36 protein-coding genes and 2 pseudogenes (1 of these 38 running past the window's edge) are annotated in these 57,671 nt (G+C 70.2%); 31 read left to right on the top strand and 7 right to left on the bottom strand.

Annotated elements, in window-relative coordinates:
- The 9 genes from ACIBJE_RS21115 to ACIBJE_RS21075 all read left to right on the top strand — a co-directional run.
- A protein-coding gene (locus tag ACIBJE_RS21115; RefSeq protein ID WP_396750806.1) for a cupin domain-containing protein crosses the window boundary here: on the top strand, positions 1-3 show its final stretch. 750 nt of this gene lie to the left of the window's left edge; only the last 3 of its 753 coding nucleotides appear in the window; its start codon lies off the left edge, out of view; its stop codon occupies positions 1-3.
- Between the two features lie 17 nt (positions 4-20).
- Positions 21-548 carry a YbhB/YbcL family Raf kinase inhibitor-like protein gene (locus ACIBJE_RS21110; protein ID WP_396750804.1) on the top strand — a complete coding sequence of 176 codons (528 nt, stop codon included), beginning with the start codon at positions 21-23 and terminating at the stop codon, positions 546-548.
- Between the two features lie 43 nt (positions 549-591).
- On the top strand, positions 592-1,758 hold the full coding sequence (locus ACIBJE_RS21105) for an FAD-dependent monooxygenase (protein WP_396750802.1): 1,167 nt from the start codon (positions 592-594) through the stop codon (positions 1,756-1,758).
- Entirely contained in the window at positions 1,758-2,666 is a 909-nt protein-coding gene (locus tag ACIBJE_RS21100; protein WP_396750800.1) for an MBL fold metallo-hydrolase, read from the top strand. Before ACIBJE_RS21105 ends, ACIBJE_RS21100 begins: the two co-directional genes overlap by 1 nt.
- Positions 2,667-2,693: 27 nt before the next feature.
- A complete protein-coding gene (locus tag ACIBJE_RS21095) occupies positions 2,694-3,074 on the top strand; it encodes a carboxymuconolactone decarboxylase family protein (protein ID WP_231931458.1) in 381 nt (126 codons plus the stop codon).
- Positions 3,071-3,958: an NAD(P)-dependent oxidoreductase gene (locus tag ACIBJE_RS21090; protein WP_396750797.1), complete on the top strand. Its 888-nt coding sequence runs from the start codon at positions 3,071-3,073 to the stop codon at positions 3,956-3,958. The genes ACIBJE_RS21095 and ACIBJE_RS21090 overlap by 4 nt, the downstream gene beginning before the upstream one ends.
- The gene (locus tag ACIBJE_RS21085; RefSeq protein ID WP_396750795.1) at positions 3,955-5,385 is read left to right on the top strand and encodes an aldehyde dehydrogenase family protein; all 1,431 of its coding nucleotides are present in this window, start codon (positions 3,955-3,957) and stop codon (positions 5,383-5,385) included. Before ACIBJE_RS21090 ends, ACIBJE_RS21085 begins: the two co-directional genes overlap by 4 nt.
- A gap of 420 nt (positions 5,386-5,805) precedes the next feature.
- Positions 5,806-6,975 carry a helix-turn-helix domain-containing protein gene (locus ACIBJE_RS21080; RefSeq protein ID WP_396751012.1) on the top strand — a complete coding sequence of 390 codons (1,170 nt, stop codon included), beginning with the start codon at positions 5,806-5,808 and terminating at the stop codon, positions 6,973-6,975.
- Between the two features lie 313 nt (positions 6,976-7,288).
- Positions 7,289-8,491, top strand: coding sequence for a helix-turn-helix domain-containing protein (locus tag ACIBJE_RS21075; RefSeq protein WP_396750793.1), 1,203 nt, complete (start codon positions 7,289-7,291; stop codon positions 8,489-8,491).
- Between the two features lie 368 nt (positions 8,492-8,859).
- Here ACIBJE_RS21075 and ACIBJE_RS21070 read toward each other — a convergent pair whose 3' ends face one another.
- Both ACIBJE_RS21070 and ACIBJE_RS21065 read right to left on the bottom strand, forming a co-directional pair.
- Positions 8,860-9,711: an alpha/beta hydrolase family esterase gene (locus ACIBJE_RS21070; protein ID WP_396750791.1), complete on the bottom strand. Its 852-nt coding sequence runs from the start codon at positions 9,709-9,711 to the stop codon at positions 8,860-8,862.
- Between the two features lie 268 nt (positions 9,712-9,979).
- Positions 9,980-11,830 carry a hypothetical protein gene (locus tag ACIBJE_RS21065; protein ID WP_396750788.1) on the bottom strand — a complete coding sequence of 617 codons (1,851 nt, stop codon included), beginning with the start codon at positions 11,828-11,830 and terminating at the stop codon, positions 9,980-9,982.
- Between the two features lie 805 nt (positions 11,831-12,635).
- Here ACIBJE_RS21065 and ACIBJE_RS21060 point away from each other — a divergent pair.
- From ACIBJE_RS21060 to ACIBJE_RS21040, 5 genes are read left to right on the top strand one after another with little or no spacing between them, the layout of a single operon-like run.
- On the top strand, positions 12,636-19,742 hold the full coding sequence (locus tag ACIBJE_RS21060) for an SDR family NAD(P)-dependent oxidoreductase (protein ID WP_396750786.1): 7,107 nt from the start codon (positions 12,636-12,638) through the stop codon (positions 19,740-19,742).
- Positions 19,743-19,747: 5 nt separating this feature from the next.
- On the top strand, positions 19,748-24,478 hold the full coding sequence (locus ACIBJE_RS21055) for a beta-ketoacyl synthase N-terminal-like domain-containing protein (protein ID WP_396750784.1): 4,731 nt from the start codon (positions 19,748-19,750) through the stop codon (positions 24,476-24,478).
- Between the two features lie 24 nt (positions 24,479-24,502).
- Entirely contained in the window at positions 24,503-24,841 is a 339-nt protein-coding gene (locus ACIBJE_RS21050) for an acyl carrier protein (RefSeq protein ID WP_396750782.1), read from the top strand.
- On the top strand, positions 24,838-25,704 hold the full coding sequence (locus ACIBJE_RS21045) for an alpha/beta fold hydrolase (protein WP_396750780.1): 867 nt from the start codon (positions 24,838-24,840) through the stop codon (positions 25,702-25,704). The genes ACIBJE_RS21050 and ACIBJE_RS21045 overlap by 4 nt, the downstream gene beginning before the upstream one ends.
- Before the next feature lie 24 nt (positions 25,705-25,728).
- Entirely contained in the window at positions 25,729-26,748 is a 1,020-nt protein-coding gene (locus ACIBJE_RS21040; RefSeq protein ID WP_396750778.1) for a sulfotransferase domain-containing protein, read from the top strand.
- Between the two features lie 124 nt (positions 26,749-26,872).
- Here ACIBJE_RS21040 and ACIBJE_RS21035 read toward each other — a convergent pair whose 3' ends face one another.
- A complete protein-coding gene (locus ACIBJE_RS21035) occupies positions 26,873-28,912 on the bottom strand; it encodes a glycogen debranching N-terminal domain-containing protein (RefSeq protein WP_396750775.1) in 2,040 nt (679 codons plus the stop codon).
- Entirely contained in the window at positions 28,909-29,286 is a 378-nt protein-coding gene (locus ACIBJE_RS21030) for an SCP2 sterol-binding domain-containing protein (protein WP_396750773.1), read from the bottom strand. Before ACIBJE_RS21030 ends, ACIBJE_RS21035 begins: the two co-directional genes overlap by 4 nt.
- 202 nt (positions 29,287-29,488) lie before the next feature.
- Between ACIBJE_RS21030 and ACIBJE_RS21025 the strand changes: the two genes are divergently transcribed.
- Positions 29,489-29,866: an SCP2 sterol-binding domain-containing protein gene (locus tag ACIBJE_RS21025; protein ID WP_396750771.1), complete on the top strand. Its 378-nt coding sequence runs from the start codon at positions 29,489-29,491 to the stop codon at positions 29,864-29,866.
- The gene (locus tag ACIBJE_RS21020; RefSeq protein ID WP_396750769.1) at positions 29,863-31,950 is read left to right on the top strand and encodes a glycogen debranching N-terminal domain-containing protein; all 2,088 of its coding nucleotides are present in this window, start codon (positions 29,863-29,865) and stop codon (positions 31,948-31,950) included. Before ACIBJE_RS21025 ends, ACIBJE_RS21020 begins: the two co-directional genes overlap by 4 nt.
- A 72-nt stretch (positions 31,951-32,022) precedes the next feature.
- On the opposite strand, the gene ACIBJE_RS21015 is transcribed toward ACIBJE_RS21020, so the two are convergent.
- Complete coding sequence (locus ACIBJE_RS21015; RefSeq protein ID WP_396750767.1) at positions 32,023-33,114, bottom strand: LacI family DNA-binding transcriptional regulator; 1,092 nt, start codon at positions 33,112-33,114, stop codon at positions 32,023-32,025.
- A 116-nt stretch (positions 33,115-33,230) separates the two neighbouring features.
- Between ACIBJE_RS21015 and ACIBJE_RS21010 the strand changes: the two genes are divergently transcribed.
- The 14 genes and pseudogenes from ACIBJE_RS21010 to ACIBJE_RS20945 all read left to right on the top strand — a co-directional run.
- The gene (locus ACIBJE_RS21010) at positions 33,231-34,454 is read left to right on the top strand and encodes an amino acid ABC transporter substrate-binding protein (protein ID WP_396750765.1); all 1,224 of its coding nucleotides are present in this window, start codon (positions 33,231-33,233) and stop codon (positions 34,452-34,454) included.
- 8 nt (positions 34,455-34,462) lie between these two features.
- Entirely contained in the window at positions 34,463-35,350 is an 888-nt protein-coding gene (locus tag ACIBJE_RS21005; protein ID WP_396750763.1) for a branched-chain amino acid ABC transporter permease, read from the top strand.
- Positions 35,334-36,497, top strand: a complete 1,164-nt coding sequence (locus ACIBJE_RS21000) for a branched-chain amino acid ABC transporter permease (RefSeq protein WP_396750761.1) — start codon at positions 35,334-35,336, stop codon at positions 36,495-36,497. The genes ACIBJE_RS21005 and ACIBJE_RS21000 overlap by 17 nt, the downstream gene beginning before the upstream one ends.
- Positions 36,498-36,573: 76 nt before the next feature.
- On the top strand, positions 36,574-37,314 hold the full coding sequence (locus tag ACIBJE_RS20995) for an ABC transporter ATP-binding protein (protein WP_396750759.1): 741 nt from the start codon (positions 36,574-36,576) through the stop codon (positions 37,312-37,314).
- On the top strand, positions 37,304-38,053 hold the full coding sequence (locus ACIBJE_RS20990) for an ABC transporter ATP-binding protein (RefSeq protein WP_396750757.1): 750 nt from the start codon (positions 37,304-37,306) through the stop codon (positions 38,051-38,053). Before ACIBJE_RS20995 ends, ACIBJE_RS20990 begins: the two co-directional genes overlap by 11 nt.
- A gap of 103 nt (positions 38,054-38,156) precedes the next feature.
- Entirely contained in the window at positions 38,157-39,113 is a 957-nt protein-coding gene (locus tag ACIBJE_RS20985; protein WP_396750755.1) for a LamG-like jellyroll fold domain-containing protein, read from the top strand.
- 37 nt (positions 39,114-39,150) lie between these two features.
- Positions 39,151-41,238, top strand: a complete 2,088-nt coding sequence (locus tag ACIBJE_RS20980; RefSeq protein ID WP_396750753.1) for a PQQ-dependent sugar dehydrogenase — start codon at positions 39,151-39,153, stop codon at positions 41,236-41,238.
- A 102-nt stretch (positions 41,239-41,340) separates the two neighbouring features.
- Entirely contained in the window at positions 41,341-42,495 is a 1,155-nt protein-coding gene (locus tag ACIBJE_RS20975) for a Gfo/Idh/MocA family protein (RefSeq protein WP_396750751.1), read from the top strand.
- Positions 42,492-43,643, top strand: coding sequence for a dihydrodipicolinate synthase family protein (locus ACIBJE_RS20970; protein ID WP_396750749.1), 1,152 nt, complete (start codon positions 42,492-42,494; stop codon positions 43,641-43,643). Before ACIBJE_RS20975 ends, ACIBJE_RS20970 begins: the two co-directional genes overlap by 4 nt.
- On the top strand, positions 43,640-44,443 hold the full coding sequence (locus ACIBJE_RS20965; protein ID WP_396750747.1) for a sugar phosphate isomerase/epimerase family protein: 804 nt from the start codon (positions 43,640-43,642) through the stop codon (positions 44,441-44,443). Before ACIBJE_RS20970 ends, ACIBJE_RS20965 begins: the two co-directional genes overlap by 4 nt.
- 1,140 nt (positions 44,444-45,583) lie before the next feature.
- Positions 45,584-46,267 (top strand): annotated as a pseudogene (locus ACIBJE_RS20960) (hypothetical protein); the annotation flags it as partial.
- Between the two features lie 11 nt (positions 46,268-46,278).
- Complete coding sequence (locus tag ACIBJE_RS20955) at positions 46,279-48,609, top strand: beta-L-arabinofuranosidase domain-containing protein (protein ID WP_396750746.1); 2,331 nt, start codon at positions 46,279-46,281, stop codon at positions 48,607-48,609.
- A gap of 101 nt (positions 48,610-48,710) precedes the next feature.
- Positions 48,711-50,102 (top strand): glycoside hydrolase family 43 protein, encoded by a 1,392-nt coding sequence (locus ACIBJE_RS20950; RefSeq protein ID WP_396750744.1) that lies wholly within the window; start codon positions 48,711-48,713, stop codon positions 50,100-50,102.
- A 126-nt stretch (positions 50,103-50,228) separates the two neighbouring features.
- A pseudogene (locus ACIBJE_RS20945) lies at positions 50,229-50,867 on the top strand (carbohydrate-binding protein); the annotation flags it as partial.
- A 119-nt stretch (positions 50,868-50,986) separates the two neighbouring features.
- On the opposite strand, the gene ACIBJE_RS20940 reads toward ACIBJE_RS20945, so the two are convergent.
- Both ACIBJE_RS20940 and ACIBJE_RS20935 read right to left on the bottom strand, forming a co-directional pair.
- Positions 50,987-52,606, bottom strand: coding sequence for a glycoside hydrolase family 27 protein (locus ACIBJE_RS20940; RefSeq protein ID WP_396751010.1), 1,620 nt, complete (start codon positions 52,604-52,606; stop codon positions 50,987-50,989).
- A gap of 281 nt (positions 52,607-52,887) precedes the next feature.
- A complete protein-coding gene (locus ACIBJE_RS20935; protein ID WP_396750742.1) occupies positions 52,888-54,987 on the bottom strand; it encodes a family 43 glycosylhydrolase in 2,100 nt (699 codons plus the stop codon).
- A 923-nt stretch (positions 54,988-55,910) separates the two neighbouring features.
- On the opposite strand from ACIBJE_RS20935, the gene ACIBJE_RS20930 reads away from it, so the two are divergent.
- Complete coding sequence (locus ACIBJE_RS20930) at positions 55,911-57,431, top strand: non-reducing end alpha-L-arabinofuranosidase family hydrolase (protein WP_396750740.1); 1,521 nt, start codon at positions 55,911-55,913, stop codon at positions 57,429-57,431.
- Positions 57,432-57,671: the final 240 nt, after the last annotated feature.

Raw genomic sequence — 57,671 nt, 5'->3', positions numbered from 1 at the left:
TGATCAGGACAGGAGAAACTGTGATCAACGACGACCCCTACGCAGCCGTGACCCCGGCACCGCCGCTGCGGGTGTTCAGCAACGACCTCGTCGACGGCACGGAAATGCCGCTGACCTACCGCGACCCGGACCTCGGCGGCACCAACACCTCACCCCACCTGGCCTGGTCGGACTTCCCGGCCGGGACCAGGAGCTTCGCGATCACCTGCTACGACCCGGATGCTCCCACCGGGGTCGGTTTCATGCACTGGGCCGTCGCGAACATTCCCGCCTCCGTGACCTCGCTGGCCGCCGGCGCCGGTGCACCGGAGGGGCCGATGCCGGCGGGGTCCCTCACCCTCCCCAACGACCTGCGGATGCGTCAGTACATCGGCCCCAACCCGCCGCCGGGCTCGGGCCGCCACCGCTACGTGTTCATCGTCCACGCGGTCGACGTCCCCGTGCTCGAGATCGATCCCGAGCTGACCCCGGTTGTCCTGGGCTTCAACCTGCACTTTCACACCCTGGCGCGAGGGAGCATGACCGTATGGGTGGACGCGGAGGAGTGACGGCCAGTGATTGCTCAGCATTCCGACCCCTGGGGGCACTGAGATGACAGGAACTCAATCGACAGGCTCCACCGGCCGTTCCCGCCACGCGGAGGTCGCGGGCGCCGGGTTCGCCGGTCTCACCGTGAGCATCGCGCTCGCCCGCCGTGGCTGGACCGTACGCCTGCACGAGCAGAACGACCAGGTGCGTGACTTCGGCGCCGGCATCCTGCTGTGGCGCAACGCGATGCTGGCCCTCGAGGTCATCGGGGTAGCCGGGGCGATCCGGGCGAACGGCGTACAGCCCGGCACCTACGACACCAGCCTGAACGGCGACCCGGTCTCGTCGGAGCTGGCCGGCTACCCCTACTGGGCGATCAACCGGCCAAAGCTGCATGCGCTGCTCGTCTCGGCGGCTCGGGCGGCCGGAGTGGAGATCGTCACCGGTTCACGGGTGGTCGGGGCCGACCCGGCCGGTGCCCTGCTCCTGGCCGACGGGACCAGGCTGGAAGGCGACCTGGTGATCGGTGCCGACGGCGCCGGCTCGGCGGTACGTAACTCGCTGGGTGACCTCACCCAGGAACGCAAGAAGTACCAGGACGGAGTCTGCCGGGTCCTGATCCCGCGGCCCGAGGAGTTCCAGGGGCCCGAGTGGGACCGGGTCATCGACTTCTGGACCCTGGAACCGGACGCGATGCGCATCCTGTTCATCCCCACCGGGCCCGACACGATCTACATGGGCATGATGGCGACGACCACCAACGAGCGCGCCTCGCGGATCCCGATCGACGTCGAGGTCTGGTCGAAGCGCTTCCCGCATCTGGCCACGGCGGTGGAGCTGGCCGGCAGGGCCGAAGGCGGCCGACACGACAACTACCAGACCAACCGGGTGGCGCCCTGGTCGAGCGGTCGGGCGGTGCTCGTCGGGGACGCGGCCCACGCCATGTGTCCCGCGCTCGGGCAGGGCGCCAGCATCGGCATCGTCAACGCGGTCGAACTCGCCCACACCCTCGATCAGTACGACGACATCGGTGCGGCGCTCGCCGTGTGGGAGGAGCGCGAGCGGAGCATGACCGACACCGCCCAGGCCCGGAGCGCCTACATGGCCGAGACCCGAACGCTGGCCAAGGGGAACGGCTTCACCCCCGAGGTCATGGAGACGGCGAACTTCGAGCTTCCCGCGGTCACGCCCGAGATCGCCGCGGCGTACCCGGTTCCGGAGACACCGTGATGAGCGGGCCGCAGACGGTCGTCATCGGCGACGTCGAGATCACCCGGATCCAGGAGTACGTGGGCCTCAGTCCGGCGACCCCCGGCTTCCTGTTCCCGGACAGCGATCCGGCGTACTGGCGGGACAACGCCGGATGGCTCGACCCGGACTTCTTCGACGCCGGTCGGGGGCAGTTGCGCTCGGTGTTGCACACCTGGCTGATCCGCAGCCAGGGGGCGGTGATCCTGGTCGACACCGGTGCCGGCAACGGCAAGGAGCGCCCCTATGCCCCGGTCTACGCCCACCACGACACCGCGTACCTCGCGAACCTGGCCGCGGTGGGGGTCGCACCGGAGGACGTCGACATCGTCGTCAACACCCACCTTCACGTCGACCACGTCGGGTGGAACACCCGCCTGGAGGGCCGTGGCTGGGTTCCCACGTTCCCGAACGCGCGCTACCTCATCACCCGGGAGGACTTCGAGTTCTGGGACCCGGTGAAGAATCCGCGCCCGCCGGCCGACGGCAACCAGAACGTCTTCGAGGACAGCGTCGTCCCGGTACACCGCGCGGGACTCGTCCAGCTCTGGAGCGGCCAGTACCGGATCGATTCCGACCTGGTGTTGCAGGCCGCCCCCGGGCACACCCCCGGCTCCGCGGTGCTGCGGCTGGAGTCCGGAAACGCCGGGGCGCTCTTCGTCGGCGACATCATCCACTCGCCCGTGCAGATCGCAGCCCCGGACGTCAACAGCTGCTTCTGCGAGGATCCGGCGCTGGCCCGGGCGTCCCGGCGCCGCCTCCTCGCCGAGGCCGCCGAGCGTTCGCTGCTGGTCTTCCCGGCCCACTTCGGCGGGCACTCCGCCTGTCACGTCGCCGCCGTCGACGACGTGTTCGTCATCCGCGACTGGGCCGACCTGGCCCGGATCTGAACCACCGCTCGGAAGGAATCCACCACCATGACTGAGGACCTGTACGAGGCCGGCATGGCGATGCGCCGCCGGGTGCTCGGCGACGCCCACGTCGACGCGTCGCTGGCTGCCGCCACCGACTTCTCGCTGGACCTGCAGGAGTACGTGACGAAGTACTGCTGGGGCGACATCTGGAACCGCCCCGGGCTCAGCCTGGAGGAGCGCAGCCTGATCAACCTCGCCATGATCACCGCCCTCAACCGTGGCCACGAGTTCAAGGCGCACGTCCGCGGCGCGCTGAACAACGGGGTCTCCCGGGAGAAGATCAAGGAGGTCCTCATGCAGACCGCCTTCTACTGCGGCGGGCCCGCCGCGTTGGAGAGCTTCCGCCTCGCAGCCGAGGTGTTCGCCGCGGTGGACGCCGAATGACCGGGACGGGGATCGAGCACATCGGGTTCATCGGCCTCGGCAGGATGGGCCGACCGATGGCCTCGCGGCTGTACGACGCGGGTTATCGGCTCACGGTGGCCGACGCCGCACCGGACGTCGCCGAGGGATTCGTGACCGACCATCCGAAGGCGGTCACCGCGCACACGGTCGACGCGTACCGCGCCGTGGACGCCCTGATCGTGATGCTGCCGAACTCGGCGGTTGTCGAGTCGGTGCTGGAGGGCGACGCGGTCGCGGAAGCGCTGCGACCCGGCACTCTGGTCGTCGACATGAGCTCCTCCGAGCCGCTGCGCACCCGCGCGTTGGCCGAGCGGCTGACCGCCCGGGGTCTGCGGATGCTCGACGCTCCCGTCTCCGGCGGAGTACGCGGCGCGGTCACCGGAACGCTGGCGGTACTGGTCGGCGGAGAGGAGACCGATCTGGCCGAGGTGCGCCCGGCCCTGCGACGACTGGCCCGGACCGTCATCCCGGTCGGCCCGATCGGGTCCGGGCACGCGGCCAAGGCCCTGAACAACCTGGTCTCGGCCACCACCATCTCGGTGACCGTGGAGGCGCTGCGGCTGGGGGAACGGTTCGGCATCCCGCCGGAAACGATGACCGAGGTGCTCAACAGCTCCTCCGGGCGTTCGAACACCAGCGAGAACAAGGTCGCCCAGTTCATGATCAGCGGAAGGTACGACTCGGGGTTCGCCCTGCACCTGATGGCGAAGGACGTCGGGATCGCCGTCGACCTGGCACGCGAACTCGGCCAGGCCACCGAGGTCGCGGACGGCGTGGCCCGACAATGGCGGCGGATCGCCGGGGAAGTCACGCCGCAGACCGACCACACCGCCATGTACGAGCTGATCGGCGGTGACCGGTGAACGCCCCGCTGCGGCACTGGATCGGCGGCGAGGCCGTCCCGCCGGCCGCCGGAGGTTTCCGCGCCGGCACCAATCCGGCGACCGGCGGCGTCGGGGCGCAGGTCGCGCAGGGCACGGCCGCCGACGTCGACCTCGCCGTGCGAGCGGCCCATGCCGCGGCGCCCGGGTGGCGTCGGATCGCGTCGCTGGAACGCGGCCGGACCCTGGCGGCCATCGGCCGGCGGCTGCTCGCGGACCTTGACGCCCTGGCCGAACTGGAGAGCCTCGACACCGGCAAGCCGCTCGCCCTCGCCACGGCCGAGATCCGCGGTGCCGCAGAGTACTTCGAGTTCTATGCGGCACTGGTGAACCTGCCGGCGGGCGACGTGCTCGACGTTCGGCCCGACCTGCACGTCTACACGCGGCGCGAACCGTTCGGGGTGGTCGGGGTGATCACGCCGTGGAACCTGCCGCTCAACCAGGCGGCTCGGGCCTGCGCCCCGGCGCTCGCCGCCGGCAACACGATCGTCGCGAAGCCCGCGGAGAGCACCTCACAGACGACCGTGGCGCTGGCGCGGATCGCCAGTGAGGAAGGGCTGCCGCCGGGGGTGCTCAACGTGGTGCTCGGCCGTGGCGACGAGGTCGGGACCGCGATCGTGCAGCACCCGCTGGTGCGCAAGGTGGCGTTCACCGGTTCGGTACGGGTCGGGCAGGACATCGGTCGGATCGCGGCGGACCGGGTCCTCCCGCTGACTCTCGAACTCGGCGGCAAGTCGGCCAACGTCGTGTTCGCCGACGCCGATCTCGAATTCGCCGCCGCCGAGGCCGTCCGGGCCTTCACGACCAACGCGGGTCAGGTCTGCTCCTCCGGAACCCGGCTGCTGGTTGAGCGGTCGGTCCAGGAGCGGTTTGTCGCCGCGTTGGTGGCGGCCACCCGGCGGCTGCGCCCCGGACGGGACGTGGGTCCGATGATTACCCGAGGCCAGTACGACACCGTGCAGCGGTATTTTGCGATCGCCGCCGAGGAGGGGGCCCGAGCCGAGTTCGGCGGTGGCGTGGTCACCGATCCCGAGCTGGACGGCGGTTTCTTTGTCGAGCCCACGATCTACTCGGGCGTCACCAACGAGATGCGGATCGCCCGGGAGGAGATCTTCGGGCCCGTCCTGGTGGTCATTCCGTTCGACACCGAGCAGGAGGCCATCGAACTCGCCAACGACTCGGAATTCGGCCTGGTCGGGGGAGTCTTCACCGAGGACATCTCCCGGGCCTTCCGGGTAGCCGAATCGATCGAAGCAGGTCAGGTCTACGTCAACTCGTGGTCGACCCAATCGGTCCAGATGCCGTTCGGCGGGCACAAGCTGAGCGGCTACGGGCGGGAGAAGGGGATCGAGGCGCTGCACCACTACTCGCACGTCAAGAGCATCAGCGTGCGGCTGGCTCCCCGCTGAGGACCGACAAGGCCGGGCAACAGGGGCGTCACCCGACGGAATCCCGATATACCAGCTGGCCATGCCGGCGACAACGGCACACGACCACTACGAGTCCTATTGGTTTGGCAGCGCTCTCTCAGGAGGTTGCAGGAGGACCAGGGCGGCCAGTGACGGAGGGCTACGAATCAGCGCCCGATGTCAGAGACGTGCGCGGACGCGACTGGGCGAAGCGCGCAGAGCTTACAAACGAGGGGTCGAAGACAGTCGCGCTCATGGTGGAGATGCCGCATGCATGCGCGGCAGTAGATGCTGTGGGTGAGGATCGGGTGTACCTTCCGTTGTGGCGGCTTGCTGGATAGAGGCCGGCGAGGACGCCACGTCGGTCTTCTACCTGGGAACGCGCTGATGTCTCGTCGCCCCATACCTGCCGATCCGTCGATCGGTGATCGCATTCGGGCCCGTCGCGAGCTGCGTGGCTGGAGCATTCGCCATGCCGCCAGTCGTGCTGGCATCTCCCATACGTCCTGGTCGCGTATCGAGCGCGGCCAGCAGCGCACCGACCGGTACATGGTGGTGGATCTGGCCGCTGCTCTTGAGTGCTCGGTGGTTGACTTGACTGGGCAGCCGTATACGCCTGCCGATCGGCAGCTTGACGCTGCTCGGATCGACGCGGAGCGGGTGTGGCGAATCATGATGGACACGCCCATGGCCGTCCGGCGTGACGTGCCGGCCACCGTCGAGCAGGTGCGTCGGGAGGCCGGGCTCGTGCGTGTCCTGTACGGCCGGTGTGACTACGCGGGTGCCCTGCGTCGGCTCGTCGACCTGGTGCCGGCGATGCACGCTCTGACCGACCGGCGTGCGGCGTTGGCGGAGATGGTGCCGGTGTACGGCGTGGCGATGGGTTCCCTGCTCAACGTCAGCTATCCGGCTCACGCGTGGCTTGCCGCAGAGCGCTGTGCCGAGGCGGCGGGCCTGCTCGATGATCCGGTGGCGGCGGGGGTGGCGGCGGCCAACCGGGCTCGGGTGTCCGCCTACTCCGGCGCGTACGGGCCGGCACGGGCGCTGTGTGACGCGGCGGGTGCCGACCTCGCGGGTAGCGGGGCGGTCGGTGTTCTGGACGTGCTCGGCTTCCTGCACCTGGCACGGGCGCATCACCTTGCCGGCCTGCGTGACCAGGCGAGCGCTGAGGATCATCTTGCCGAAGCGGCGCGGATTGCCGCGCATACCGGGGAGACCGAAAGCTGGGATCTCGCCTGGGGCCCACGGAACGTGGCGTTGTGGCGTATGGCCTTTCAGCTCGACACAGGCCATCCGGAGCGGGCGATGCAGACGGCCGCCGGCGTGGACCTGACCGGCCTGCCGCCGGTACGGCAGGTGTACTTCTGGCTCGACATGGGGCGGGCCGCTGAGGCTGTCGGCCGGGACCGGGAGGCGGTGCGGATGCTGCTCGCGGCGGAACGAGTCGGCCCACAGCACGCCCGTTCGTCGACGTCGGCCCGGGAGACGGTGCGGTCGTTGCTGCGGCGGGGCGCGACCTCACCGGAACTGCGGGGCCTCTGCGAGCGCATGAGCATGACCGCACAGTTATCGGCCGATAGTGGTGCGTAAGCGTTCCAGGGGTCATGTTTGCTGTCCGTAGCGTCCCGATCACGGGCGTGGCTGTGTGGATCCGTACTGGTAGGACTGCCGCCGCGCCTCTGAGCCGGCGCGGCGGTGGCGGTCCTTCCAAGAGCTCACCGCCGCGCCCCTTGCGGAGGGGTGCAGGTGGGCGATACGCAGTGCGATCCAGGATCAAGCCGGGGTGAACAGGCGGAGGCCGCCGAGCGGGAGGCGGCGAAGCGGCGGATTCTTGCGCAGGCCGAGGCGGATCGGGTGCCGGTCGAGGAGACGACCCGCGCGGTGCCGGATCGGCGGTGGCGTCGTGGACCGCGCTGACCTGTTGCCGGTCGGTCGGCGGGTGGCGTACTGGCGAGGGCGGCGGAAGCTCTCTCAGCAGGTACTGGCCGATCGGCTCGGCAAGTCGAAGAGTTGGGTCGACAAGGTTGAGCGGGGTGTCCGTTCGCTGGACAGGGTGTCGACCCTCCAGGACATCGCCGCCGTGCTGCGGATCGACACGGCGGTGCTGCTCGGTCGGGACGCCCAGCCGGCCGGCGTGGCCGACCGTGCCGAGGGTGTGGAGCGGATCCGGGCGGCGCTGTCGGCGTACGAGATCGCGTTGGAACGGCCGGCTCCCCGCCGCTCTGTGTTGTCGGCCGAGAGGCTGGCGCGGGAGGTCGCCCACGTCTGGGCGACCTTCCAGTACGCCCGCTATCCGCAGGTGGTCGATCTGCTGCCGCAGGTGGTGGCTGACGCGCAGCGCACCTACGCCCTCGTTCCCGGCAGGGGTCGGATGCCGCTGGTGGAGACGTACCGGGTGACGGCGGCGTTGCTGGTGAAGCTCGGTGCCCCCGACGTGGCATGGCTGGCCGTCGACCGGGCGATGACCGCTGCTACCGGTGACCGGGAGCTGGTGGCTGCCGCTTCCGTGCAACTCGGTCAGGTGTTACGCGAGTCAGGGCAGGTACGGGTGGCGAAGTCGGTGATGTTGGCTGCCGCGTACCGGATCGCCCCGCCGGTGGTCGAGTTCGGCGACCCGGTCGAGTTGTCGCTGTGCGGGACGTTGCTGGTGCAGGCCGCCCTGGCCGCCGCGCGCGACGGGGATGACCGCACCGCTGTCGAGCTGCTCGGCGAGGCCGCCGAGATGGCGGCCGGGGTGGGGGACGGGCACGACCACCACCGGACCGGGTTCGGACCGACAGCGGTGGAGCTGGCCCGCATCACCGTGGCGGCGGAACGCGGTGACGCGGAGGAAGCCGTGGCCCGCCACGAGAGGGTGACTGGGCGCGACGGTTGGCGGTGGCTGTCGGCCGAGCATCGCGCCGCGTACCTGATCGATATCGCCCGCGCGTACCTGCACGCCGACGACCCGGTCAACGCCGGCCGGATCCTATTGGAGGCCGACCGGATCGCACCGGCCGAGATCCGCCACCGACCAGCCGGCCGGGACCTCTTCACTCAGGTCGCCCGCGACCCCGACGCCCCGACGACGCTCACCCACCTCGCTACCACCCTCGGGGTGGGCTGAGCGGTGACCGCACCGTTCCTGTCCCTGGCGCAGATCCGCAACCGGCTGATCCTCACCGCCCGCGCGATCCTCCGCGACACCGACCCGCACCCGACGGCCGCTGCCCGATCTGCCGGACCGTAGGCTGCCCGGTGGCGACCGCCGCCCGCGACGTCCTCCGCACCGCCGAGGAAGTACAGCAGCGGAGTACCGCAACCGAGCCGACCACACCTGACCCGGACGACCCGCAGCAGGCCGGATGATCTCGAACGACACCCGCACCAACCGCCCCGCCGCCAGTTCGCACCGAAGAGGTCACTGGTTCGATCCGAAGCGCGGCGACCGCAGGTTCACCCTGGGACTGCCGGGGATCTCGTCGAGCCGGGAGTTCAGCTGTTGCGTGGGTGGTTCGCGAAGAAGCGCCAGATCGACTCGGTAGCGGCCAGTGCCGTCGACGGCGGGTCCATTCCGAGCAGGCGTTCCACCATCGCCGGCGACGCGCCCGGCCATTGGTGCCCCGCGTCGGCGATGGTGATCAGCTCGACGTCGCGCCCATCCGGACAGCGGGCGGCCGACGTGGTGACGGCTCCAGCGGTACGCGCATCCGGAGCGGCGCATCGCGCGATCTTCCGCCACCGGTCGATCTGGTCGGCGACGGGTCCGCCGTCGATCTTTACTGGGCGCAGCCCGGTCCCGCCGTTGTCCAGCTTCCCAGGCCGACCGTCGTACGGGACCACGTCGTCGGCTGTCCCGTGGATATGGATCAGGGAGATCGGTGCCGGCGACGGGCATGGCCCGAGCAGCTTTCCCGCCACCACCCCGATCGCGGCGAAGGTGGTGGTGTCGCAGGCCAGTCGGTAGGTGAGCATCCCGCCGTTGGATATGCCGGCGGCATAGGTCCGGTTCGGATCGATCGACAGCTTGGCGGAGATGTCGGCCACCGTGGCGACGATGAACGCCACGTCGTCGACGTCGTCATGGGCCGGTCGCCCGCAGCAGTGGTCGCTCACCGCCCAGGATCGGTGGAGTCCGTCCGGGTACGCGACCACGAACCCCTCACGTTCCGCCGCGGCGTTCCACCCGTATGCCGTCTCCGCCTGGCGACCGTTCCCAAGGGCGCCGTGCAGCATCACCACCAACGGTACCGGCGCAGACAGCGACAGCTTGGCCGGCCGGTACAGCCGGAAGGTGCGTTCCCTGCCGGCCACCGTGATGGTGTGGGCGGACGATCCCCTGGCCACCGGGCTTCGAAGGTCGGACCCGGTCGGCGAGGTCCCGGGCGGCGTGGTCGGTACGGCGGCATCCCGCCGCGGCGGACGTATCACGTCGCAGCCGATCAGCACGGTGAGGACAACCCCGACCGCCACCACCACCGCTGACGTGGTGCGCCTGACGGTCGCCGGTCTCGTGGTTGGCCGGTTCATGAGGTATCCCCCTCACGGTGCTCGTCGTCAGCGGCGAGGGCCGGTCGGCGCTCTGCGCCGACCGGCCCGCGCCCGAACGGGCTTGTCACTTCCCGCAGGCCGGCGCTGCCCCGCTGGCGTCACTCCCGGGCGGGAGCGGTCGCCCCTTCCCGCCGTAGGAAGGGTTCGAGGTGGCCAGGGGGAGCCGGATCAGCTCCCAACCGCCCTCCGGGACATCATCCTGCTTGTCGGTCCGCAGGTTCATCGGGTTCGCCATACCAAGGTAGATGTTCGAATCGTCGGCCACCATGGTGCGGATGCCGTAGTTGAGATAGTTGCCGAGTCCGGTGGTGTCGACTGGCCTGGCAGGCTCGTTCGGGTTGTCGAACGCCCACAGGTCGGCGCCGTACGACGTGGCGTCGGCGGCGCCGAGCGCGGCTCGGATCCCGCTGCCGGACGCCCGGCCCAGGTAGCTCCAGTCCATGGTGCCGACGTACAGCGAGCCGCCAGCCACCACCATCTTCCAGATGTAGTTGTTGTAGCCGTTACCGAATCCCGCCGCGCCGAACCTCGGCGTGTACCCGGTCGGGGTCAGCCGCCACCCGCCCGCCCCGTTGTTCGCCTCCGGATCGAATGCCGGCAGCTTCGACTCGCCGTACAGAAGCTCGACCGACGCCTTGCCCTCCTCACATCCGCAGTCGGCATCGAAGTCGGCGGCCCGGAAGAGGCTCGCCGTGCGCTGCGTGTTCTGCACCGCGACGGGGTCTGCCTGGCCACGCGTCGCCCCGTAGCGCCTCGTGTGCGCCTGCGTGGCCTTCAGCGGCACATGCATCGTCCCCCAGTAGAGGTACCCGCCGTACGAGGCGAGCCCGCCCAGGCCGTACGTCTCGGCCACGACGGGGTCCGGCTCGTACTGGGCCGCGTTCCATATCCGGCTCCAGCCGTCGGCGTCGGCGGGAGTGAGGCCCGGCTCTCCGTCCGCCAGGCGCGGGCTCAGCCACACGCCGGGAACCCGGCCGTGGACACCAGCGCTGGGCCAGGTGATGAGGGCGATCCGTCCCTGGTGTGAGGTGATGTCCGCGACCTGTCCCGGCAGATCACCCACCACGCTGAACCCGAACGGGGCGTCCTTGGTGCCGGTCCAGCGCAGCACCTCACCCCCGCCCAGACCGTCGAGCCCGACGCCGACGCCGGCGTAGAGAGCGCCGTCGGCGACCACGAAGTTCCGGATGTTGCCGTACCGGGAGAGGGTTGTCGATCCGAGGTACCGGCCCGACTCGCTGTCGAAGGCGAACAGGTTGAGGCCGCCGAGAGACGGTCCCCCGAGCAGCACGACGCCCTGGTGGGAGCCGGCGGCGCGGATCCCAATCGTCGAGTTCAGCCGGAGTCTGTCCAGCACCGACGCGTTGGCGATGTCGCCCCCCTTGTCGGTCAGTTGCCCCGTCCGCGTGTCGTAGCGGAACACGTCCGGTGGACGCCAGTCCCCTCCTACCGCCGGGAGAAACGGGATCTGCTTCCGCAGTTGACTCTCGCCGTACTCGCACACGTAATCGTCGTTCTGGATCGGCTCTGTCAGCTTGAGGCCCTTCCCCAAGGTGAGGCAGTGGACGTTGGGAGCCGTCCCGAACCAGAGTTGGTCGTCCGATTTGGTCAGGCCCCACACGTAGGACTGGTTCACTTTCGGCACGCCGACTCCGCACGGCGGCCCGGGTGGATATGGCTTACCGATGCCGGCGAAGCACTCGTCCGGCGCGGCTTTGGCCAGCAGCTCCGGTCCGGCGGGCGCCCGTGCCGACGGCCCATCCGACATGGTTGGCTGATCCGCGAACGCTAGCGTCGGTCCGACCGTACCCACACTGGAGCTGTCGGCGGCCGCCGGCACGGTGGCGAGTAGCGGCAGGGTCGCCAGGATGGCGGCGGGAAGCAGCGACCGGGCAAAGATCTGGGTCCTGTCCATAGATGGTCCTTTCGTCGGGTGGCGATGCGTCGGGCGGCTGTTGCCAGGACTCCGGGTGCGGGTGGGTGACGGGGGATGAACCCGCTGGGCGGGCAGGTGTCCGCGTCTCGGACAGATGCCCGCATGGCGAAGACTGTCGATGCCGGATCTCCGCCTGGAGCGCGGCGAGGTCTGCGCCGGCAGCAGAGTCCCTGGAATCAGGTCAAAACCTGCGCTGGAAAATTTTCGACAGTCCTCGATGCCTCCGGGTCAATGTGAATGTGGACTGAACTCGGTTTTATCAGACAAAAGGGGCCAGGGGAGCAACACGCCAAAGACGTACGCTTCTTGGGCGAATGGCCCTGGTGGTGACGTAGGCGCGACCGCCGCCGCGAACGGGTGTGGAGTGAGCCAAAGGTGAGGCACTCTTGCGCGCGCGTGTGGTGACGCGGCGGTGACACCGTGTGGCTCAACATCGCTGAGGTGGCACACGGACGACGGGCGTGAGGCACCGCTACTCGATCGTGAAGAGCCGTAACTGGGGCCACCCGGGGCACGCGGCAGCACAGAGACCTGGCTTTCGCAGGAGAAGCGCTGGAGCGTTCATGAACCCGGCCACGTTGGCGGAGACCACGCTGTTGGCTGCGACGAAACCCGCCGGCGCAGCAGACGGACTGGAAGTGCCGGCGCGCCTGACCCAATCGACGGGAGTTCGATGAATACCGCACCCGCCAGTCGCAATTTGGTGATCGTAATCAATCCATGTGGTGCGGTTGAGCCCAGCCCGCAGATGGTCGTGGCCGCCGGTGCGGGTGGTGGGCTCGGCGTGTTCGATCTGGCCCGGGGCGACCGCCCGACGCTGCGGGCGCTGGAGCAGGCGGCGGCGAGGTCGGCAGGACCGATCGGGGTGCGGGTGCCTGCGGGCTGTGCCGCGACGGTGGCCGACGTGGAGCGCGCCGCGAAGGACCGCGTGCGTTTCGTTGTCCTGCCGGCGGATGGTTCGTGGCCGCTGAGGAAGTCGGCGGAGCGTTATCGGGTGCTGGTGGAGGTGACAAGTCGTACGGAGGCGCATACGGCGGCGGCGAACGGTGCGTACGGATTGATCGCGCGCGGTTCGGAGGCGGGCGGACGGGGCGGTGAGCTGAGTTCGTTCGTTCTGTTGCAGCAGTTGCTCGCCGACGGGTCGCTGGACCTGCCGGTGTGGGTGGCTGGCGGGATCGGGCCGCGTACGGCCGCCGCGTGTGTGGTGGGTGGGGCGGCTGGTGTGGTGGTGGACAGCCAGTTGGCGCTGATGCCGGAGTCGGATCTGCCGGAGGACGTGCGGGCCGTGATCGGGCGGATGGACGGCTCGGAGACGGTGCTACGTGATGGCGTGCGGGGGGTGCGCCGCGACGGCCGACCGGACGGTGCCGGCGCGTTGCTGCCGGTGGGTGAGGACGGCTGGTTGGCCGCGGTGTTCCGGCAGCGTTGGGGGAGGACGACCGCTGCGGTGCGCGGTATCCGCGCGGCGATCACGGATGGGGTCGGGGACGCCGCGGCGGGTGCGTCGCTGGCACCGGGCGCGCCGCTGGCGCGGGCGTGGGGCGTGCGGATCCCGGTGGCGCAGGGGCCGATGACGCGGGTCAGCGACGTGGCGGGGTTCGCGGCGGCGGTGGCCGACGACGGCGCGTTGCCGTTCATCGCCCTCGCGCTCGCCAGCGGCGAACAGTCCCGCCGGATGCTGCGGGAGGCCGTGCAGGCGCTGGGTGAGAGACCGTGGGGAGTGGGCATCCTCGGCTTCGCCCCCGAGGAGGTGCGGGCGGCGCAGCTCGCGGCGGTGCGGGAGGCCCGGCCGCCGGTGGTGATCATCGCGGGTGGCCGGCCCGCACAGGCCAAGGCCCTGGAAGCCGACGGCATCAACGTGCTTCTGCACGTGCCGTCGCCGGGGTTGTTGCGCCAGTTCCTGCGCGCCGGGGCGCGGCGGTTCGTGTTCGAGGGCGGCGAGTGTGGTGGGCACGTGGGACCGCGGACGAGCCTTTCGCTGTGGGAGGCGCAGGCGCTGGCGTTGGAGGAGTTCCTCGATGGCGCGCCGACCGGAACCGCCGCGCAGGTGCAGGTGTTGTTCGCCGGCGGCATCCACGACGCGTGTTCGGCCGCGATGGTGGCGGCGTTGGCGGGACCGCTGGCGCGTCGCGGTGTGCAGGTGGGCGTGCTGATGGGCACCGCGTACCTGTTCACCCGGGAGGCGGTCGAGTGCGGGGCGATCCAGCCGTTGTTCCAGCGTCAGGCGATCGCGGCGACGAGTACGGCGGTGCTGGAGACGGCACCCGGACACGTGACGCGCTGCCTGCACAGCCCGTACGTCGACGACTTCCACCGGGTGCGGCAGGAGTTGCTTGCGGCAGGGGCGGCCGGCCGGCAGGTGTGGGAGTCGCTGGAGGTGCTCAACGTCGGCCGGCTGCGGATCGCCAGCAAGGGCAAACGTCGCGAGGGAGGCGGGCTGGTCGCGGTCGACGAGGCGGGTCAGCACGCCGAGGGACTGTTCATGGCAGGCCAGGTCGCCGTGCTGCGCGACGCGCGAACCACCGTGGCCACCCTGCACGACGGAGTCACCACGGGCGCACAGCGCTTCCACGCCGAGCGGATCGCGGCGCTGGCGGCGATGTTCGGGCCGGGCGGCGAGACGGCCGACCGGGCGTCGGTGCCGCCGCTGGATGTCGCCATAGTGGGTATGGCCTGCGTCTTCCCGGAGTCACCGGACCTCTCCAGCTTCTGGCAGACGATCCTCAGTGGCCGCGACGCGGTCACCGAGGTGCCCGCCCAACGGTGGCCGGTGGACACCTACTACGCGTCCGAGGTGGACCGGAGCCAGACCGGACGGCTCAGCGTCTCGAAGTGGGGCGGGTTCGTCGCGCCGATACCGTTCGACGCCATCCGGTACGGCATCCCGCCGGCGGCGTTGGCCAGCATCGACCCGACCCAACTCCTGGCCCTGGAGGTCGCGAGCCAGGCTCTGCGCGACGCCGGGTACGCGTCGGGCGTCGACCATTCGCGTACCGGGGTGGTGTTCGGCGCCGAGGTGGGTAGCGACATGGCGCATGCGCAGACGCTCCGCATGATGCTGCCCACCTACCTGGGGGAGGTTCCGGCGGAGCTTGAAGACCAGCTGCCCGTCATCACCGAGGACTCGTTCCCCGGCGTGTTGGCCAACGTGATCACCGGGCGGGTGGCGAACCGACTGGACCTGGGAGGACCCAACTTCACCGTCGACGCGGCGTGCGCCTCATCGCTCGCGGCCCTGGACGCGGCGTGCAAGGAACTGGCCGCGGGCACCAGTGACCTGATGATCTGTGGCGGCGCCGACCTGCACAACGGCATCAACGACTATCTGATGTTCAGCTCGGCGCACGCGTTGTCGCCCACTGGCCGGTCTCGCGCGTTCGACAGCACCGGCGACGGCATCGCCCTCGGCGAGGGTGTCGCATGTGTCGTGCTCAAGCGGCTTGCCGAGGCCGAGCGGGACGGCGACCGGATCTATGCGGTCATCAAGGGGGTCGGCAGCTCCAGCGATGGGCGGGCCCTGGGCCTGACCGCGCCGCGTGCCGAGGGGCAGCGTCGGGCGCTCGACCGGGCGTACGCGCGGGGCCGTGTCTCTCCGCGGCAGGTCGGGCTGATCGAGGCGCACGGCACCGGCACCATGGTCGGGGACCGTACCGAGTTGGAGACCCTGACGCGGCTGTTCGTCGAGGCGGGTGCGCAGCCGGGCAGTTGTGCGCTCGGCTCGGTCAAGTCGCAGATCGGCCACACCAAATGCGCGGCCGGACTCGCGGGTCTGATCAAGACGGCGCTCGCGCTGTACGTCGGGGTAAGACCGCCGACCATCAACCTGACCCGGCCCAACCCGGTGTGGGATCCGCGGCACAGCCCGTTCGCCTTCTACACGCAGGCCCGCCCATGGAACGCCCCGGCCCGTGAGCGGATCGCCGGGCTCAGTGCGTTCGGCTTCGGCGGCACCAACTACCACGTGGTGCTCGCCGCGCACCCACACACGCCCGCACCGCGCCACGCCCGCCAGGAATGGTCGGCGGAGCTGTTCTGCTTCCGCGGTCCCGACCGTTCCGCAGCGTACCGGGCGATGCGGCAGCTGGCCGCCGCGCTGCAGACCACCGACCGGTACGGCCGGCCATGGCGACTGCGCGACCTGGCCGCCACGGCGGCGGCACAGGCCGACCTGCGCTCCGGCCCCGTCCAGGTCGCGATCGTCGCCCGCGACACCACCGAACTCGACCTGCTGCTGCACCGCGCGCTCGCCGGTGAGCACAACCCCGGGCAGGGGCTCATCCAGCCACCACAGCAGGCCACGCGTTCCGGCACTGCCCCCGAAAAGGTGGCGTTCCTGTTCCCCGGGCAGGGCAGCCAGTACCCCGGCGCCTTGGCCGAACTGTTCGTCACCTTTCCCGACCTGCACCAGTACCTCGAACTCGGCGAGGAATGTGCGGACGTGCTGTTCCCGCCGGCCGCGTTCGATCCAGCCACGGAACGCGCCCAGCAGCAGCGGATCACCCGGATGGCCCAGCCCGTGCTCGGCATCGGCGGACTCGCCGTGGACCACCTGCTACGCCGGCTCAACATCCGCCCCGACGTCGCCGCCGGGCACAGCTACGGCGAACTCGTCGCGCTGTGCGCCGCCGGCGCCTACGACCCGTCAACCCTGCTGCAGCTCAGCCGGCAACGCACCGATGCCATCCTCGGCGCCACCGACGACGATCCGGGCACCATGGCGGCGGTCAGCGCCACCGCCGAACACCTCGTCCAGATCCTGGAAAGTGCCGGCCTCGCCGACCAGGTCGTCCTGGCCAACCGGAACGCCCCCACCGAGCAGGTGATCTCCGGCCCCACCCCCGCGGTGCAGGCGGCGATCACCGCGCTGAAGGCCGCCGGCCTGACGGCACGGCGACTCAACGTCGCCTGCGCCTTCCACAGCCCGCTCGTTGCCACCGCCGTGGATCGCTTCGCGCAGGTGCTCGCCGCCCAACCGGTCACACCACCCGGCATCACGGTCTGGTCCAACCGCACCGCCACCGCCTACCCGGCCCACGCCGACGGGGTACGGCACGAACTCGCCGCCCAGATCGGCGCCCCCGTGCGCTTCGTCCAACAGATCGAAGCCATGTACGCCGCCGGCGCCCGCACCTTCGTCGAGGCCGGCCCCGGGCAGGTGCTCACCCGTCTCGTCCAGGCCATCCTCGCCGACCGGCCACATCTCGCCGTCGCCTGCGACCGGCGCACCGGCGAGGGGCTCCGTGACTTCCTCCTCGCCGTGGCCCAGCTGGCGTGCGCCGGGGTACCCGTACAGACCGGCTGGCTGCTGCATGGCCGCGACACCGTCGAGGCCACTCCGACCGCAGCCGACAGCCGCCCCTTCTGGCGGGTGGACGGGCAACTTGTCCGCGACCGCGACGGCAACCGCCTTCCTGGCGGCATGACGCCCCCACAACGTACGAAGGAGCTGTCCATGACCGCAGCAACCGAACGCACCGCCAGCGGTCGAGACAAGCGTCAGGGGCGGGAACATTCCGACGACCTGCTCGCCGACTTCCTCCGCACCAACCGGGAGATGATCGCCTCCCAGCGCGACGTGATGCTCGCCTACCTCGGAAACGACACCAACGGTGGACCCACCGCCCATCGGCCAGCCGAGACACACCGCCCCGCCGGCGCACCGGTCGACCCGGTTGGCGCCGCGGCGAGTCCACCGGGGCAGGGGGCGCCGGTGCCGGCCGGGGCGAACCCTTCCGGCCATGATTCTGCCGCACCGCCAAGCGGCGCTCCGGAAGGAACGGGGAGCGTCGTACCGATCGCACCGGCGCCTGCGCCGACCGGTCTCCGGTCGCCGGTCTCGCCGGCCGCGACCGATCCACCGGCACGGCTCTCGCCGATGCCGGCCACCGTACCGGTGTTCACGCCACCCGAGCCCCGCGGAGCCACCACCGGCACCAACGGCGCGGCCGTCGCCGCACCGGTCGCCACAGTCGTGGCGGAGCCCCCTGGTCTCGACCTCCAGAACGTCGTGCTGACGGTGCTCAGCGAGCGGACCGGCTACCCGGTCGACCTGATCGAACTCGATCTCGACCTGGAAGCCGACCTCAGTATCGACTCGATCAAGCGGGCCGAGGTGGCCGGCGAGGTGGTCGCCCGTCTCGGCATGTCAGCCGAGGGCGACGAGTCGGAACTGGAGGAGATGATCAAAGCGCGGACCGTGCGCGCGATGCTCGACCTGCTCACCACCCGGGTGAAGGACGCCGTGACCGCCACGGTGCCCGCATCGTCTCCAGGCACACCCGCCGGGCCGGCACCAGCTGTCGCGTTGCCCACGATACCGGCGCAGCCGCGGCCGGCGCCGCTCGCCACGGTCCCCGCCGGGCACCTGGCAACGGTGCCGCAGCCGGCGCCGACGGTGGGTGGCGCGGCGCCGGTGAACGGTGACGGGTGGCTGGGTGTCGCGCCCACGCGGATGCTCCCCACATTGGTGTCGGTCGCGGGAGCGCCGATGCAACCGGAGACCGTACTCGCGGGTGCCACGTTCCTGGTCACCGGCTCCGGAACGGTGGCCGGTCAGGTGGTGGAGATGCTGCGCCGGCACGGGGCGACCGTACGCGTCGGCACGGCCGCCGATCCCGGCACCGTCGACGGCGTGGACGCACTGGTCCTGCTCGACGGTCTGGTCGGTGGCCAGGTGCCGCTGCTGCCCAGCGCGTTCGGGTTGATCAGACAGGTCCTGGCGGGCGGGCCCCGCTGGGTGTTCGCGGTCGCCGACCCGAGCGCCGGCACGGGCACGGACGGGCTGGGTGGCCTGTTCCGCACCATTGCTCGGGAGTACCCGTCGGTCACGGCGCGGGTGGTCATCGTCGACGGCACGGAACCCGCGCCGAGGCTCGCCCAGCAGATCATCGACGAGTTGCTCCTCAAGGACGACGCGGCGGTGGTGCACCGTAGCGGCGGCGGGCGGCGTGCGTACGACCTGGTGCCGGTGAGCCTCGGGGCGTTGGCGGCTGGCGGTGCCGGCCCGGCCGGCGACGGCGTGGCCGAGGCCCGGGCGATCGGCTTGGACCGTGACTCGGTGGTGGTGCTGGTTGGCGGCGCGCGGGGCATCACCTCCTGGTTCGCGCGTGCTCTCGCGACGGCCGCTGGGTGCCGCATCGAGCTGGTCGGGCGCACCCCACTGCCGGAGGGCCCGCAGGATCCGGCGTTGGCGGCGGCCACCGACGCGGTGGCGTTGCGGGCGGCGCTCGCGGGCCAGGGGGCCGGCTCCCCAGCGACGATCGCCCACGCGGCCCAGGCGATCCTGGCAGGTCGGGAGGTCGAGGCCACCCTGCGGGAACTGAGGGAGCGGGGTGCCCGGGTGCGCTACCACAACCTCGACGTACGTGACGCGCAGGCGACCAGGCAGCTCATCACCGCGATCCACGGCGAGTACGGCCGCGTCGACGGGCTGGTGTACGCCGCCGGGGTGATCGAGGACAAGCTGATCGCCGACAAGGACCCGCAGTCGTTCACCCGCGTCTTCGACACCAAGGTGACGGGTGCCCAGGCGGTGCTGGGCGCACTGGAGGGCCTGCGCTACCCGCCGAGGTTCGTGGTGCTCTTCGGCAGCGTCGCGGCGGCGTACGGCAGCCGCGGCCAGAGCGACTATGCGGCAGCAAACGACGCCCTGGAGGCGGTCGGCGCCCGCTGGAGGGCCCGTACCGGCAACCGTTGCCTGACAGTCCACTGGGGACCGTGGGCACCGGTCGAAGGTCACGGCGGCATGGTCACCCCGGAACTGAACCGGGCGTACGCCCGGCGCGGCATCCGTCTGATCGACCCCGAGGAAGGCGCGCTGAGCCTGCTGGGCGAGCTGGCCTGGGGTGATCCGGCAGCCACCTCCGTCGTCTACACCGCGTCGGGCTGGTGACCCGAATGCCCAGCGATCAGATCGCGATCGTGGGGATGGCCGCGGTGCTGCCCGGCGCGGGTGACCTCGACAACTACTGGCGCAACCTGGTCGGGGGTTTCGACGCGATCACCCAGGTGCCGCCGCACCGGTGGGATCCGGAGTTCTACGACCCGGCGCAGGCGCACCGGCCGGACCGGGTGTACTGCCGCCGGGGCGGCTTCGTTGACGAGTTTGCCACCTTCGAACCGCTGCGGTTCGGCATCATGCCGGCGTCCGTCCCCGACATCGAGCCGGATCAGCTCATCGCGCTTCAGGTGGCTGCCACGGCCATCGACGATGCCGGCGGCGCCGACCGACTACCGGCCGCCGACCGAGTCGGTGTGTTTCTCGGTCGGGGTGGCAGCATCAGCCCCGCCGCGGCCCGGTACGCCCTGCGGGTGCGGATGACCAGCCAGACGATCAACCTGCTCCGGGAGCTGATCCCGGACCTGCCGGAGAGCAGGCTGGAGGCCGTGCGGGCGAGGTTCGACGAGCGGCTCGGCAAGCACCAGCCGGAGGGGACGATCGGACTCGTGCCGAACCTGGTCGCCTCCCGGGTGGCCAACCGGCTCAACCTGCGTGGTCCGGCGTACACGTTGGATGCCGCCTGTGCCTCGTCGCTGATCGCGGTGGACCAGGCGATCACCGAGCTGACCAACGGGCGGCTCGACGCGGTCCTCGCCGGAGGCGTGCACCACGTGCACGACATCGGTTTCTGGTCGATATTCAGCCAGCTCGGCGCGTTGTCGCGGCGGGGCGAGATCCGGCCGTTCGACAGCGCGGCGGACGGGCTGCTCATCGGCGAGGGCACCGGGATCGTCGTACTGAAGCGGATGACCGACGCGGTGCGCGACGGCGATCGGATCTACGCGGTGATCCGCGGCAGTGGGGGGTCCAGCGACGGGCGCGCCGCGAGCATGGTCAACCCGGCCAGCGAAGGGCAGGTGTTGGCCATTCGGCAGGCCTGGGCCGCGGCCGGTCTTGATCCGACCGCCCCGGACGCGCTGGGCCTGCTGGAGGCACACGGCACCGCGACGCCGACGGGCGACGCCGTCGAACTCGCCACCGTCGCCGAGGTGTTCGGTCCGCACCGGGGCGGGCCACGGCCGGTGATCGGGTCGGTGAAGTCGATGATCGGTCACACCATGCCGGCGGCCGGCAGCGCAGCCCTGATCAAGGCGGCCCTGGCCGTGTACCACGGTGTGCTCCTGCCGACGCTGCACTGCGACACACCGCGTCCGGAGCTGGCGCACACCCGGTTCGCGCCGATCAGCGGCGCCCGGCCGTGGGAAAGCGACGGACCCCGCCGCGCCGCCGTCAACGCCTTCGGGTTCGGTGGCATCAACGCCCACATCATCCTGGAGGAGGCACCGGACGCCTTCGCCTCCCGCCGGGGGGGCAACGGCACGACCGGGCTGGCGTCCCGCGCCGTGCCGGCGCCCATGGCCGGCAACACCAGGGCGGCGGTCACCGTCGAAGAGCCCGACGAGGTGCTGTGGCTGGCCGCCGCGGACCCGGCCGCACTGGCCCGCCTGCTCGACAACGACGACCATGCCGTCCGCGACCTCGGCGTCGCCCGGGCCCGACAGGCCGGTCCCGCCGGCGCTGGCGCTGGCCACCGGGGTCCGGCGGACGAGCGCTGCCGGCTCGGTCTCGTCGACCCCGACACCAAACGCCTCACCACCGCCCGGCGTGCCGTCGCCAAGGGGCTGCCCTGGCACGGCGCCCGGGACATCTGGTTCAGCCCTGACCCGCTGCTGGCCGGCGACTCCCCCGGCCAGTTGGCCTTCGTGTTTCCCGGACTGGAGACGGAGTTCAGCCCGCGCACCGCGGACGTCGCGGCGCACTTCGGCCTGCCCGACCGGCAGTGGTCCACCGACGACCTGGGCCGGCACGGCGCCGGCGTGATCGAGGTCGGCAAGCTGCTCGACGACGCCCTGCACCGTGTCGGGATCACGCCACACGCGGTCGCCGGGTACAGCATCGGCGAGTGGACCGCCGCCGCCACCACCGGACTGATCAGCTCGTCATCCGTGGACGAGTTCCTCGCCCTGTTCAACTCGACGGCGGTGGAGACGCCCGGTCGCGTGTTCGCCGTCGTCGGCGGGGCCGCGCAACAGATCACCGCGCGGCTCGCCCGCTATCCAGGGGTGGTCCTCACCCACGACAACGCGCCCGCCCAGTGCATCGTCAACGGACCCGAGAACGAGATCGACCGCCTCGTCGAGGCACTGCGCGGCGACGGAATCCTGTGCCAGAAGCTGCCGTTCCGCGCCGCCTTCCACACCCCGGTGTTCGCCTCCGGGCTGGAGTCCATCGGCGCGGCCCTACCCCGCTGGCAGGTGCGGTCCGCCCGGGTGCCCGTCTGGTCCGCCACCCTCAGGGCACCGTTGCCCGCCGAGCCGGCCCGCGTACTGGAGATCTCCGCACGGCACATGCTCGAACCGGTCTGGTTCCGACAGACCATCGCGGCCATGCACGACGCCGGCATCCGGGTCTTCCTGCAGGTCGGAGCCGGGCAGCTCGCCTCGGTCATCGCCGACAACCTGCGCGGCCGCGACCACCTCGCGATGCCGGTCAACGTCGCGCATCGGGGCGGGCTGAACCAACTGCGCCGCGTCGCCACGGCGCTGTGGGTGGAGGGCGCCGCACCGGACCTGCGCGCCCTCGACCCGGCGGCCACGGGTCGTGCCCGAGCTGCCGCGCCGACCGCCGCCCAAGCTGTGGCGCCCGCCGCCCAGCCCGCCCGCCGTGGCCCGGTCATGCGGCTCGACCTCGGCGGCGCGCTGATCCGGTTCGGCGAGGGAGCCGACAAGCTGCTCGGCGTGTCGGTGTCCGCCGACCAGTCGGCGGGCGACGCGAATGGCACCGACAGCACGAGCGCCACGAGCGGCGCGGTCGCTGGATCCGGGTCGGTTGCTCGGGAAGCGACGGCCGCCATGGCAACCCAGGCCCCGAAGGCGGCGGTGGTGACACCGGCGGCCGTGACTCCGCACGCCCCGGTTGGCCCGCCGAGATCGCCGACCCTGGCCAGGCTGCACGACCTCGCCGGACGCTCCAGCGCCGCCGCGGAACTCGCCTCGTTGCTGAGCGATCCCGCGGACGGCGTGCTCGTCGACCGCGGGATCGGGCACACGCCGCCGTTGCCGCCGCCGCGCGTCCACCGTACGGTTCTGCGGGTCGCCCTCGACACGATGCCGTACCTGCGCGACCACTGCTTCTTCGTGCAGCCCGAAGACTGGCCCGAATCGGAAGACCGCTGGCCCGTGGTGCCGGGCACCACCGCCCTGCAACACATGATGGAGGCCGCCCAGCAGGCGGCACCCGGCATGCGGGTTGTCGGCGTGCGCGGCGCCCGGTTCAACCTCTGGTGCATCGCCGCGCCGCCACAGGACGTCCAGATCACTGTGAAGCCCACCGGGCCCGGCCAACTCTCGGTGACCTTCGGTAACTACGCCCGCTCCACAGTCGAGGTGGCACCGGCCTACCCGGCCGACCGTCCGGAGTTCTGGCAGCACGACCCCGCCACGGAGCAGCCGCCACGAATCAGCGCAGAGGAGATGTACGCCGAACGGTTCGTGTTCCACGGCCCCCTGTTCCGCGGCGTGACCAAGGTGCACGCCGTCGGCAACATGCACATCCGGGGCGTGGTGACCGCCCCGTCCCCGCCCGGCGGACTGCTCGACAGCACCTTCCAGCTGGTGGCCAACTGGATCGTCACGACGCAACCGTTCTCGGCGCTGCCGGTGGGAATCGGACAGGCACGGTTCTTCGGTCCGCCGCCAGCGCCCGGTACGGCGTGCGAGTGCATCGCCCGCGCGCGCTCGACCGACGACGCGCAGCACGTCTTCGACATCCAACTCGCCGTCAACGGCCGGGTGTGGGCGCAGCTCGACGGCTGCATCGAGCGACGGTTCAAGAGCCACCCCACCCTGCCGGAGGAGCGTTTCCCGGAGCGCCACTCGATGTCGCTGCGGCAGCCGGAGGGCTGGACCATGGCCGTCGACTGCTGGCCCGACCTGGTCACCCGCGGCATGACAGCGCGCGGCATCCTCGGCAACAGGGGTTACACCGACTACGAGCGGCAGCCGCCCAAGGCGCGCAAGCAGTGGCTGCTCGGCCGGATCGCGGCTATCGACGCCGTCCGGTTCCCGCTGTGGGAAGGCGGCCACACCGATGTCTACCCGATCGAGTTGACCATTACGAACGATCCGAACGGGCGGCCCCGGGTGCACCCGCGTCCCGGCCGCGGTTTCGGCGCCTGGGACGTCTCGCTCGCCCACGTCGCCGAGATCGGTGTGGCGATCGCCGGGCCCCGCGCGCCGGACGCGCTGCCCGGCGCGCCGGGCGTCGGCATCGACGCTGTCGAGATCACCGAGCCTCCGGTGTACGCGGTCGCGTCCGCACTGTCGGAACCAGAACGACGGCTGCTCGACTCGCTGCTGGCCGGCGGCGAGGACGGGCACCTGTGGTCCGCCCGCTTCTCGGTCGCCAAGGAGGCCGCTGCCAAGGCAGAGGGCACCGGCCTGGCCGGCGACCCACGACGGTTCACGGTGGTGGCCGCCGCCTCGGCCGCGCTGACCGTCGAGGTCGGTGACCGGATCTACCAGGTTGCACTTCGTGAGGTGTCCAACCCCGAAGGCCTGCCCCCGAGACGGTACGTCGTCGGCTGGACGTGGGGACCGGAGCCTGCCCACCGAACCGGCCGCGTGTAGCGCGATCACGAGAGGGGACATCACATGTCTGTAGAGCAGGCCGACATCCTCGCCGAGGTGGTCGCGATGTTGCACGCGATCCGCGACGACGCCGGAGTCGACGGCGAGATCACCATGGCAACCAGGTTCCAGGACGACCTGGAAATGGAGAGCATCGACGTCATCTCCCTCACCGGCCGCCTGCAGGCGCGGTACGGCAACGCGGTCAACTTCGCACAGTTCGTTGCCACCCTGGACCTGGACTCCATTCGACAACTGCGGGTCGGCCAGCTCGTCGCACACATCGCCACCGCGCTCGACGGGGCGGAAGCGGACGCCGGCCATGCGGACGCCGGCCTCGGCACAGCGGGCCTACCCGCATGAGCATCGTCCGGGCCAACGGCCTCTCCGTCCACATGGAGCAGCTCCGGCCACCCGAAGCGGTACCCGGCGACGGCCCCACCGCTGTGCTGATCCACGGCCTGGCCACGGACAACCTGGCGAGCTGGTATCTCAGCATGGCCCAACCGCTCGCCGCCGCCGGCCTCCGTGTGATCATGTACGACCTGCGTGGGCACGGAAAGAGCGAGCGCCCGCCGGCGGGCTACACGCTGGACCACTTCGTCGACGACCTGACGGCACTGTTGGCCGTGCTCGACGTGACCGGCCCGGTCCATTTGCTCGGCAACTCCTTCGGCGGCACGATCGCGATCAGCTATGCGGCGCGCCACCCTGAGCAGGTCGCCGCGATCGCCGCTGTCGAGTCCTCCCCGCCCACAGCGGCCTGGTTCGAGCGGGTGGCCAAGCGGCTCGTCGCCGCCGCCGCACACCTACCGCACGAGCATGTACTCGCCAGGATCAGCGCCGAACGCGGGGAGCAAGCCAGCCGCCGGGCCAGGACGGCTCGCGACGTACTCGTCGCCACGAGCCTCACACGCGACCTGCCGGCAAGCCGGCTACCGGCCGAGGAGCGGATAGCCGCGATCCGGTGCCCGGTGCTGTGGGTGTACGGCGGGTCCTCCGCCGTGGTCGAACTGGCCCCCGATGTACAACGCCTGCTACCACATGCGCGGATCGTCACCGTGCCCGGTCAGAGGCATTCCATCCTCATCGACCAGCCGGACACCGTCGGCGACATCGTCCTGTCCTGGCTGCGCCAGGACTGCGGCCTCCAGTCCGGCCCCGTGGAAGCCGCAACCGGGCGTAGCGGCCGGGACCAGCCACCTTCGCCCACCCCCCTGCACTGACACGCATTACTCAGGAGGCTGTGGATGGATGCATCGAGCCCTGATCAGGCGATCATTATCAGCACCGGGCGGTGTGGGTCGACGTTGGTGTCCGACCTGATCGCCGAGCAGCCCGACACGCTGTCGGTCCAGGAGTTCTTCGTGCCGGTGGGTTCCTGGATCGAGGACAAGGAGAGGCTCAGTGGTGCCGAGTACTGGTCGAGGTTGAGCGAGCCCAACCCGGCACTCTCCGCCCTCTTCCGGATCGGACTCCCGCCGCCCGAGGTGCGCTACCCGGAGAACGGCCGGTGGGCCGGCAATCTCGGGGAGCTGCCGCGGGTTCTGGCGACCACGTTGCCGAAGATCTCGTCCGACCCTGACCACCTGTACGACACGCTCGCCGAACTGGTGCCGGGGTTTCCGGCGCAACCGGTGGCGCAGCACCATCAGATGTTCCTGGAGCTGCTCACCTCGCTCACCAACCGGCGGCGCTGGGTCGAGCGTTCCGGTGGCTCCAGCCACTTCTGCCTGTCCCTGCTGAAGCATTTCCCCGCCGCGAAGATTGTCTATCTGACCCGTAGCTGGGCGGACACCGCCGAGTCGATGAGGCGCCACTCCTACTTCCAGCTCCTGGAGCTTCGCATGAACGCGTTCCGCCGATACGGGCTCGACCCGTTCGAGATCGCCGCCGACCAGCCGGTGCCGGAGGAGATGAAGCGCTACCTGCCGGGCCAGCTGACGGCCCAGACGCTAAGCGAACGCGGCGGGGACATCGGGCACTACCTGGTCCTGTGCGCGTTCCTCGCCAACGAGGCCGAGCAGGCCATCGCCGACGCCGGGCCGCGCGAGCTGCTGACGATGACGTACGAGGACCTCGTCGATGACCCGCTGACGCAGCTCAGTGGGCTGGGCCGGTTCCTGGGCTTCGACGACTGGGCGCAGTGGGCGCACCGGGTTGTCGGGTCGGTGGAGACACGCCCTCGCGGGCAGGCGGCGGCCCGCCCGCGACCCGGACCTCAACCTCACCGAGGGCGTCTGGTCACACCTCGAACGCACGAACCATGACGGTCCGGTGCCCGCTTGATGTACCCGAGCTGCGCGGCGAAGGCGACCAGCGCGACCGCCACACCGAGCGCGATCGCGAACGTGGCGGATCCGCTGGCCACTCCGGGGGGTTACGCGAACCACGTCAGGGCCGGTCCGCGTGGCCGCGTCCGAGGGCACCCGCCCTGCCCCACCGTCCGGGGATGTGAAGCAGTTCGATCCGACCCATGCTCGGGGGCACGGCCGGTCGGGTCACCAGGTGCTCGCCTCGTGGCTCCATGCCGAGCATGGTTCGCAGCAGCAACAGGGGAGTTCCGGTCGACCACGCCTGCGGGCTGCACGCCGTGGGGTACAGCACGGGGTATCTGGTCAGGGTCCGCTCGTAGCCGCCGAACGCTTCGGGCAGTCGCCCGTCGAAGTGCTCCGCGGCGTCGATGATCCCTTCGGCGATGCGCCCGGCCTCCTGGTGGAATCCGTAGCGGCGTAGCCCCCAGGCGATGAACGAGTTGTCGAACGGCCAGACGGTGCCGACGTGGTAGCCGATCGGGTTGTAGCGTCCCTCGCCGGTGCCGAGCGTTCGCACCCCCCACCCGGAGAACAGTTCGGGGCCGAGCAGGTGTTCGGCGATCTTCGGTGCCCGGGATTCCTCGACGATGCCGCTCCACAGCAGGTGGCCGATGTTCGAGGAGAGCGCGTCGACCTGGTGCCCGTCACCGTCGAGGGCGAGTGCGTAGTACTCGCCGTCGGAGACCCAGAAGTCGTTGTTGAAGCGTTTCTTGAGCTCGGCCGCTTCCCGTTCGAGGCGGTCGGCGTACGCGGGGTCGTGCCAGAACTCGCGGGCCAGCCGCGCACCGCGGATCTTGGCGTCGTACGCGTAGCCCTGTAGCTCGCAGGTCGCCCGGGGCAGGCCGGGCAGCCGCCCGTCCCGGAACGAGATCGAGTCCCAGGAGTCCTTCCAGCACTGGTTCTCCAGCCCGGTCCGCTCGTTGCGGCGCTGGTACCAGACGTAGCCGTCACCCATGATGTCGCCGTACTCGTCGATCCAGTGCAGGGCGGCTCTCGCGGAACCTTCGAGAGAGTTGACGAGGGCGGCGTCGCCGGTCCATCGCTCGTACTCGTCGAGCAGGATGACGTAGAGGGGCGTGGAGTCGGCGCTGCCGAAGTACGGCGAATGCGGCTGTTCCTCGAATGCGGTCGTCTCCCCGTACCGCAGCTCGTGGAGGATCTTCCCGGGCTCCTCCTCGCGGAAGTCGTGCAGGACGGCCCCCTGTCGCACGGTGAGCTGGTGTAGCGTCGTGGCGGCGAGGTCGGGCGCGAACGGCAGTGCCTGGATGCTGGTGAGGATGCTGTCCCGGCCGAAGATCGCCATGAACCACGGTAGGCCGGCGGCGGGGATGGCGCGTCCGCCGGCGGTCAGCGGTGCGTAAAGTAGCGCGGAGAGGTCGGCCAGGCTGCGTCGGTAGGTCATTCCCAACGTGGGGGAGTCGCAGGTGAGGCGGGGTGCCTGCGCGAGCCAGCCGGCCAGGTCCTGCCGGATCTGCGCTCGGGATCGACCGGGTCTGCCCTCCAGGCTCTCCCGAAGATCGCGCCCGCCCAGGCCCAGCGCCTGCACGTGCAGGTCGGTGGTCCATTGACCGTGCGGTTCGAGTCGAACGTGGTATGTCAGCCCCTGCTCGTCGACTCGGGCCGGCACGGTGGACGAGACCAGGGTCTCCCGGCAGAACGTCTCCCGCTGATAGCCGAGACGTAGGCGCCCGCCGTCGACCTGGGTGTAGTACGTCCCGCTCTTGTTCCGCACGTCCTTGATTTCGAAGAGGTCGGCGAAGTCGCTGTCGACGTCGATCCGGATCCGCAGGTCGACGGGCTTGGGTTCGTGGTTGATCACGGTCAGTTGCTCCGTGAAGCTTCCGCCGATGGAGCGGTCGCGAATGGCCGAAACACCGATGTCGACGAGTGGAGCGGGGAGGGTCGGGACGACGACCATGCGGCTCTCGAAGTACTCGACCTCCTCGACGGTGAGCGCGTTGACCCGCTGATCATTGATGAACAGGATCCATTTCGACAGGAACCGGGTGTCGAACGAGAAGAACCCGGTCGGGATGGTGGGGGACGGGCCGATGTCGCCCGTCTCCTCACTGACGACGAACGTGTTGCCGTCCAGCAGCCGGACGAGGCCGTCGCTCATGCCGCACGTCTCCGTTCGCGGCCGAATTCCCGAGGGTGATGGGCTTCGGGCGGCGCCGGCATGAGCCGAACGAAGAGGCGGGCCAGCCGGACATCGCCCTCCGTGGTGATTTCGTTGCGCAACCATGCCGGGTACATCTGTGACTGGCCAGCCAAGATCCGGTCGAAGGTCGCCCGGCTGCCATGGAAGACACAGTCGGCCTTGCCTCCATCCCGAGAGACGCGGATATCGCCCCGTTCGATGGCCACAAACCAGCGGTCGACACCCTGCTCGTGTGTGAGGTCGAACCGTATGCTCCCAGTGGCCTCCTCAAGCATGTCCACGTGGCCGCCTCGGCCGATCGCTTCAAAGAAGCTCGTGGTGGGATCCGACATGGGCTTCCCCTCCGTGGTTCCCGATCCCGGATGTGCCACCACGGTGACGGGGGACGGGGTGATGCCGCCTCACCCGCAGCGGGTGAATTCACCGTGCCGCCTGCGGACGCCCGCCAGGTTCATCCGTTCCGGGTGAAGCCACCCCACCCCGGTCCACGTGATGCTGCCCGTGGTCCGGCGGATTCTGGGGAAGGTGGTGCCCATGTCGGAGGCGACCAGGACTTTCTTCGAGGCGCTCGAACGACGCGGCCACGAACGCCTGCCGAAGAAGACGAACGGCACCATACGCTTCGACCTTGAGCGTGACCACGGGGTCGACCACTGGTTGGTGGAGATCCGCGGCGGGGCCGTCCGGGTGTCGCAGCAGAACAGCGACGCCGACGCGGTCGTCCGCGCCGACAGCGCGTTCTTCGACCGGATGGCACGCGGCGAGGCCAAACCGGTCGCGGCGTGGCTGCGGAACGACATAACGTCCGAAGGACAGTTCCGGTTCATCCTCCTGTTGGAGCGGCTCTTCGCACCGCCGCGCGCCGCGCGTCATCCGCGGTTCGCCGCCCGTAGCCGTCGGAGGCAGGGATGAAGAGCGACCTCGTCAGAGTCCTGGACGGCAACATCTTCGTCCTGAGCGACGGCAGTGGCGACATAGACGCCGGCCCCGCCGTCCCGTTGGGGTTCTTCTCGTTCGACACCCGGTTCCTGTCGCGGTGGCGGCTGACCGTCAACGGCGAACGGGTGAGCGCGCTGGCCGTGGACGACCCGTCGTACTTTGAGGTGCGGTTCTTCCTGGTGCCAGGGGCCCCGACGCACTACGTGGACGCCAAGGTGTCGGTGATCCGGGAACGGTCGGTGGTCGGCAGCAGCTTCGAGGAGCGGTTGACGGTGCTCAACCATTCCGGGGAACCGGCTGATTTCACCGTCCGCGTGGACGCGGCCGGTGACTTCGTCTCGGCGCTGACGGTCGGACAGGAAAGCGTAAGACCTGGTCGGCTCTACCGGCACGTCGACGACGGGCGCCTGCACCTCGGCTACGTGCGGGAGAAGTTCCGGCGGGAGACGGTGATCTCCACGACTGAGCCGGCGCAGGTCGACGAAGAGGGGCTGACCTACCACTTCCGGATCGAACCCCACGGGCAGTGGACCACCATGCTGCATGTCCGGGGCCTGGTGCTGCGCCCCGACGGTCAGGACGTGCGCGAGCACATATCTCCCGGCCGGCCGCGACGCGACGCCGCATGGCTGCAGGACGACCTGCGCCAGTGGCTCGACAAGGCTCCGCAGCTGGGCTGCGACTGGAAGCCTGTGGAGCGGGCCTACGAGCGCAGCCTGGTCGACCTCGCCGCGCTCCGGTTCTCGCCACTGACGCTGCCGACGGAGCCGTTGCCGGCGGCGGGGCTGCCGTGGAACGCGACCCTCACCGGCCGCGACGCCATCCTCACCAGCCTGCAGGTGCTGCCGTTCACGCCGGAGCTGGCCGTCCACACCCTGCGGATGCTCGGTATCGACCAGGGCTCCGTGCTCGACGACTTCCTCGACGAGGAGCCGGGCAAGGTCGTGCGCGAGGTCCGCTACAGCGAGCTGGACGCGTTCGGGGAACGCCCCCAGTCGGAGTATTTCGGTGCTGCCGACAGCACCCCCCTCTACGTGATCCTGCTCGACGAGTACGAGCGGTGGACGGGGGACGCCGCGCTCGTGCGCGAATTCGAGGACGAGGCGCGCGCGGCCCTGCACTGGATCGACGAGTACGGCGACATCATGGGCGACGGCTACGTCTGGTACCAGCGCCGAAACGAGCGCAATGGCCTGGAGAACCAGTGCTGGAAGGAATCCCCGAACGCCATCTCGTTCCGGGACGGCCGGCTGCCGAGCCAGCCCCGGGCGACCTGTGAACTACAGGGCTACGCGTACGACGCCAAGATCCGCGGCGCGCGGCTGGCCCGCGAGTTCTGGCACGATCCCGCGTACGCCGACCGCCTCGAACGAGAAGCGACCGAGCTCAAGGAACGCTTCAACCGCGATTTCTGGATCGGCGACGGCGAGTACTACGCGTTGGCCCTCGACGGCGACGGCCGCCAGGTCGACGCCCTCTCCTCCAACATCGGCCACCTCCTGTGGAGCGGCATCGCTGACGAATCCCGTGCCGCGAGGATCGCCGAACACCTGCTCGGCCCCCGCCTCTTCTCCGGCTGGGGCGTACGCACCCTCGCGCAGGGAGAGGGGCGGTACAACCCTCTCGGCTACCACATCGGCACCGTCTGGCCCTTCGACAACGCCTTCATCGCCTGGGGCCTGCGCCGCTACGGCTTCCACCAGGAGGCCGGCCGTATCGCCGAGGGGATCATCGACGCGTCCCGGCATTTCCAGGGGCGCCTTCCGGAGGCCTTCGGCGGCTACGACCGCGAACTGACCGGGCACCCCGTCCAGTATCCCGCGGCGAACAGCCCACAGGCCCTGGCCACCGGGGCGCCCCTGCTGCTGGTGCGCACGCTGCTCGGCCTCGAACCGTACGAGGAGGACCTGGTGGTCGCGCCAGCAGTGCCCGAACGGTTCGGCCGGATCGAACTGCTCGACATACCAGGGCGGTGGGGCCGCATCGATGCCATCGGCACCGTCGCACGGCCAGGGGGCGGCGGTCGGCAGATGAGCCTGGCGCGGTTGCCACGCTGACCGATGCCGGTGCGCAGTCGCGAGGCGCAGGCCGGTCGTCACGTCCGCCGGCCGGCGAGCCGGCGGAGGGTCTCAGCCGACGGGCCCGACGGCTCCCCTCAGGTCGCCTGCCTCGGCACGGCTCGCCGGCAGCACCGTGGGGGCGGGCCCGGTCGAGTCGCGGACCACCAGGAGGTGCCCGATCGACCGGCGTCGGGGGCGGGTCGACCGGGCCTTGAGCGCGAGCGACAGCACCATCCGTCCCATGTCGGTCATCGGCAGCCGGATGGTGGTGAGGCTGGGGGCGAGGTCGGCGGCGACGGGGACGTCGTCGAACCCGACGACCGACATCCGCTCGGGCACGGGGATGCGGTGCGACCGTAGCGTCGACAGCACACCGATGGCCATCGCGTCGTTGAGCGCGATGATCGCGGTGGTCTGGGGGCGGTCGCGCAGGATCCGTTCGGCGGCGACCCGGCCGCCGTCGCGGGTGAAGTCGGAGTGCACGACGGGAAGGTCGTCGAGGGAGAGCCCGCGCTGGCGCAGGGCGGTCGCCACGCCGGCGAGCCGGTCGGCGACGGTGGTGAGCCCGGCTGTACCGGCGGCGACGGCGATGTGGCGGTGCCCGAGGTTCAGCAGGTGATCGGCGAGGGCCCGACCGCCGGCCTCGTTCTCGGGCAGGACCGCGTCGACGCCGAGGGCGTGCCGGCCGATGACGGCGACCCGGCCGCCCTGGCCCTGGAACTCCGCGAGTTCCGCGCGGGCCTCGGCCTCGATCCGGGCGTCGTCGTAGCCCGATCCGGCGATGAGGATGATCCCGACCCGCTGCGCGATGAGGTGGCGCAACTGCCGTAGCTCCGCGTCCGGGTCCCGGCCGGAGTGGCAGATCTGCACCAGCAGCCCCTCCTCGGCGGCCACCTGGATGACCCCGCCGGCGATCTCCGAGAAGTAGGGGTCGTCGACCTGGTGCACGACGAGCCCGACCGTCGAGCTCGTGCCGCCGGCGAGGGTGCGGGCGTACGGGTTCGCGACGTACCCCAGCTCCTGGGCGACCTGCCGGACGCGTCCCGCGACCTCCTCGCTGACGCCCTCCCGTCCGGCGAGGGCGCGGGACGCGGTCGCCAGAGAGACCCCCGCGCGCTCCGCTACGTCGATCAGACGCAGTCTCGGGCCTGGTCTGGGCATCGGCAACTCCCTGGAAACATCAATGTCATCTGGCTATTGCCAGTGGCGTAGACCACAGCCTAGTCTACGGAAGCGCTTTCGTAAGCGCTTCCGTTCCGGCGAAGGAGCGTCTCGGGATGACAACCCGTTCGAAGCGAATCCAGTGGATGACAGCACTCGGCGCGAGCCTCACCCTCGCGCTCACGGCCTGTGGCGACGGCGGTGGCGGGGGTTCCGGTGCCGACGATCCGATCGTCGTGGGGATCTCCCTTCCCCTGACCGGGGACTTCTCCGAACCGGGCAAGGGTGTCCAGCGCGGCTACGAGGCCTGGGCCAAGATCACCAATGACAAGGGCGGTCTCCTGGGCCGCAAGGTCGAGCTGAAGATCCTCGACGACCAGTCCAACGCGGACCGTGTGGTCGCCGACTACGAGCAGCTGATCGGCAAGGACAACGTGGACCTCGTGGTGGGCCCGTTCTCGACCCGCCTCGTCGTGCCTGCGGCCCGGGTCGCCGAGGAGTACGGCATGCTCTTCGTCGAGCCGGCGGGCGCGGCGAAGGAGGTCTTCGAGCAGGGCTTCAAGAACATGTTCTACGCCGCCCCGGCGGTGGCGAACGACCACTACAACCACCTGGCCGAGTACATCCTGGCACTGCCGCCCGACCAGCGGCCGAAGACCGCGGCGTACGCGGCCATGGACGACCCGTTCGCGCAGGGCACGGCGTACGGGCTGAAGGAGAAGCTCGAAGCGGGCGGCGTCCGCACCGTCGTCGACGAGGTCTACCCGCCGAACACCACCGACTTCGGCAGCATCGCCGCGAAGATCGCGGCGTCCCGGGCCGACCTGGTGGTGGGCGGCTCCCAGTACCAGGACGGGGTGAACCTGATCGTCGCCCTCCAGCAGCTCAGGTACCAGCCGAAGCTGGCGGCCTTCTCCACCGCCCCGACGAACCCCGAGTTCGCCGCGGCGATCGGCAACAAGACCGAGGGGATCATCTCGCCGACCGGCTACACGCAGGACGCGCCGTACCCGAGCAACAAGGAGTTCGTCGAGAAGTACACCGCACAGTTCGGCTCGCCGCCGGAGGAGGACGAGGCCAACGCGTACACGACCGGACAGGTCGTCGCGGCGGCGGTCACCGCGGTGGGCTGCGCCGAGCAGGGCGATTGCCAGAAGAAGCTGGTCGAGTGGGTCCGTGGCAACTCCGTGGAGACGGTGGTCGGCCCGCTCTCCTGGGACGAGACGGGCAAGCCCAAGGGCGCCCACATGATCCAGCAGTGGGTGGGCGGCAAGATCCAGATCGTGTTGCCGGCCGACGCCAAGGAGACCGAACTCGTCTACCCGAAGCCGGCCTGGTAGGAGACGACATGCCCTCCGGTGCCCTGCTCTTCCAGAGCATCATCCTGGGTCTGCTGCTGGGCGGGCTCTACGCCCTCCTGGCAGCGGGACTCACCCTCTACTTCGGAATCATGCGGGTCGTGATGATCGCCCACTCGGCGTTCCTCATCCTCGCCGCGTACCTCGCCTGGTGGTCGCACACCCGGCTGGGCATCGACCCGCTGCTGTCGATGGTCGCGACCGTGCCGCTCTTCTTCGCCTGCGGCGTCCTGCTGCAGCGGCTGCTCCTGGCCCGGCTGCGCGCGGCCACCCTGACCATGATGTCGGTGCTGCTGACCTTCTCGATCGCGCTCCTCGTCGAGGGTCTGCTCGGCTACCTGTTCACCGGCACCCAGCGGCGGATCCAGCTCGACTACAGCTCGGCGAGCCTCGGGATCTTCGGTGCCCGGGTCGCGGTGGTCAAGCTGATCGCGTTCGGCCTCGCCGCCGTTGCCCTGCTCACCCTCTACCTGCTGATGAAGAAGACCACCTTCGGCTGGGCCCTGCGGGCGACCATCCAGCACCGCGACGCGGCGCGGCTGGTGGGCATCGAGACCGAGCGGGTGGCCGGGTACGGCTTCGGCCTCGGCCTCGCCACCGCGGCCGTCGGCGGCACGGCCCTGGCCCTCGACACCACCATCTACCCGTCGCTGCACTGGCACTGGATCGGTCCGCTGATGGCCATCATCGTGGTGGGCGGGCTGGGCAGCGTACCCGGTGCCGCGATGGCCGCGATGGTGCTCGGCATGCTGCAGAGCCTGCTGCAGATCCCGCTCGGCACGACCTGGGCGCAGACCATCTTCTACCTGGCCCTGTTCGCGACGCTGGCGTTCCGGCCACAAGGTTTCTTCGGAGGTCGACTTGCCCAGCGCTTCTGATCCGACGACGGTGGCCGTCCCGCCGGCCGGGGCGGTGACGACGCGGCGCAGCCTCGACCGGGTCCTTCGAGTGGCGGCGATCGTGCTGCTCGCCGCGGCGGTACTGGCCTTTCCGTCCCTGGCGCCCAACCCGTACGTCCTCTCGGCGGGCGTCGTGGTGCTCAACTACGCGGTGCTCTCGACGTCGTGGAACTTCGTCGGCGGGTTCACCGGGTACATCTCCCTCGGCCACGGTGCCCTCGCCGGGCTCGGCGGCTACGGCACGGCCCTGCTGGTCACGAAGGCGGGCCTGCCGAGCTTCGTGGCCCTCGTGGTGGCGGCCCTGCTGGTGGCCGCCCTCGCCGTACCGATCGGCTTCGCCGCGCTGCGGGTCCGTGGCGCGTCGTTCGTCATCGTCTCGATCGCGTTGGTGCTGATCCTGCTGCTGGTCTTCCAGAGCTGGGCGTCGCTCACCGGCGGGTCACGCGGTCTGGTCGTGCCGCGCCCGTTCCCGGACCTGCTCCGTCCGGAGCACCACCGGGTGTTCTACTACCTGTTCACCGCGCTGCTCGCGCTGGCCCTGCTGGCCTGGTGGGTCATCGACCGCTCCCGGTTCGGCCTCGGGTTGAAGGCCATCCGGGAGGACGAGGACAAGGCGGAGGCGCTGGGCACCCCGACCTTCGCGTACAAGCTGGTGGTGTTCGTGGTCTCGGCGGGGTTCACCGCCCTGGGCGGCGGGCTCTACGCGCTCTGGTTCGGCGACCTCGACCCGGTGTTCCAGTTCTCCATCCTCACCGGCTCGTACCTGGTGCTGATGGCGCTGCTCGGCGGCGTCCGGAACCTGTTCGGCCCGCTGGTCGGCGCGTTGGTGGTCGGCATCGGGCTGGAGTACTTCAAGGTGGAGTTCGGCGACACCCAGTTGCACCTGGTCGCGACGGGCCTGCTGCTCGCGCTGGTCGTGCTCTTCATGCCCGACGGCGTGCTGCCGGCGGTCGGTTCCCTGCTCGGCCGGATGCGGCCGGCGCAGAACTCGATCCGCGAGGTCACGGCCGCCCAGCTGCGCGAGCAGCGCGCCACGGCGGCCGGCGCGCCGGCCGCCCGGGAACCGGTGGACGCCGCCGCCGGCACCGCCGGTGTGCGGTCCCAGCCCACGGAGGAGCGGGCATGAGCGAGCGAAGTGAGCGAATCGGTTGGCTCAGGGCGATGGTGCCTCATGGTGGCACGGAGCGAAGCGGAGTGCCAGCATGAGCGAGGTACGAGGTCTGGCCACCGCGGGACTCACCAAGGCGTTCGGTGGCGTGGTGGCGCTCGACGGTGCGACCGTCGAGTTCCGGCACGGCAAGGTCAACGCGCTGATCGGGCCCAACGGGTCGGGCAAGACCACCTTCTTCAACTGCGTCACCGGGATGATCCGGCCGGACGGCGGGCAGGTCACCTACAGCGGACGGGACATCACCGGTGCGGCCCCGCACCGCATCGTCCACGCCGGCGTCGGCCGTACGTTTCAGCTGTGCCGCGTCTTTCCCCGGATGACGGCGCTGGACAACGTCCTCGCGGCCGTGCGTCCGACCGGTCTGACCGGCCTGCTGCGCGGCGCCCGTGCCCGTGCGGAGGTCGACCGTGCCCGGGGCTGGCTCACCCGACTCGGCATCGAGCACCTGGCGGACGTGGAGGCGCGCAACATGTCGTGGGGCCAGCAGAAGCTGCTGGAACTCGCCGGTGTGCTGATGAGCGACCCGGATACCGTCCTGCTCGACGAGCCGGCCGGCGGCGTCAACCCGGCCCTGCTGGACCGGATCGGCACCCTGGTCCGCGAACTCAACGCCGAGGGGCGGACGTTCGTGGTCGTCGAGCACAACATGGACCTCGTGATGAGCGTCAGTGACCACATCGTGGTGTTCGACCGCGGCCGCCCGATCGCCGAGGGCCCGCCGTCGCTCATCCGCTCCGACGAACGCGTCCTGGGGGCCTACCTTGGCGTCTGAAATCGAACTCGTCGACATCCAGGCCGGCTACGGGCGCGCCGCGCCGGTGCTGCGCGGCCTGACCGTCTCGGTGCCCGCGGGCCAGATCGTCTGCCTGGTCGGCCCGAACGGCGCCGGGAAGTCCACCGTGCTGAAGGTCGCCAGCGGGCTGCTCAGGCCCCGCTCCGGGAGGATCCTCGTCGGCGGCGTGGACGTCACCGGCCAGGGACCGCAGCGGATGCTCGCCTCCGGCGTCGCGCACGTCCTGCAGGGGCACAGCGTCTTCCGCGAGATGACCGTGGCGGAGAACGTCCTGCTGGGCGCCTACACGTTGAAGGACAAGGCGTTGATCGCCGAACGGACGGCCTTCGTCAAGGAGGTCTTCCCGGTCGTCGCGCAGCGCTGGAACTCGTTGGCCGGACTGCTCTCCGGCGGGCAGCAGAAGCAGGTGGAGTTCGCCCGGTCGCTCATGGTCAACCCCAAGGTCGTGCTCCTCGACGAGCCGTCCATGGGTCTGGACCCGAGGGCGACGACCACCGTGTTCGAACAGGTCGTGCGCATGCGCGACGCCGGTACGGCGGTGCTGCTCGTGGAGCAGAACGCCCGGCGGGCGTTGGAGACGGCCGACCTCGGCTGCGTGCTCGACCTCGGGCACGTGCACATCTCCGGGCCGGCTTCGCAACTGTTGGCCGACCCGCAGCTCGGCGAGCTGTACCTCGGCGGACGGCCTGCCGAGCCGACGGCACCGCCGAAGCGATGACAGGCTCCGACGTGACAGCGGCACACAGAGATGGAGCGTGAACACGTAAGCGCTTCCGAAAGCGGTTACGTGCCGCGCCAGAGCTGGAACGAGGTGTATCGCGATGATCAGAACGAGACGGTTCGCCGTCGCCACCGCCACCGTACTGGTGACCGGTGTGCTGGCGGGCGCCGGGGCCCCACCGGCCCAGGCGGACCGGAGCAATCCGCGCGACGTCCATCCCCACCTGCGATCGAGCCTGGTCGCCTTCTACGACTTCGACCACCCGGCCGAGGGAGACGCGGCGCTCGAGCGGGACCTGGGCCGCTCCGGCACCGAGATCGAACTCGCCAACGGTGGCATAGACATGCGCGTTGCCGAGCACGCCTACCCGGGCAGCGGCAACGCCTTGCAGACCCGGCAGGTGAACCCCGCCCAGGCCGGTAACGACGACTGGAAGGCGGGCATCTGGTCGGCCAGCGGCGTACGCACCCTGCGCCCCTTCGCCGGCACCCAGGGCACCACCGTGATGGGCTGGTTCAAGATGGAGATGGACGCCCCGGCGCCCAACTCGACCACCGCCAACCCGACCGACCGGTTCAACGCGATCGGGCTGGCCGGTGTGCTGACCGGCGACTCGGACGGCCACGGCGTGCGGGCGCTGCTGGAACTCATCGACGTCAACGGCGAACTGCGGCTGGTCGCGCTCGGCCGACGCCTCGACGGGGGCAACTCGCAGACCTTCGCGGCGGGAGAGGACTGGCGGACGCTGCTGCCGAAGGGGGAGTGGGTCCACCTCGCGGCCACCTTCGACTTCAACACCGGCGCGCTGGCGCTCTACCGCAACGGCGAGCCGGTGGACGGCTTCTACACCCGCACCGACGACCCATGGCTCGTGTCCGGCCCCGGCCCCCACGTCACCACCGCCTCGGACCCGCGAGGCATCAAGATCGGCGGGAGCTTCCCGCAGGACACGGTGGAGCGGAACCCGTGCGACTGCCGCATGGACGCCCTGATGTTCCTCGACACCGTCGTCTCGGCGTCCGACGTCGAGAAGCAGTACCGCTACATGGCCCGCTGACCACACTCCGCACCGCCTCACCGGGAAGGAGACCCGAGTGCGCAGCATCCGCAAGATCCGCAGATCCGCGCTGACGGCCGGGCTGACCGCCGCCACCCTCGTTCTGTCCACCCTGGTCGTCGGCCCCGCCCGGGCCGCCGAACCCGTCCACGATCCGGTCGTCGAGATGCCCACCCAGTCCCGGCTCGGACTGGTCCTGACCGAGTACGCCAGCTTCCCGCAGTCGTTCCCCATCCCGGCACCGACCGACCAGCGGCTCATGCGTACCGCTCGCATCAACACCATCATGGAGCTGCCCGACGGCTCCGGCCGGCGCGCCGTGCCGGACCTCAACGGCCACCTCTACCTGGTCCGCGACGGGGCGCCGTACGTCTACCTGGACGTTGCCGACACGTTCGCGCCGCGCTTCTTCTCCGGCCGTGGGCTCGGGCAGGGCTTCGGCTACGTCGCGTTCCACCCCGAGTTCGGCACCAACGGCCGCTTCTACACCATCCACACCGAACAGGCGTCGCTGGCCGTCAAGACGCCGGACTACGCCCAGGCCAACAGCATCTACCACGGTGTGATCACCGAGTGGACGGCGACCGACCCGGCCGCCGACACGTTCTCCGGCAGCCGGCGCGAAGTGCTGCGGATCGGCTTCGCCGGCCAGATCCACGGCATCCAGGAGATCAACTTCAACCCCACCGCGCGGCCCGGCCAGCGCGACTACGGGCTGCTGTACCTGGCCGTCGGCGACGGCGGCACCGGCGTACGCAACACCGAGCCGCAGAACCTGGGCATGGTGCACGGCAAGCTGCTGCGCATCGACCCGCAGGGCACCGACTCGGCCAACGGGCAGTACGGCATCCCGGCGGACAACCCGTTCGTCGGCCAGGCCGGCGCCCTGGGCGAGGTGTACGCGGTCGGGTTCCGCGATCCGCACCGGTTCAGCTGGGACCCGGCCACCGGCCGGATGTTCCTCGGCCACATCGGCGAGCACGCCATCGAGGCGATCTACGAGGTGCGCGCCGGTGACAACTTCGGCTGGAGCGAGCGGGAGGGCGCGTTCGTCTTCGACAAGGCGGGAAGCGCCTGCGACAAGCTCCTGCCGCTGCCGGCGGACGACGCCCGGTACGGCTACACGTACCCGGTCGCGGCGTACGACCACAACCCGCCGCCCGGCTGGAACTGCACCTCCGACGTCGGTGTCGCGGTTGCCGGTGGGTTCGTCTACCGCGGCAACGAGCTGCCCGCGCTGAAGGGCAAGTACGTCTTCGGTGATCTGGTCGACGGGCAGGTCCTCTACACCGAGGCGCACGAGATGCGGCGCGGCCACGACCTGGCCACGATCCACCGCCTCGCGCTCTTCGACGCCGCCGGCGAGTCGGTGCGCATGCAGGACCTCTCCGGCCCCGGCGCTCCGGGCAACCCGGAGCGGGTCGACCTGCGTTTCGGCACCGACGCCGCCGGCGGGCTCTACCTCCTCGCCAAGGCCAACGGGAAGATCTGGAAGGTGACCGGTACCCGGGAGTTCGCGGACGGCGACGTCGGCGGCACCAAGCTGCACAGGCCCTCGGGCCCGGACAGCTGGACGCCGGTCACCCCGTCGAAGTGGCGGTTCGACCGGGACGAGGTGATCCTCGCCGAGGCGGGCGTCAGCCGGCCCGGCCCGCGCCGCCCGTTCGAGTACGCGGTGCTGACCGACGGGCCGCAGTGGTCGTCCGTGGAGATCAAGGCCGACGTCCGGCTCGACACGCCGGTCGAGGTGAGCAACCGGGACGTGATCGTCGTCTTCGGCTGGCGCTCGGACACCGAGTTCTACTACGCGCACCTGTCGACCGACAACACGATCTTGCCGCACAACGGCATCTTCAAGGTGCACAACGCCGACCGGCAGCGCATCGACCACCAGTGGAACGGCCGGTCGCGCGGCGCGAACCCGGCGATCGTCGACGCCGACTGGCACAAGGTGCGCGTCGTGCACCTGCCGGCCACCGGCGAGATCGCGGTCTACGTGGACGGGAGGAAGGACCCGCTGATGACCGCCAAGGACACCACGTTCAGCTCCGGACGGGTCGGCTTCGGTTCGTTCGACAACATCGGCCGGCTGCGTCACCTGACGGTGACCGGAACCCCGGCCTGAACCGATCCGGCGGGGACGACGGCAGGCCGCCGTCCCCGCCGGAGACGGGCAGTGTGCGGCACCCGGCCCGGGTGCCGGAGATGACCCCAGGAAGGTGGGACGATGACGGCACGTGTCCCGATCGGCATCGTGATGAACGGCGTGACCGGGCGGATGGGCTATCGGCAGCACCTGGTCCGGTCGCTGCTGGCCATCCGCGAGCAGGGCGGCGTACCGCTGCGCGACGGGAGCCGCCTCTGGCCGGAACTCGTTCTGGTCGGGCGGAACGAGGCCAAGCTGCGCGACGTCGCGGCCCGGCACGGATTGACCGACTGGACGACCCACCTGGACGCCGCGCTGGCGCGACCGGACGTCTCGATCTACTTCGACGCGCAGGTCACCAGCGAACGGGAGAAGGCGATCGGGCTCGCTGTCGCGGCGGGCAAGCACATCTACACCGAGAAGCCCACCGCCACCACCCTGCACGGCGCGGTCGAGCTGGCGCGCGCCGCCGACGCGGCCGGGGTACGCCACGGCGTCGTGCAGGACAAGCTCTTCCTGCCCGGCCTGCGCAAGCTCGACCGGCTCGTGCGGGGCGGGTTCTTCGGCCGGATCCTGTCGGTGCGCGGCGAGTTCGGCTACTGGGTCTTCGAGGGCGACTGGCAGGAGGCACAGCGTCCGAGCTGGAACTACCGGACCGCCGACGGCGGCGGCATCGTCGTCGACATGTTCCCGCACTGGCACTACGTCCTGGAGCAGATCTTCTCGCCGGTCCGGGCGGTCACCGCCCACGTCACCACCCACATCCCGCGCCGGTGGGCCGAGGACGGTCAGCCCTACGACGCGACCGCCGACGACGCCGCGTACGCGATCTTCGAGCTGGACGGTGGCGTCGTCGCCCAGATCAACTCCTCCTGGGCCGTCCGGGTGAACCGGGACGAGCTGGTCGAGTTCCAGGTCGACGGCACCGAGGGCAGCGCGGTCGCCGGCCTGCGTCGCTGCCGCGTCCAGCACCGGGCCGTCACCCCGAAGCCGGTCTGGAACCCGGACCTGCCCTCCACGGACGACTTCCGTGCGCAGTGGCAGGAGGTGCCGGACAACGAGGTGTTCGACAACGGCTTCAAGGCGCAGTGGGAGATGTTCCTGCGGCACGTCGCCGAGGACGCCCCGTACACCTGGGATCTGTGGGCCGGTGCGCGGGGTGTGCAGCTGGCCGAGCTGGGCCTGCAGTCGGCGCGGGAGGGCCGGCGCGTCGAGGTGACGGAGCTGCGGTCGTGACCCGGACCGTCAATCTGCCCGACGGGCCGTTCACCCTCTCCGGGACCGGGCGCGAGCACGTCACGCCCGGTGCCCGCTTCGCCAGCCGGGTCGCGTACGCCGCCGCGCACGTCGTCGCCGATCCCCGCGCGGAGAACGTGCCGGGCGCGCCCGCCGCGGTCGACTGGGACGCGACCCTGGCGTTCCGCCGGCACCTGTGGTCGTACGGGTTCGGCGTCGCCGAGGCGATGGACACCGCCCAGCGCGGCATGGGCATGGACTACCCGGCCGCGCGCGAGCTGGTGCGGCGCTCGGCGGCGGCCGCCCAGGCCGAGGGCGGCGCGATCTGCGCGGGCGTCGCCACCGATCAGCTGCCGGCCGGCCCGGCCACGCTCGACGAGATCCGCAAGGCGTACGCCGAGCAGCTCGCCGACGTGCAGGACGCCGGCGCCCGGCCGGTGCTCATGTGCAGCCGCCACCTGGCCGCCGCGGCCCGGTCCGCCGACGACTACCTCGACGTCTACGGCCGGCTGCTGGCCGACGCCGACGGCCCGGTGGTGCTGCACTGGCTCGGCCCGGCGTTCGACCCGGCCCTCGCCGGCTACTGGGGCGACGCCGATCCGGTGCGCGCCGCGGACACCGTGGTCGCGCTGATCGGCGCGCACGCGAGCCGGGTCGACGGCGTCAAGCTGTCGCTGCTCGACGAGGACTTCGAGGTCGCGCTGCGCCGGCGTCTGCCGGCAGGGGTACGGCTCTACACCGGCGACGACTTCAACTACCCGGCCCTGATCCGGGGCGACGGCGAAGGCCACTCCGACGCGCTGCTCGGCGTCCTCGCCGCGATCGCGCCCCCGGCCGCCGCCGCGCTGCGGGTGCTGGACACCGGGGACCTGGCGACGTACGACCGGATTCTGGCACCCACGCTGCCGCTCGCCCGGCACCTGTTCGGTGCCCCGACCTTCTACTACAAGACGGGCATCGTGTTCCTGGCCTGGCTCGCCGGTCACCAGGACCACTTCACGATGGTCGGCGGTCTCCAGTCGGGACGGTCGCCGGTGCACCTGGGCCGGCTGCTGCGGCTGGCCGACGCGGCCGGGCTGCTGCCCGACGCCGAGCTGGCCGCGCACCGCGCGCGGGCGTTCATGACCACGGCGGGGGTGGCGCAGTGAATCGGTTCGCGCTCAACTCGGCGACGACGAAGCGGTGGCCACTGCCGGACCTCGTCGCCGGCTGCGTCGACGCCGGGGTGTCCGGGGTGGGGCTGTGGCGGGAGGATCTGGCCGCGTACGGGGTCGAGCCGGCCGCGGCGCTGGTGCGGGACGCGGGCCTGACCGTCACGTCGCTGTGCCGCGGCGGGTTCTTCGGCACCCCCGGCTGGCTCGACGAGAACCGGCGTGCCATCGACGAGGCGGCGGCAGTGGGCGCGCCGGTGCTGGTGCTGGTCTCCGGCGGCCTGCCCGACGGCAGCCGGGACATCGACGGCGCTCGGGCGCACGTGCGGGACGCGATCGGCGAGCTGGTGCCGTACGCCCGAGCCACGGGGGTCCGGCTCGCCGTGGAGCCGCTGCACCCGATGTTCTGTGCCGACCGGTGCGTGGTCGCCAGTCTCGGTCAGGCCCTGGATCTCGTCTCGCCGTACCCGGCGGAGACGGTGGGCGTCGTCGTCGACACGTACCACCTCTGGTGGGACGACCAGGTGTGGGCGCAGATCGCGCGGGCCGGCGGGGAGAAACGCATCGCCTGCTTCCAGATCGCCGACTGGGTGACGCCGCTGCCGGCGGGGGTGCTGCTCGGCCGGGGGCTGCCCGGCACGGGGTGCGTCGAGCTGCGCCGCTTCCGGGAGGCCGTGGACGCGGCCGGCTACACCGGGCCGGTGGAGGTCGAGGTCTTCGCCGAGGAGGTGTGGGCACGGCCCGGCCGGGAGGTGCTCGACGAGGCCGTCGCCGGCTACCTCACGCACGTCGCCTGAGCGGACGCACGGCCCGCCCGATCTGCGGTCGGGCCGTCGGTCCGGTCTGGTCAGGACAGACCCCGGCGGACGATCGGTCCGACGAGCTCTCGTTCCTCGTACGCGAGGTGGGACAGCAGGGTGTCGCTCAGCAGGCCGACGGCGGCGCGGCCGTCCGGACCGCCGCGCCGCCGTCGGCTCGGCGGCTACCAGCTCGCGGGCGGCCGCGTCCGGCTTCCGCTCGGCGGCCACCAGCTCGCGGACAATCGGCGTCACCTCGGCGGCGAAGCGGCGCAGGTGCGTTGCTGCGGGCGCTGCGCTGGCCTGCCGGTCACCGCCTCCACGTCGACGTCACCGACGGCCTTCTCCTGATCACCGCGGCCCCCGGCGGGACACACGTCGGGGGAGCCCGCAGGGCACCACCCCGGCCCGCTGCGGCCCGACGACGCTGCGGCATCCACCCGCACCTGGCGGTGCTCCTCGCGGCGATCCCGACCCGCGATCTGCTTGTCGGGCAACCGTGCCGACTCCGGGTGCACCGGCCGACCGGTCGGCTGCGCCCGCGACACTCCTGCGCACGGTGCTCGACATCGTGCGCATCCCGCCGACCAGCGAGGGTCGTCGCACGCCCCCGCCGCGGTCGGTGGTGGAACGGGCCCTGACCTGGCGCACCGCTGACCGCCCTCTCGCCGTTGACGGCGAAACCCGCTTCACCACATCGACAGCCATGATCCGTTAAGCCGTCATCGTCGGCATGCCCGGCCGTCTCACCCTCCGGTCTCGCCAGGTTGCTGACCCTTGCGATGTGACCGTTAACATTATACCTTTCGATATAGACGGGCATTAAATTCCTTGTCGTCCGTGCGCCATCCCCGAGCACTGGCGACCCCAGGCGTCGACCGCTGAAGAGAGGAGCAGTCGACCCACTCGCGGAACGTCGATCGGGTGGGACACGGCGTCCACCGTCCCCGCCGGCCGGGCCGGCACTGCGACGCCCCTCCCGGGCGGACATGTTCGCGCGGCAGCGCCGCTGAACGCCTGCCGCCCATGCCACCACCACCGGCGGGGGGTGTCGCACCGCCTACGCGTCGAGAGGACGCGGAAGGAGAACGTCATGAGTCAGACCGTGCAGCGGGACGTGTGGTCGTACTACGGCCTGCAGCGGTCGGCTGCAGCTGTGGCGGCGCGATGAGCTACGCCCTCGCCTGCGCCCGGTCGACGGTCTTCCGGGCGGTCGCCGTCCACGGCGCTCCCCGGGAACTCAGCGGATGCAGCGGCGGCAGCCAGCCCATCGCCTACTTCGGCGCCCACGGCATCAGCGACAACATCACCAGCGGGCAATCGTTGCGGGACAGGTTCGTCCGGAACAACGGCTGTACCGCCCAGAACCCACCCGAGCCGGCACCCGGCAGCCTGACCCACCGCACCACCACCTACTCCGGCTGCCGGGCCGGGTACCCGGTGACCTGGGCCGCCTTCGATGGCGGCCAGATCGCCGCCCCGCAGGACGGTGCTCCCGGTGACAGCGGCTCGCGTACCTGGCTGCCCGGCGAGACCTGGACCTTCTTCCGGCACGGCGCTGGACAGCGGCGGCGACACCACCGTCGGTTCACGGATCAGCAGGTGGGCGCTGGGCACCAGCACGAACCTGCAGTGGACCATCGCCGCGATCTGAACCGGATGGGGCCGGGAGTCCGGCGATCCCCTGACCGCTGGGGACCCGGGTGCCGCTCTTACCGGAGGCGGACCCAACGACCGTCTCGCTCCACAACCGTCGGACCGCACACACCGCCGACCGGCCGGCCCTGCCATCGGCCCCTGCCGCTGACGTCGGTGGCAACCTGAATGGAGGCTTCATGTCATCCCGACCCATCAGCCGGCGTCGCGCGCTGCAGGCCGCCGGCGCGACCGCTGTCGTCTCGGCGGCCGGCATTCCGATCCTCGGGGCCCGTCCCGCCGTCGGCGCGGTGCTACCCCCCGCCCGGCCGGACCTCGGGGTGTCGGCGTACGCGTTCGACCTCGGCCAGGTCAGGCTGACCGCTGGTCGGTGGCTGGACAACCAGAATCGGACGTTGACCTATCTGCGGTTCGTCAACGTGGACCGGCTGCTCTACAACTTCCGCGCCAACCATCGGCTGTCCACCAACGGCGCGGCGGCGAACGGGGGCTGGGACAGTCCGACGTTTCCGTTCCGAACCCACGTGCAGGGACACTTTCTCACCGCCTGGGCTCAGGCTTACGCGGTGCTGGGTGACACCACCTGCCGGGACAAGGCCAACTACATGGTGGCCGAACTCGCCAGGTGCCAGGCGAACAACGGAGCGGCCGGGTTCGCCGCAGGCTACCTCTCCGGATTCCCGGAGTCCGACTTCACCGCGCTCGAGGCACGGACCTTGACCAACCGCAACGTGCCCTACTACTGCATCCACAAGACGCTGACCGGGCTGCTTGACGTCTGGCGCTACATCGGCAGCACACAGGCGCGCTCCGTGCTGCTGGCTCTGGCCGGCTGGGTCGACACCCGGACCGCCCGGCTGAGTACCAGCCAGATGCAGGCGATGCTGGGCACCGAGTTCGGCGGCATGAACGAGGTGCTGACGGACATCTACCAGCAGACCGGTGACGGGCGCTGGCTCACGGCCGCCCAGCGGTTCGACCACGCTGCCGTGTTCAACCCGCTGGCCGCCAACTCCGACCAGCTCGCCGGGCTGCACGCCAACACCCAGGTCCCGAAGTGGGTGGGTGCCGCCCGGGAGTTCAAGGCCACCGGCACCACCCGCTACCGGGACATCGCCACGAACGCCTGGAACCTCACCGTCAACGCGCACACGTACGCCATCGGCGGCAACAGCCAGGCCGAACACTTCCGGGCGCCGCACGCGATCGCCTCGTACCTCACCGACGACACCTGCGAGCAGTGCAACACCTACAACATGCTCAAGCTGACCCGGGAACTGTGGCTGCTCGACCCGAACCGGGTGGCGTACTTCGACTATTACGAGCGCGCTCTGCTCAACCACCTGATCGGCGCGCAGAACCCAACCGATGGCCACGGCCACATCACCTACTTCACGCCGCTGCGACCCGGCGGGCGCCGGGGTGTGGGCCCGGCGTGGGGCGGCGGCACCTGGAGCACCGACTACAACTCGTTCTGGTGCTGCCAAGGCACCGGGATCGAGACGAACACGAAGCTGATGGACTCCATCTACTTCCACAACGGCACCACGCTGACCGTGAACCTGTTCGTGCCGTCGGTGCTGACCTGGTCCCAGCGCGGCATCACCGTCACGCAGAGCACCAGCTACCCGGTCAGCGACACCACCACCCTGACCCTGTCCGGCACGATGAGCGGCTCATGGAGCATCCGGGTCCGCATCCCGGCCTGGACCACCGGCGCGACGATCAGCGTCAACGGCGCCGTGCAGAACATCGCCACCACACCGGGCAGCTACGCCACGGTCACCCGTACCTGGGCTGCGGGCGACATGATCACGATACGGCTGCCGATGCGGGTCATCATGCAGAACGCCAACGACAACGCCGCTGTCGCCGCGATCACCTACGGCCCGGCGGTGCTGTGCGGCAACTACGGCAACACCGCTATCACGGCGCTGCCGGCACTGGTCACGTCGTCCATCACCCGGACCAGCTCCGGCTCACTGGCGTTCACCGCGACCGCCAACGGGGCCACCGTCAGTATCGGGCCCTTCCACGACGCCCATGGTTACAACTACACGGTCTACTGGAGCACCAACGGTGCCGGTGGCGCCAGTTACCGGCTCGTCAACGTCGGCACCGGGCTGGTGCTCGGCATCCAGGACATGTCGGTCGCCGACGGCGGCCTCGCCGTGCAGTGGGGCGACTCCGGCACCGCCGACCACAACTGGGTGGTCGTGACCGACGGCGACGCGGTCAAACTTCGCAACGTCAACAGCGGCAAGGTCCTCGGGGTGGAGAACATGTCCACCGCCGACAACGCCCGGGTGCTGCAGTGGTCGGACACCGGCACGGCGGACCACCGGTGGACTCTCGTCGACCTCGGTGACGGCACCTACAAGATCCGCAACGTCAACAGCGGAAAGCTGCTCGGCATCCTCAACGGGTCCACCGCCTGGGGAGCGCAGGCAGTACAGGACTCAGACAACGGCAGTGCGGACAACCGGTGGCGACTCGCCCGGAACGCCTAGCGACAACACCACCCGGGACCCTCGGCATCCCGGCCGGTCCATGTCCGTCGCCGAGAGCCGAGCTGCGGCCCGAACCACCACCATCGAGAGAGGTCACCCCCATGGCCCTGACCCGACGAGCCTTCACCAAGGGAGTGGTCGCCGCCGGCGCGGCCACCGCCGCCGGCCTGACGATCGCCCCCCGGACGGCGTCGGCCGCGACCTACAGCGCGTACGCGATGACCTACTTCACCGAGTCGCCGAACTTCGTGGGGGCAGACTACGGCCTGCACGTAGCGGTCAGCCGCGACGGCCTGAACTGGACCCCCCTCAACCAGAACGACCCCGTGGTCACCCCGACCGCAGGTCAGCTGGGGTTGCGCGACCCGTTCATCTTCCGCAAGCAGGACGGTACGTTCATCGTGATCGCCACCGATCTGCGCGGCACGGACTTCGGCACCGTCAGTCAGTACCTGCACGTGTGGGACTCGACGAACCTGACCAGCTTCACCGGGTACCGGCGGCTACGGATGCACACCTACAACGCTCACACCTGGGCGCCGACGGTCTTCTGGAATGCCAGCCGCGGACAGTACGGCATCGTCTACTCCTGCAACACCAGCAGCGGGGACGTGTTCCTGGTCAACTACACATCCGACTTCCAGTCGGTCAGCTCCCCGCAGGTCTTCTTCAGCCCTGGTTTCGGCGTCCTGGACAGTGACATCGTGGTCGACAACGGGGTCACGTACCTGTACTACAAGAATCTCGCGAACGGGAACCTGTATGGCGCCCGCTCGTCGACCGGCGAGCCGAACAGCTTCACCACCTACACCGGCGGGCTGCGTCAGGGCGACGCGATGGAGGCCCCTCTGCTGGTCAAGCGGAACGACGGCAACGGCTGGTATCTGTGGGGTGACTCGTTCAGGCCGGTGAACGCCGACTACTACGCCTGGTCCAGCAGCAACATCACCGGCAGCGCTTGGACTGTGCTGAACCAGCGGGACTACACTGCGCCGCTCAACGGCAAGCACGGCTCGATCCTCGGCATCACCGAGGCCGAGTACGACGGCGCGGTCAGCCGGTGGGGTACTCCGAACTGGGTGCGGCTGAAGTCCTGGAACTTCCCGGACCGGTTCGTCCGGCACCTCAACGGCCTCGGGCGCCTCGACCCGTACCCGTTCGACCCGTACCAGGACCAGATGTGGCGGATGGTGCCCGGCCTGGCCGACTCGTCCGGGGTGTCGTTCGAGTCGGTGAACCGACCCGGCAACTTCCTGCGCCACAGTGGCTATACCGTCCGGCTCGACCCGAACGACAACACCGCGACGTTCCGGGCCGACGCGACGTTCCACCGCGCCCCGGGCCTGGGCGACTCCTCGTGGACCTCGTTCCGCTCCCACAACGTCCCCGACCGGTATCTCCGGCACTCCGGTTACCTGCTGCGCATCGATCCGCTGAGCGCGTCCTCCAGTGCTGCCGACCGGCAGGACGCCACCTTCCGGCTCACGCCGTAGCCGCTCGGCCCGCTCCGGCTACCCACGCCGTGGTTGCACAGGACACCGCTCGTGGAGTCAGTTGTGAAGCTGGTGATCCCACTCCGTCCCGCGACGAGGCGTCGGCGCGCCCTCGCCGCGGTCGTCGTGTTCGCGGCGGAGTGCTGCTCCGAGTTCATCGCGTACTCGACGGCGCCGGGCCCGACGGGGTCGTGGAGCTACCGGGGGGCCATCATGCCCCGGCAGGGCAGCAGCTTCACCAACCACGCCGGCATCATCGACTTCAATGGCGGATCGTACTTCTTCTATCACAATGGGGCGTTGCCCGGCGGCGGTGGCTTCACCCGTTCGGTCGCCGTGGAGAAGTTCACCTACAACTCCAACGGCACGTTCCCGACGATCAACATGACCACCGCGGGCGTGCCGCAGGTTGGCACGCTGAACCCGTACGTCCGGCAGGAGGCCGAGACCGTCGCCTGGGGTGCTGGCATCGAGACGGAGCCGGCCAGCGAGGGCGGGATGAACGTCGGCTGGATCGAGAACGGCGACTACATCAAGGTCAAGGGCGTGGCGTTCGGTGCCGGTGCGACGTCCTTCTCCGCGCGGGTCGCCTCGGCCAGCAGCGGCGGCCGGATCGAGGTGCGGTTGGACAGCGTGAGCGGCCCGATCGTCGGCACCTGCAACGTCGGCGGTACGGGCGGCTGGCAGAACTGGACGACCACCACGTGCGGGGTGAGCGGTGCGAGTGGAACGCGTGACCTGTACCTACGCTTCGCTGGTGGCAGCGACGGGCGATGCCCGCCCGGCTACGGGCTTGCGGTCCGCTCCCGCCACGACGGTGGGCCGGTCGGGGGTCGAGGCAGATGCCCTGTCCACCCGGCCGGCCCACGGTCAGCGCCGGTCGGTCAGGCTCGGTTCCATCGCTGGTTGATGTTGCCGTGGCAGGACCACAGGATCACCGTGGTCCCGTTGGCGGTGCCGCCGTTGTTGACGTCCAGGCACAGAGACGGGAAGCGGACGTTGCTGATCGTGCCGTTGCCGTTGAACGCCCACTGCTGATTGGTGCCGCCGTTGCAGTCCCAGATCTGCACCCGGGTGCCGTTTGCCGCACTGGTCGGGGCGTCCAGGCACTTGCCGAGAATCCGCAGGGTCTGACCGTTCTGGGTGATCTGCTGGTTGGGATTGGCGTGGCAGTCCCAGATCAGGGTGCCGGTGCCGTTGGCGGTGTTGGAGTTGTCGAGGTCGAGACAGCGGTCGGCCGCCTCGCTGCGCAGCCGGAACGTGGTGGGTGTCGGCGGGTTGGTGGTGCCGCCTCCGCTGACCCGGTACACCACCGTGCCGTGCGCCGGCACGCTCGCGGAGATGGCCCCGGTGGTACTCGCGGTGGAATTGGTCCACGCGTCCCTCAGGGTGAACGAGCTGCCGGTCTTACCGATCGCCGACGTGGTGGTGGAGATCGTCGTGGTGGAGCCGCCCTGGTTGAACAGAGCGACTGCGACATCGCCGTTGGCCAGCCGCTTCGCCAGGACTCGCCGGGTGCCGTCATTGAGGATCTGCACCGCCTGCAGACCGAGAGTGTCCTGGTTGATGGCGACCAGGTTCTGGTTCTTCAGGATCGTCAGCGTCGCGGCGCTGGCCGAGCGCAGGTCGTTGCCCATCATGAGCGGCGCCGCCATCATCGCCCACAGCGCGAAGTGGCTGCGCATCTCGGTGTCGTTCATGCCGCCGTTGCCCACCTCGAGCATGTCCGGGTCGTTGAACCCGCCGGGTGCCGCGTACCCGGCCAGCGGGACGTTGACGTTGACGATGTTCTGGATGCCCATCGGGTAGCCGTTGGTCTGGCCGGTGTTCCAGGCGTTGGTGATGTCCTCCGTGGTCCGCCAGAGGTTCGCCACGTCACTCCAGTTGCGTTGGGGCCCGGTCTTCTCGTGGATGCTGTTCGAGTTGATGCTGTAGACGATCGGCCGGCCGGTGGCGGCCAGCGCGTCGCGCATGATGCCGAACCTCGCCACCTGGTCGTTGATGGTCCCGGTCGGTGAACACCAGTCGTACTTCAGGTAGTCCACGCCCCAGGCGGCGAACTGCCGGGCGTCCTGGTACTCGTGCCCGAGGCTGCCCGTGGAGCCGGGGAAGGCGTCGAAGTACTGGGCGCAGGTCTGGTCCAGTGGTGACTGGTAGATGCCGAAGAGCAGGCCCCGCGAGTGCAGGTAGTCCCCGAGCGCCTTCATTCCGCTCGGGAACCGCTCCGGGTGGGCCTGGAGGTTGCCCTGCGCGTCCCGGTTCGGGTTGAACCAGCAGTCGTCGACGACGACGTACCTGTAGCCGAGATCCCGCAGGCCGTCGTCGACGATCGAGTCGGCCATCTGGCGAATGAGGGTCTCGTTGATGTTGCAGCCGAACGTGTTCCAGGTGTTCCAGCCCATCGGCGGGGTCCGGGCGACGCCGTTGTCCAGCGCCTGGGCCGGGCGGGGCGCTACGACCCCGTCGGCGACGGCCGCGGCGAACGTCACCGCCAGAACGCCCATGACGGCCGTCAGCCATCTCGTCGGTCTGAGCACGTTGTTCCTCCTGTCGTAGAGATGATCGGCGTCGGCGGTCGGGTGCCGACGCCGAGGTACGTGCGATGTGGGTGACAGGACCAGGCCCCGAAGGTGCGGGTGCCGACGGGGTCGGCGGATGCGAGCAGCTGCACCTGGCATCCCGCGCGGGCGGTGGTGGAGGGCCGTGCGATCCGGAAAGCCCGGATTCTCCGGATCGCGCGACAGCGGTGATGCGGTTCGGGCCGGCTGCCGAATGGCCCCTGGGATCAGGGGGTGGTCAGGTCGAAACGCCGGACGGTGACGGCACCGCCGAGAGCCTGGGTGGCGTAGTTGAAGATCCCGAACCGGTATCCCATGAAGAACTGCCAGGCGTTGTTCAGGGTGAAGGCTGGCCCCAGAGGCGTGAAGGTCACGCCGTCGGTGCTGTACGAGAACCGGGCCTGCCGACCCGTCCCCGGCCGGATGTCGGCGTTGACCCGCAGCCAGACCCGGCCGCCCGAGATGGCGGCGCTGGCCGCCTCGACACCGGTGCCGGTGGTGTTCCAGCTGCTGTCCATCGTCAGGCCGTTGGTCATCACCACCCGGGTCGTGCCGTGGTCACGTTTGACCCCGATCCACGCCGAGGAGTCGCGGAGCATGGCGAGGCCGGCCCGGTCTCCGTCGCTCATGGCGGAGTGGTCGAGGTCGATCGTCGCGGTGGAGGTCGGGCCCTGGATCCGGTGGGTGACGGTGTTGCGGGCCGAGTAGAGGTCGTTGGTGACGCTCGCGGTCTGCAGTCGCAGTCCGTTGTTGACGCTGTACCTGCTGGAATCCGGGTTGTGGTTCCACTCCCACCGGTGGCCCAGGCCCGGACCGGTGAAGGTGTCCGCGCCGATCATCGGTTGCACGGTCCGTGACGTCGTGATGTTCGGCTTCGGGTAGTTGACGCCCCACCGGCCGTTGACGGTCTGGACGACGGGCCAGCCGTCGCCGGTCCAGGTGATCGGTGCGAGGGTCGGCACCCGGCCGCCCGGGTACGCGTCGGTGAACGCCATGTAGTACCAGTCGCCGTTCTGCGTCTGCACCAGGCCCCCCTGGTGCGGGACCCCGCCGCCCGGGATGGGGCCGGGCAGGTCCAGCAGCACCTGGCGCATCTCGTACGGCCCGAACGGTGAGCTCGACTTCAGTACGTACTGGCCGTTGGCCGGGCGGGTGAGCCAGATGTAGTAGCTGCCGTTGCGCTTGTAGAAACGGGCGCCTTCCAGAGTGCCGACGTTCGACGGCGTGGTGAAGACCTGCTGGGCGCGGACCTGGGACAGCCCGTCGGCGGACAGTTGCGCGACACTGATGGTGCCGTTGCCGTAGGCCACGTACATGGTGTCGTTGTCGTCGACCAGCAGACCCGCGTCGTAGTAGCAGTTGTTGATCTGCGAACGCTTCTGCCAGGTACCGTCGACGGCCGTCGCGGTGTAGACGTACGTCCGGTTGAACTCGACACAGCCCATCCAGTAGTAGGTGCTGTTACTGCGGCGGTAGTTGAGGGTCGAGGCCCAGATCCCCTTGACGTACGCCCGCCCGCCGGTCAGGTTGTAGGCGTTCGACCCGAAGTCCAGGCTCGGCACCGAGTGACCGGCGTACTCCCAGTTCACCAGGTCGTAGGAGCGCAGGATCGGCGCTCCGGGGGAGTAGTGCATGGTCGAGGCCGAGTAGTAGTAGGCGTCACCGACGCGGATGATGTCGCCGTCGGCGAAGTCCTGCCAGACCACGGGATTGGTGAACTGCTCCCCGCCTGCCGGTGGGGTGGTGGGAGTGGTGCCGCCGTCGACGCGGACGAGTTGCCACTGTTGGTTGTCGCCGCCCCAGTCGGTGTACTGCACGACGTTCGCGCCGTCGGTCGTTGAGGCGTTCTGTACCTCGACTGCCTTCCCGCTGTTGCGGTTGATCAGCCGGACGTAGCCGCCGGCGGAGTCGGCGAGCCGGAACTGCTGGTTGGCCGCGTTGAGGTCGGTCCACTGCACGATGCCGCCGCCGTCGGCGGTGGACCGGTTGTGCACGTCCAGGACCTTGCTGGAATGGCGGGATCTCAGCCGGTAGTAGCCGTTGCCGGAGTCGACGAACTGCCACTGTTGCCAGGCTCCGTCGCCGCGCGTCCACTGGGTGATCCGCGCGCCGTCGTTGATCGCGAGGTTGTACACGTCCAGGGCCTTACCGCTGTTCCGGTTCACCAGCACGTACCAGGCGCTCGTGTCCACCGTTGCGGCGGAAGCCGCCGGCGCTGCGACAACCGCCGCGACACCACCGGCAAGGACCGTCACGACCGTCACCACCGCCAGCCATCGCCGGCGCCACCGAATCGGCGGCACCGGCGCCACACCGATGTCATTCATGCGTCTCCTTCGATAGAAAGCTGGTCGCAGCCGACACATTTCGACCCAGCTGGTGGCCGCCCGGCTGCGGCGAGCGCAACTCATGCCCGGAAACGAGTTGCCGCACCGGCCCAGGGCGCCGCAACCCCACCTCGACGCCCCTGCCGCCATTTTTGTGAGCGCTAACATCGCTGCCCGAGCGCCGTCGCCACGCATGACGGGTTGGACCTTCTCCAACGAGCGCCATCGAAGTAAGGCGATGTTACTTGAGCGTTTCGGAGGCATCAAGGGCTTCGCCGGGCTCGATGCGCTGCCCAAACCCCCTGAATGCCCGCGAAGCGCCAGGACGTCGGATCGTGCTTACGTTACATAGAGTGAAAACAGGGCCAGAGGTTGCGCAGTGCTGACCGTAGTTCGGGTGCCTTGGGGCTATGTGAACGTTCACGGAGATACTCCGTCCCGGCTCCGGGCGGTGCCGACGCGGTCCGGCCGGCTGGGGACCTCGCAGGCCCCACCCGCTGCTCCCTGTGATGACGCGATGTGTGCCCGCTCCGCACGCCCGCAGGCTGCTCCGGCCAGCCGAGCCCGTTCCTGGATGGACAGGTGCCGGCTCCGCGCGCCCGCAGGCTGCCCGTCCGGGGTGATGTGTGCGGGGAGTCGGTGAGGAGCGGTCGGGCGTCATGGGCTGCGGGGCGCCACCGGTGGCGGACCCAGAACATTACGACTTGACGACCGCCATGTTATCGCTCACAGTCGATGGTCGAGGGTGACGATGCGGTGGCTTACCGGGCAAGCCTGCCTCGTCAGACCTTAAATCAGGCGTGTGCCAGGGCATGTGGAGCGTCGCGTGAACGCTAACACCCTCGACGCTGCGCTTCGGCCGCGCGTCGCGGTGCGCCCATCTTCGGGTGGACCCTTCGGCTCTTGGTCATTGAAGGAGGATCATGTCTGCCTTTGGTAGGTCCCCATCGATCGCGTCGCCGTCACGGCGGCGGGGGCGGTTGCTGCGGGCCGTCGCCGCTGGTGTGACGACGGTGCTGCTCGGCGGTGCCGCCGCAGCGGTGCTGTCGACACCCGCCGCCGCGGCGACGGTCGACACGAGCGCGTGGTACGTGCTGGTCAACCGCAACAGCGGTAGGGCTCTGGACGTGTACAACCTGGCGACGAACGACGGTGCCCGGATCACGCAGTGGACCCGGAACAACGGTAACCAGCAGCAGTGGCAGTTCGTCGACTCCGGTGGCGGCTACTACCGGATCAAGTCGCGGCACTCCGGCAAGGTGCTGGACGTCTACAACTTCTCCACGGCCAACGGTGCGGCGATCAACCAGTGGACCGACCACAACGGCACCAACCAGCAGTTCCGGTTGGCCGACTCCGATGGTGGACACGTGCGGTTCATCAACCGCAACAGCAACAGGGCCCTGGAGGTGCAGGGCGCCTCGACCGCGGACGGCGCGAACGTCGTGCAGTACGACGACTGGAACGGCACCAACCAGCAGTGGCAACTCGTCCGCGTCGACGGCGGGAGCAACCCCACCACGCCGCCGCCCGGCACGTGCGATCTTCCGTCGACGTACCGCTGGACGTCGACCGGGCCGCTGGCGAGTCCGAAGTCGGGGTGGGTCTCGCTGAAGGACTTCACCTACGCCCCCTACAACGGCAGGCATCTCGTCTACGCGACGACACACGACACCGGGACCAGGTGGGGCTCGATGAACTTCGGCCTCTTCACGAACTGGTCCGACATGGCCTCGGCCAGCCAGAACACGATGTCCTACTCCACTGTCGCCCCGACGCTGTTCTACTTCGCCCCGAGGAACATCTGGGTGCTCGCCTACCAGTGGGGTGGAACCGCCTTCTCCTACCGGACGTCGAGCGACCCCACCAACCCCAACGGCTGGTCGTCGCAGCAGGTGCTCTTCTCGGGGAGCATCTCCGACTCCGGGACGGGACCCATCGACCAGGCGCTCATCGGTGACAGCACGAACATGTACCTGTTCTTCGCCGGGGACAACGGCAGGATCTACCGGGCCAGCATGCCCATCGGGAACTTCCCGGGTAGTTTCGGCTCGTCGTCGACGGTGGTCATGAGCGACACGACGAACAATCTGTTCGAGGCGGTTCAGGTCTACAAGCTCCAGGGCCAGAACCGGTACCTCATGCTCGTCGAGGCGATCGGCGCGCAGGGACGCTACTTCCGCTCGTTCACGGCCACCAGCCTGAGCGGTTCGTGGACGCCGCAGGCCGCGACCGAGAGCAACCCCTTCGCCGGCAAGGCCAACAGTGGCGCCACATGGACCAACGACATCAGCCACGGCGAACTGATCCGCGGCAACGCCGATCAGACCATGACCGTTGATCCCTGCAACCTGCAGTTGCTCTACCAGGGACGTGACCCCAGGTCCAGCGGCGACTACGGCCTCCTGCCCTACCGGCCGGGTCTGCTGACACTACAGCGCTAACCAGGTGACACAGGTCCGACCCGGGTGTTGCTGACATTCGCGGGCAACGGCAGGTGTCGAACCGGTGAGCGTCGTAACGGCCCACGAATCAGAACCGGGTGGACCTGGATCGGCGGGGGCGGGGGCCGGCCCCCCCCCCCCCCGGGGTTACCCGAGGGCCCACGTGGTCGAACCCCCCCCGCTGCCGCCGCCCCCCCCCCACACTATGAGGGGGAGTGTGGGGACCCCCAGTCCCCCAAC

The sequence above is a fragment of the Micromonospora sp. NPDC050187 genome (assembly GCF_044459745.1).
In the GTDB taxonomy this organism is placed as follows: Bacteria; Actinomycetota; Actinomycetes; order Mycobacteriales; family Micromonosporaceae; genus Micromonospora.
Note: the sequence above shows the minus strand (reverse complement) of the source record. Positions and strands in the feature narration are given on the sequence as shown.

Coding starts and splice junctions, on each gene's coding strand:
- ACIBJE_RS21105 (WP_396750802.1), top strand. CDS start 592: ATGACAGGAACTCAATCGACAGGCTCCACCGGCCGTTCCCGCCACGCG.
- ACIBJE_RS21100 (WP_396750800.1), top strand. CDS start 1,758: ATGAGCGGGCCGCAGACGGTCGTCATCGGCGACGTCGAGATCACCCGG.
- ACIBJE_RS21095 (WP_231931458.1), top strand. CDS start 2,694: ATGACTGAGGACCTGTACGAGGCCGGCATGGCGATGCGCCGCCGGGTG.
- ACIBJE_RS21090 (WP_396750797.1), top strand. CDS start 3,071: ATGACCGGGACGGGGATCGAGCACATCGGGTTCATCGGCCTCGGCAGG.
- ACIBJE_RS21065 (WP_396750788.1), bottom strand. CDS start 11,830: ATGGACAGGACCCAGATCTTTGCCCGGTCGCTGCTTCCCGCCGCCATC.
- ACIBJE_RS21055 (WP_396750784.1), top strand. CDS start 19,748: ATGCCCAGCGATCAGATCGCGATCGTGGGGATGGCCGCGGTGCTGCCC.
- ACIBJE_RS21050 (WP_396750782.1), top strand. CDS start 24,503: ATGTCTGTAGAGCAGGCCGACATCCTCGCCGAGGTGGTCGCGATGTTG.
- ACIBJE_RS21045 (WP_396750780.1), top strand. CDS start 24,838: ATGAGCATCGTCCGGGCCAACGGCCTCTCCGTCCACATGGAGCAGCTC.
- ACIBJE_RS21040 (WP_396750778.1), top strand. CDS start 25,729: ATGGATGCATCGAGCCCTGATCAGGCGATCATTATCAGCACCGGGCGG.
- ACIBJE_RS21035 (WP_396750775.1), bottom strand. CDS start 28,912: ATGAGCGACGGCCTCGTCCGGCTGCTGGACGGCAACACGTTCGTCGTC.
- ACIBJE_RS21030 (WP_396750773.1), bottom strand. CDS start 29,286: ATGTCGGATCCCACCACGAGCTTCTTTGAAGCGATCGGCCGAGGCGGC.
- ACIBJE_RS21025 (WP_396750771.1), top strand. CDS start 29,489: ATGTCGGAGGCGACCAGGACTTTCTTCGAGGCGCTCGAACGACGCGGC.
- ACIBJE_RS21020 (WP_396750769.1), top strand. CDS start 29,863: ATGAAGAGCGACCTCGTCAGAGTCCTGGACGGCAACATCTTCGTCCTG.
- ACIBJE_RS21015 (WP_396750767.1), bottom strand. CDS start 33,114: ATGCCCAGACCAGGCCCGAGACTGCGTCTGATCGACGTAGCGGAGCGC.
- ACIBJE_RS21010 (WP_396750765.1), top strand. CDS start 33,231: ATGACAACCCGTTCGAAGCGAATCCAGTGGATGACAGCACTCGGCGCG.
- ACIBJE_RS21005 (WP_396750763.1), top strand. CDS start 34,463: ATGCCCTCCGGTGCCCTGCTCTTCCAGAGCATCATCCTGGGTCTGCTG.
- ACIBJE_RS20995 (WP_396750759.1), top strand. CDS start 36,574: ATGAGCGAGGTACGAGGTCTGGCCACCGCGGGACTCACCAAGGCGTTC.
- ACIBJE_RS20985 (WP_396750755.1), top strand. CDS start 38,157: ATGATCAGAACGAGACGGTTCGCCGTCGCCACCGCCACCGTACTGGTG.
- ACIBJE_RS20975 (WP_396750751.1), top strand. CDS start 41,341: ATGACGGCACGTGTCCCGATCGGCATCGTGATGAACGGCGTGACCGGG.
- ACIBJE_RS20955 (WP_396750746.1), top strand. CDS start 46,279: ATGTCATCCCGACCCATCAGCCGGCGTCGCGCGCTGCAGGCCGCCGGC.
- ACIBJE_RS20950 (WP_396750744.1), top strand. CDS start 48,711: ATGGCCCTGACCCGACGAGCCTTCACCAAGGGAGTGGTCGCCGCCGGC.
- ACIBJE_RS20940 (WP_396751010.1), bottom strand. CDS start 52,606: ATGGGCGTTCTGGCGGTGACGTTCGCCGCGGCCGTCGCCGACGGGGTC.
- ACIBJE_RS20935 (WP_396750742.1), bottom strand. CDS start 54,987: ATGAATGACATCGGTGTGGCGCCGGTGCCGCCGATTCGGTGGCGCCGG.
- ACIBJE_RS20930 (WP_396750740.1), top strand. CDS start 55,911: ATGTCTGCCTTTGGTAGGTCCCCATCGATCGCGTCGCCGTCACGGCGG.